Genomic DNA, 53976 nt, shown 5'->3' on the forward strand with positions numbered 1-53976 from the left:
CAACGCGGCGCCGGACTGGCGCGCAAGCCCGTGGGCGTGCCGCAGCGCCACCGGGCGGCGGGTGTGGCGCATGTCCGCATGCGGGCAGCGGGCACCGCTGGCTGCCGGCAAAGCCTGGGCGGCCTGGGCCCGGCCGCGCGCGCGGGCGCGCTGCATCTCGGCGTGCGGGCTGGCCAGCCCGATGGCACCCAGGGCGCGGGCGCGGTGGTGCGGCAGGCGGGCGGCCACACCGTGGGCATCGGTGAGGTCCAGGGACAGCCGCACGGTGCCGGAGAGCGCTGCGGGCGGAACGGGTGGCGGCGCACTCACCGCGGCCTCTGCGCGATGCACCGCCGCGCCATGGGCGGACAGCAGCGCGAGCGGGATGGGCGGCGGGGCCACGACGTACAGCGTGCCGACATAGCCCCGCTCGCGCGCCCTGAATTCGGCGGGCGGGGTGGGCGGCAGGCGGAGTGCGGCCAGCTGCCCAAGCGAAACGAGGCGCGCCTGCCCGGATACAGTGGCCAGCAGGTCGCGCACGCTGGGCGGCTTGGCGGCGGCCCACAGATCGGGCGGCGCCCGCGCGGGCGGCTCGGTGAATACCGCCGTGGCCGGCGGCATCGGCGGCAGCATCTCGACGTAGAGCGTGCCCCCCTCTTCCGGTTCGTCCGGGCACAGCACCACCGGCACGGACAGATCCGGGGGCGTGTAGCCGGACTGCAGGACAACCGGCGTGGAGAGGGCGGGCGGGGTGTAGCTCACGCCCTAGTCCGCTTCGACGTGATACGGCCCGTGGATGATGGGCTGGCAGTCGGGGCTGGCGTAGGCGACGTAGTAGTCGCCGGGCGGCACGTTGGCGGACCAGTTGCCGGATTCGTCCGGGGTCGCCGTCGTGTAGGTTTCGTTGGTGGTCGCGTCGATAATCAGCACCAGCGAGACGGGGGCGCCGCTGGTGGTGTTGATGTTGGCCTTGCCGGACAGGGACGTCGAATACGGCACAGGCGCGGTGGGGGCAGAATCACCGTCAGTACCAACCCCGAAGAACGACCATTCTGCGACAGACCTGTACCCAGCCAGCACTATCCCGCAAGAGCCGCCAGTCGCCTCCGCCGCAGATCGAGTGAGCGTAAGCCATGTGCTTGGCTCCGCGGCACCTTCATACCAAGCGCGCGCCTGAATTGTGTCCCCGGTTGCTTTCGCACGGATAGTGACAGCCCTGGCGATCCTGTCCGATGCTGATGCGTAGTCGGTCAATGCCGTTCCATTCACCCCCAACTCGGATTGTGATCCGACATTATTTTGGAGCGAAACGCGAAGCTCCCGTCGCTGACTGGACGAATTATTGGCTGCTGAGGTGATCCCAAAAACATAACCGCCAGTTCTCGGGTCGCCGGTGTTCGGCGCCCGCAAAAATAGCCCTGCTCCCGTCCGCGCGGAGGTTGTCTCTGCCGCTGCTCGACGCACCTTACCCACAATCTCGATGTCTGCGCTGAACACGGGAAAGCGCAACAGCGTCCATACATTCTGGTCAGGCATTGAGGCGACCAGCGCGGCACCGGACACGATGCTCAGCATGTTGGACGTACCGACACTCCAGTTCGCCTGATCTTCCGCCTCCAGCACCGCCGCCGGCCAATTTCTCGCAGTATCCCGCTCGAACGAAAAATAGTGCTGCGCCATCGCCTCACCCCTGAATCGTCATCGTGGCCAGCCGCGCCGGCGCGCCGTTGAACCAGCGCACCACCGGCACCCCGCCCTCGATGGCGGTCTGTACCAGTTGGACTTCGCCGCCCTCGCCCTCCACAGACACGGTGAGGTCTCCCCACCAATCTCCGCCCGGCATGCGCAGGCGTGCCCAGATGGGGATGGTTCCATCGACGGGGTCCGCGCCGGTGACCAGCGCCTCCAGCGGCGAGGCGAGCAGGATCATGTGCTCGTCTTCATCGACCGTGCCGGCCGAGGCCGGGAAGGTGAGCACGGCCAGCGGCGTTGGTGTGCCGCTGCCGGGCGGGTCCGGGTAGGTGCCGCCGTGGAATTCCAGCGTGGCGCGGTTTTCGGTGTCGCCGTGGAGGAGCGCCAGGCGGGCCTGCAGCGCGGGGTTGCGGATGGCCTGCATGACGGCAACGGCGTGGGCGGGGGAGATGTCCATGGCGGGTCCGGTTACTGGATGGGGTTATCGACGTTGCCGAGGCAGTGGATTTCGCAGCCGTCCACGCCGTCATCCTCGGGGGGGTCGGATTGCTTGATGCTGCGGGCGATCCAGAAATGCGCGATGGCACCCACGGTGTTGATGCGCACGACGTTGCCGTTGATCCAGCCGCCGCCGTTGGCGGCACCGGGGATGCGCATGTAGGGCGTGCCGCCCTCCCCGTCCGGCCCGCGCGTGCGCGGGTTGATGGGGGCGATATCGGTGCCGCCGGGGGCGTAGGTGCCCGTCCAGACCAGGCCCCGCTTTTCGCTGATGAGTTCCCATTGGTGGGTAGCTGTATTGATGCAGCGGAGCAGCCAGCGGTCTGTGTCGCAGCCTTCGTTGGTGACGACGATGGGATGGTCGATGAGGTTGAGGGTGGCGGTGGCCGGGCTGCCGCTGATGGCGTCGGACCAGGTGCCGTTCCAACTGACCTGGTCGAAGGTGAGCGAGACGCGCGCGCGGCGGTCGCCGTGGATGAGGCAGCCAGCGACGATGGTCTGCCCGGACGGGAAGACGTGCGAGAGGGCCCGGCTGACGGTGATCTCGCCGTTGATCTGCACGTCAGTGGCCATGCGCAGGTCGGCCACAACATGGGTGATGGTGAGCGGCAGAGCCAGGCCGTCGAGGCTGGCCCAGCGCAGCCGCCCGGCAGCAGGGTCGAGCGTGTAGCCGGTGGTGAGGCGCTCGCCATCGGCATCGGTGATGCGCACCCAGGCGATACGGGTGCGCGGCAGGTTCACCACATATTCGCCTTCGTCCAGCGCGGGGGTGGCGGTGAGGGTGGCCGGGTGCATGATGAGCACCACGTCACCGCGCCGGAAGATGGGCACGCGGCCGTCGCTGGGCAGGCGCACGGGGTCGATGCCGAGGATGTCGGCGTCGAGCGGCAGGTAGCTGTACGCGACGGCGTTGTAGCGGATGGAGCCGGGATCGACCTCCAGTGGCTCCCACTCGCCGGCCACCACGGCGCCGAACTGGACCTGGGCGGTGCCCCACTCGATATTGACGGTGCCGGTGATGTTGGCGCCGGTGATGTTGCCGTTGGGGTCCGCGTAGGCGGTGAGCGCGGTGCCGTCCATGGCGGTGGCGGTGAGCTGGAGCGACTCGGACTTGAGCGGCGCGGCGGCGGTGCGGAACGAGACGGCGGTGGTGCTCCACTGGCCGTAGCGGGTGAGGCAGGCGAGCACCTGCGGGTCTGCCGCAACGCCGTCCGCCCAGTAGTTGAGGGTGAGCAGGCCGCGGTTGTAGTCGATGCTGCCGGCGAGCAGACCGGAGCCGGTGGTGACGCTGGGCTCGATGTAGAGGGAGCCGGCGCGGTCTACGTAATGCAGGCCGGTGATGAGGGCGAGCACGCTGCCGGCGACGACGTCGTCGCCCACGGTGGTGGTGAGGTCGAGCGTGAGGCCGACTTCGGAGGGGAAGACCTGCTCGTCCGCGACGGCCTGCGGGTCGAACGCCTCGGTGTCGCGCTCGACCTGGATGCCGATGGCGTTGCCGACGATGCTCCAGTTGCCCGCATCGGTGGTCCACGCACCGCCGGTGCCGCCGACCACCACATGCCAGCTTTTCGCCGTGACGGACAGCTGCCAGATGAGGGTGGCCACGCCGGTGTCGGCGTTGAACGTGCCCAGCTGCTGGTCTGCCCAGGACCATTTGCCGTAACTGCCGGCGGGCTGGTGCGAGCCGCCGCGCACGCGCAGTTGCCCGCCGGCGGTGATGTAGGCGGCAAGGTGGGCGCCGTTGGCGGTCAGCAGCGTCAGGGTGCCGCCGCTACGGAACGGCGCCGTCCCGGGCACGGTGAATTGGCCGCCGTCGATTGTGGCTTCGGTGCCGCTGTAGAGGCCGTCGCCGTCGCGCCAGGTATAGGCGTTGCCGATCTGCGCGCCGCGGTCGGGCGGCTGGGTGAAGCGCAGGATGACTTCGCCGGTGCCGTAGTCCAGCGTGCCGGCCACGCCGGCGCCGGTGAGGTTGCCATTGCCCGCGTCGGCAGTGCTGCGCGCGATGCCGCCCACCGGGTAGGTGGCGACGTGGGTGCCGGGCACCACGGGGGCGTGCTCCAGGGTGTAGCGCAGTTCCAGCTCGGCGCCGACGTCGGCCGTGGCGCCGGCGCGGATGGCGTAGTGCACCGGGCTGGCCCAGGTGATGAGGATCTGGCTGCCGACGTCCGGCAGGTTGCCCAGAGTGACCTGCAGGACGCCCGAAACTGCGGACACCTGGCCGACCCCGTAGGCGGGGTCGCTGCCCTGGATTTGCCCGGCCGCGTCCGAGCGCAGCGTGTACCAGTTGCCCTGGACCATGTAGGCGAATTCAAGCGACGCATCCGCCGGCAGCGGGTTGAGGGTGCGTACCCAGTTGAGGGCGCGGTTTTCCGCGGTGATGGTGATCGCCAGCTGGTGGGCCTGCTGGGCAGCGGCGGCGGCCGGGGTGTAGGTGATGTTGGCGGTGCCGCTGGCGGTGGGGGCGTTGGCGGAGAAGAGGATCTCGCCGGCGGGGTAGTCGATGGTGCCGATGGTGGCGCCGGCGCGCAGGATGTTGCCGTTGCCGTCGTCGGCAAAGCTGACGCTGCCGACCGTGGCGGCCACGCCGCCGGGCTGGGCGCCGGTACGCAGCACCATGCGCAGGCCGGCGCCCACCGCGGCGCCGGGGGCGCTGTAGGTGATGGGCGCGGCGGCCGCCGGAATCATGGGGATGCGGTCATCGGCCAGGGGACGATTGACCAGCGGGGTTTCCGTTTGCGCGCTGGGCACCAGCTGGGTATAGACGCTGGCCACACGGATGGAGAGGTCGCCGATGTTGGCGGCATGGGTGGTGGGCTGGCTGCTGAAGTAGCGGGTGGCATCGGCCACGCTGGTGTCGCGCAGGCGCACGCCGGTGTTGTAGTTGTAGCTGTCGGTGCGGCTGGCCTGGTGGCCGGTGAAGTTGTGGCGCAGGGCATCGGACAGTTCGAGGGTGACCTGCCAGCGGCGGAAGTCGCCCTGGCTGTCGGTGAAGGCGCGCTCGGTGACGGTGACGTCCGTGACGCGGATGTACTGCTCCATCTGCCCGCTCTGCCCTTCGTTCTGGGCGAGGCAGAGGGTCTTGCCGATGGGCGGCAGTTCGGTGCCCACGCGCTGCAGGATGTTGATGGTGCGCATGCCGATGATGTGGTTTTCCCACAGGGCGCCGGGCCACATCGGCCCTTTGAACAGATAGGCTTCGACACGGTTGGCCGCCTCTTCGCGGGTGTCGTAGGGGTCCGGGGTGGTGAACAGGGTGTAGCCGATGGCCGGGTCCGCCGGCAGCGCGGTGATGACGGTCTTGGCGCCGGCGAACAGATCGGTGGACAACGTGCGCACGGCCACGGAGAGCTTGCGCAGGTTGAGGCGGCCATAGACGCGATCGAGGTCGGAGACATCTTCGAAGACGTTGTTCATGACGCCGTCTGGGATGACGTTGCCAGTGGCGCCGCCGCCGCCCTCGGGCACGTCGTCCATGACCTGGTGGGCGACGAAGACGATGTTGGATTCGAGGATGGGCATGTCAGGGGGTCTCCGGTGGCGCCGTCTGGATCAGCGGCAGCGTGATGCGGTAGTTGGTGGCGTTGGTCATGTCGCACGCGGGCCGTACCGGGGCGGCCTCGAATTCGCGGGTGAGGTCGTGCATGACGGTGAATTCGCGGCCATCGGCCAGGGTGAGCGTGAGCCGGGTGTCCGGCAGGGCGCGCTGGGCGTGCAGCGCGAGTACGGTGCCGCGCGGCACCCAGCCGCCGTTGGTGTTGCTGGTGAGGGTGATGGGCCGCCCTTCCGTACGCAGGCCCTGGTGGATGATCAGCGCGCCGGTGAGCCCGGTATCGTTCTCCTGGGCCAGGGCGGACCACGCGAATTCATCGGTCCACCAGACGTCCTCGGGGATGGCGATGGCGCCGAGGGTATGGTTTCTCATCATTGGGCAACCCCTGCGGCGCGCTCCAGTTCGGTTATCAGCGCGTCGATGGCGCGTTCGCCGGCGGCGTCGGTATTCACCGCGAAGCTGCGGCCCCCTAGGTTGAGTTCCACGCGGCGCACGGATGTGGTGCCGCTGGTGCGGTTGGCACTTGTTTCTTGAGCCACCCGCCGCTGGCGTCGTTGCTCGGCAATTTCAATCTGCCCAAGCAAATTGATCTGTTCTTTGAGCAAGCTGATATCGCCCTGGATGCGGCTGGCTTCCGCGTCATCGCCGCGTACGCGGGCACGTTCGGCATCGATTTGCAGCAGGGCGATCTGCCGGGCTCTGGTGGCCCGGTCGCGTTCTGCCCGGGCCTGCGCTACCTGTTCCTCGGTGCCTTCCAGTTCCAGCAGCCGCATGCGCAACTCTTCCACGCCATCCCGCCCGCCCTGATTGAGCGCCGCCTGCCTGCTGTCCAGGTCCTCCATCGTCCGGACGAATTCGCGCGCTGCCTTGCGGCCGGCATCGATCGAGGCCGCCACAGCCCGATACCCTATTGCGAATTTGGCGACGGCGGCGGAAGCACGCTGGGCTGCCCGTCCAGCTTCCTCGGCGTATTGGCTGGCGGCATCGGCACCCTCCAGCCAGGATGTGGCAACACCCTGTACCGAGTCGTTATGCTGCCGCGCGGACACCACTATGGCGCCGGCTGCCGCCTGTGCAGCATCTGCGGTGGCGCGTAGCCCCTGCGTAGCCTCCGAACCGGCGGCCGACACATCGCGGACTGCTGCGGCTGCCTCGCTCATGCTGCGCACGATGACCTTCCCAGATTCGTCGGCGGCCACGCTCAGACCGTGCTGCGCTGCCTGGACTGCGAGACTGCTTTCCACCACCCCGTCGTTCGCGGCCACGGCAGCTTCGGCATAGCGCCGGAAGGCCTCTTCCTGCTCTCGTGCCGAACCGCCCAGTTCCACGACCGCCTCATAGGCCTCTTGCAGGCTTGCGGCGGTTTTCTTCAGCTCTGCATCCGATGTGACGCCCAGCCGCTTGAGGGCTTCCGTCACACTGTTGATGCCCGGCGTCAGTTCATCCGATTTGCTGCGGATCTTGTCCAGCGCACTGCTCACCTGGTCGCCGGAAAGCCGGCCGGCCGCGCCTATCTCCTTGACCTTGGTCACCAGCGCATCCAGAGCAGCAGTGCTGTCCGCCTTGTTCAGAGCCTGGTCGATGGCGGACACGAGGGCTGCGCCGGTTTGCTCTGCGTTGGCCTGGGTGCGCTGCAACGCGGCGTCCAGGGCATCAATGCCATCCAGGGCTTCCTGCGCGGCCGGGCTGATGCCGCCGAGCGCCTGGGCCGCATTGACGCCGGCCCGGGCAAAGCTGGCGGAAAGCACCTGATCATTCACCCGTGCCAGCGCTTCGGCGCTGATGCGGCCCTGGTTGAAGGCCATTTCGGCCATCATGCCGAACTCATGCAGCTCCTTGCCGGTGAGCTGCGCCAGGCGCTGGCCTAATGCCACGTCGATCTGCTCGCCGGTGGCGTAGGCGGATTTCTGGAGCAAATCCATGTCCGCCACCAGTTTGGTGATGCCATCCGTGCTGCCCAGATCGGCGGTGCCGAGGGCCTTCTTCAGCGCTTCACCCACGGCCGCTGCATCGCGCCCCGCATCCTGGAACTGCTGCTGGAGTTTGGTGAGGCGGAAACGGGCGGCTTCCGCTTCAGTGGCCACCAAGCGTAGCGCGGGTGACACCTTGTCTTCCGGCGCATCGAACGCCTGATCTACGGCTTCCCCCAGTTCCTCCGCCTTCTCCTTGTTCTCGGTGAACTTGGCGATCAGCACGCCAATCCCCACCACCAGCGCGCCCACGCCGGTGCTGATCATCGCCACGCGCAGGGCACCCAGGGCGCGCACCTTCGCCCAGATGACAGCAGTGGCCGTGGTCAGGGTTCCAGTCAAGGCGATCAGAGGCGTCACAGCAGCCTTGCCGGCGCCGGCCAGCAGGCCGGTAGCCGTGGCCAGGGAGCCGGTCGCGCGGGTGGCTGCAACCGCCGCACCCGCCTGCGCGGTCTGTGCCGTGGCTAGGGAGCCAATGGCCCCGGCTGCTGCCAACTGGGCGGCGGCAAATTTTTGCACGGCGCGCACGGCCTTGACGGCGAACACTGCCGTGAGCACCTCACCCGCGCGGGTGGCCACGGTGACCAGTTCGTCCAGGTTCTCGCTCACCATGTTGATGAGTTCGACCAGCTTTTCCGTGGCGCCGCCGGCGCGGTTGGCCTCGCCGATGTACACGGACCAGGTGTTCGCCAGCTTGGTGAGCGCATCCGCCACCGTGGTGGGCATGGATTCGGCCGCAGCCTTGTTCAGTTCAACGGTCTGGCGAAGGCCTTCGTTCAGATCGCCGATGGCGAGTTTTCCGGTGACACCCAACTTGCGGATTTCTTCCGTGCTTTTGCCGGTGGCCTGCGAGACGGCATCCACCACGGTGGGCATGGCCGCCATGATGGAACGCCAGGAATCCACCTCGATCTTGCCCGACTGGATGGACTTGGCGTAGGCCTCCTGCGCATTCTGGGCGCGCTCTGCACTGGCCGCATTGGTGGTGAGCAGGTAGGTGAAGCTATCCGTGACATCGAGCGCGGCATCGGTGGAATACCCCAGGCTGCGCAGGGCGTCCGACGTGCGGATGTACATCTCCTGCGCCTCGGCCAGCGGGCGATAGGTGCGGTTGGCGGTGTCCAGCAGGCGGGCCTGTACGCGCTCGTATTCCTCCTGGCTCTCGGTGGCCATCCCGATGCGGCTGGCCATTTGGCCGTAGGCGTCGGCCACGCTGATCATGTCGGTGGCGTAGCCCTTGAGTTTGCTGACAGCGAACACGCCGGCCACCGCCTTGGCCACGGTGTTCATTCTGGCCTGCAGTTCGTCGCCCGATTTGCCCAGCGCGGCCAATTCGCTGCCGGTCTCGCGCGCCCCCTTGCCCATCTGGTTCAGCCCGCGCGCGGTGGTGCTGGTGGCGCTGCGGAGGTTGGCAATGCGCCCGCGCAGGTTGTCCGCCTGGGCGGCCAGGCGGCGCTGCTCGTTTGCGAGGTTGCGGGTATCCACGCCGGTGGCTGCGGCCGCCGCCCGCGCACCGGAGAGCGTGGTGCGCTGACGGTCCCACGCACGCTGATGCGTGTTGAGCGCGGTGTTGGCCTTGCGCAGTTCGGCTTCGAGCAGGCGGATGGCGTCACGGTTCGCGCCGGCGCCGCGCGCGTCGGCCAAGGCCTTGTCGAGCACTTCGACCTGCTGCCGGGCATCGACGAATGCCGAACGCGCCTGCTTGGCGCCGTTGATCGCGGTGTTGAGGCCGTCGATGGCGATTTTCTGGCGCGAAAGCTTGTCGACTTCGGCCACCAGCGGGGCGAACTGCTGGGCGGCGTCCCCGCCCTGCTGGGTGAGTTCGGCCAGGTGCTGGGTGAGCGCCGCTACATCGGCTTGGCCGAGGGTTTCGGTGCTGATGGCGAGCTTTACTTCCTGGGTGTCTACTAGAGCCATAGCGGCACTCCGCAAGATCAAGGCTCAAACCCACCAGCTGGCCGGTGGGCTTTGGTCTTGACCCTGGGGGTCAGACCATGGCGATTTCCAGGTACTTCGAATCGCCGGCGCCGATACGGGTGGGGTCTTCCAGCAGGCTGAGGGTGAGTTCCATGGTGGCGAACTCGGCGCTCACCCGATTGAAGCCGCTGGTGGGGCTGGGCTTGGCGCGGAAGTAGCGCACGATGTTGGGCGCGCCGTTGTCGTTGGCGTTTTCGCCGTCGATCTCAACGAGGAACTCCTGCCCGGAATTGACAAAGGCCTGCAGGAAGAACTGCGGGTTGATGGTGTAGCCGACCACGATGGGCAGGGATACGTGCGCATCGACGAAAAGCGCGCTGTCGGCGGCGAACTGGACACCCTGCTTGGTACGCGCGAAAGCGGTATCCGGCAGAGAGGCCGGGCCGACGTGCTTCCAGGTGACGGTTCCATCGGTGACGGTGCCACCTTCGGTGGGCCAAACCGGGGCGGTATCGTCGGTGGTGCCGGCGGCGGTGGCGACGTAGGCTTGCGTGCTGGCGATCACCACCTGGCCGACATCGACATCCGCCTCAGCGGCCCATTCGTCGCCATTGATGGCGACGGTGACGGCGACGTCCGGGTCCGGGATGTACTTGAAGCTGACACGCTCGCCGGCCCATGCTGCGTGCTTCTCGCCAGTGATGGGGGCGGTGGCCAGGCGCTGGATTTCGGCGCGCAGGCCGATGGCGATGGTTTCCGGCTTGATGTCGTCGACGGTGAGGCTGGCGGTGATGGAAGTCACCGTTTCGTTGACGTCCAGTTCGCCGCCGCCGGATTCCTGGAAGTTCTGCCGCGCGGTGCGCTCGACTTCGACGTTTTCGGTGATGGCGGTGGTGTTGCCGAGCTGAAACTTGCGGCCGCCGGAGAGCGGGGTCAGGCTGACGCGGGCGCGGCCTTGAAAGCCACGGGTGCGGGATACGATGGGCATTTGATGACTCCTGCAGGGTAGGAACGAGATGCAGGAGTCAGTTTCAGAATTTGCGGATGCGAACGGCAGGGGACGGATGTCCAGACCGGAGCAGTGCAGACGTTTGCACCGCAAGCACTACATGTAGTAGCGCAAAAAACGAAAAAGACGTTATCTACCCTTATCCTTTTGGCACTCTCCATTGAAGAGTGCTAATATCCAGACTCGGTTTAGTTTTGAGCAAAAAAAACCAGCCCTAGTGGTGGAACACTGGGCTGGATGTTCTTATTGCAACGAATTCGGCCGAATCTGGCGCACTGGCTTCCTTTTCAAAGATGCTTAAACCAGTGCATACACTGCTACGCTAGCGAAACGGGATTATAAGCGCAGTTGCGTTTATTGTGCAATCCGCACGGAAGTGTGGGAAGCATCGCCCGCCCAAGCTAGGGCCTTCCATAGGAGCAACACTCATGGCCCAGCAACATCAGTACTCCCTCGCCCTCATTCAGCACGAGGTCAACAACTCCATCATCGAGCAACGATCGAACGATGGATACATCAACGCAACAGCACTCTGCGCGGTCGCAGACAAACGATGGCACAACTACGTTCGCAACGAGACCACCGGCCACTTCCTGAGAGCTCTGGAGGCCAAAACGCGGATTCGCGTTACGGAGCTAATTCAAGAGGTTAGAAGCAGTTCCGGCACAGCCTCTACCTGGGTTCACCCGAAGGTGGCCATCCATCTCGCCCAGTGGCTGTCAGCAGAATTTGCTGTCCAGGTATCTGAATGGGTGTACGAGTGGATGTCCGGCAGAGGGGGCCCAGCTACCCGCGCCCTTCCGTACCACATCCAGCGCCACATGATGAACCAGTCTGGCGTTCCTGCCGGCTACTTCAGCATCTTGCAGGAGATGACGTTCATGCTGATCGCTCCGCTCGAACAAGCAGGGTATGAGTTGCCGGAACGCATGGTACCGGACATCAGCATGGGGAAATTCTTGTGCAAGCATCTACGGGATCAGCTCGGAGTGGATACCGATGCCCTGCCGGTCTACATCCACCGCTATCCGGACGGGCGGAACGTCGAGGCGAAACTCTACCCCAACGAGTACTTGGCAGAGTTCCGTCGCATCATCCAGTCCGAGTGGCTGCCGAAGCGATCGGCCGCGTACTTCAAGGAGCGAGACCCGGTGTCCCTCCCCTATCTGGACAGAGTAATCCTGGCCCTGCCCGGCCCCGTATCCGCCGCCAACGCGCCAAAGTTCCACTTACGCAAGAAGAAGGGCTCCAAGTAACAGCACCCACCCCGCTTCGGCGGGGTTTTTCATGCCCAGCAGTCTTCCCACCTACCGAGCGCCCGAGCAAACTCATTGGCGCGCGCGGTGAGCCATTCGGCCTGCGAAACGCCGGCTGGCGGCATCAGTTCGTGTTCGGGGAGCACGAAGCCGGCCATCACCGCCCTGCCCGCTTCATCTAGGTAGCGGGCGCGGCGGTGGCGCAGGTCGGGGCGGCGGGTCATTGCGGCGACCACTCGCGGCAAGTGGCCGGCGGGCACGTTGTCGGTCGCCCGCCAGTGGCTGTAGGCGGCATACAGGTCCGCGCTGCGGCAGGGCACCGCCGGCAGAGGGAGGGCGCCGGACAGCCAGGCGCCGCAGAAGGCATGGACGCCGAACGGGTCGAGCAGCGCGGGCGTGTTGGCGGTGGCGAGGTCCGGGGCGTCCAGTTCTTCCAGCATGTCGATGCCAGTGCGGTGGCGGGCGACTTCGTTAGCGCGGCGCAGCGCGCGCGGCAGCGGCAGGCCGGCGCTGCGGCTGCTGCGCAGGATGCTGCGGAAGATGCGGTCCGCGCTGACGAACTGGTCGGCCGCGTGCGCCGGGTTGCCGGTGAGGAAGGGGCCGGGGGCGGCATGCGCCGCCCGCACCCGGCCGCGCAGATCGAAGAAGGCGCGCACCAGCGCCTTCTTGAACCCGCGCACGATGTCGCTGTTGCGCATGTAGGTGAGCAGCAGGGTGGATTGGGGTTCGTTGAGGAAGGCGATTTCCTGCCGCTGCACCCCACCAGCGGTTTCAAAGGGTCGCGTTTCAAACGCGACCCTTCCGAACTCGTCGAGGTCGTCCGCGTACTTCCGAATCAGCCCGAGCACATTCTTGTGCTCGACCTCGGTCCCTTCGGCAATGGCCAGGCTGGTGGTCACCAGTTCGCCGGCGCGCTCGACCACGATTTCGAGCATGTGCGGCTCAGGCAACATCACAGCCTCCTGTACGTGGCTTCGCACTCGGCCAGGCACAGCTCCAGCGTCCGGAGTGCCGAGCGTGCGATGTTGATGTCGGACCTCAGTTCATCCAGGGCCGTGCGCGGCGCGGAAGGAAGCGCCCAGGGGGCGGCGGACTGCTGCGGGGCCTGGGTTTGGGCCTTGTCGCGGGCAACGGAAAGGGATGTGATGCCGCTCGGGAAACGCCCCCGCCGCCGCGGTTGGACAACCGGAGACGATGCGGCGGTGGGCAGCGGGATGACGTTGCCGGGCAGATGCGGTTCAGCGTTCATGGCGCGCCTCCTTAGCGACGGACATGATCGCAGCGCCGGCAATGCCTTTCGTCTCGATGTCGAGCAGAAGTTCGCGCGATTCGACGATTTGATCCAGAGCTTGACCCAAGGACGTGGCGAGGGATTGCTCGCACAGCGAATCGATGCCGCCTGAGATTTCGAGGGTATAGATCAGGTCGATGATCGCGGCGGCCGACAACAGCTTGAGGCTGATCTCATCCACATGAGATGGTGTATAGATGGGGCCGGACGAGACGGACGCGGACGCGCCGGGGGCTTGAGCGGACATGGCCGGGACTCCTGCGAAGCGGTTGTGTGCTTCCGCTCCCCGACGCCAATCGGGGTGGGCGGAACCGTGTGGGTTGGCGTACCAGTCGCAGGGCTGGCGGGCCTTTCGACCCCCCACACGGCCCGCCCATAAAGGGGCCATGCTGCGGACGTAAAAAAACCGCTACTGCGGCGGTTTGTCCGCCTGCGAAACCGGGACGCCAATCCCGTGTCGCCGTTGTTCGGTGGCGATGGGCGAAGACTAGGCCAATCGCCCGCAGGACGTCAACATCTAATGCTGGATTGCTGAAACAACCCCGTTGTCAAAATAGATGTATTGATAACCTTTCTGTCCGCCCATTATCCATTGCGCACGAGTTCCACCGGCCATCGTCGTCAAATTGACAGACTGTGGTTCTGGTGTGTCGGTGCAAGCCCGCACGAACTGCTCATCCATGCCAACTCGTATCTCTACCCGGCGTGGCAGGCCGCACTCTCGGAGCAGTTCCTCCGCTTCGCGCTCAAGCTCTGCACGTCTCCGCTCGGCTTGGGCCTCTATCTCAGCATCTCGCGCAGCCCAACGCGCATTGCGTTCTTCTTCCAGACGCCTGAGCCTTTCAGCACGTTCTTCAGCAGTATCCTTTGCCGGAACTTCTCGTGTTACTTGCTGCCGCAGCCGGTATCTTTCTTCTGGGCTTTTCCCGGTCGCCGGGACAACATCGACCGGAGCGACACCACTGCTGCACGGTTTATCGGAAAACACGGCCTTGCCGTTTTCGGTGCATTTGTAGACCTGCGCCTGCCCAGTGGCGAGCGCTAAGACAAGAAGAAAGGCGAACAGTATGCGTACACAGGTCTTCATAGCTGTGCCGGCAGGCTGCCGTACATAGGCACATTTCGGGCACTGCATGCGGCATCTCCTCAGCATGAAATCCGAAAATGCCAAGATTATAAGCGGCAAAAACGGCGTGCGGCCCGGCTACGGCGCGTCGAGGAACTCGCTGTAAGTGACGCGGATCTGCACGGTGGCCCGTACGAAGCCAGCGCCATCGTCGCGCGGGTGGAGGGTGCGGCCGACATACAGGGTGCCGGTGGCCAGGCCGCCCCACAGAAGATCACCCGAGAACAGGCAGCGCTTGATGTCCGCGACCAAGGCGTGGCCGGTGACATTGGGGTGCAGGGGATCGCAGGCGGCGGTGGCCTCGATGGTGAATGGCAGGCCGATGATGATGTCCACGGCCTCGCCCTGCCCGGCCGCGCCTGCACGCTGGCGATCGACAAGGTCCTCTTCTTCGTACAGGACGATGGCCGGGAGGTCTTCCAGGTCCAGGACGGCGCGCCCGCGATAGATGCGCTGGCCGGCGTCGGTATGGTAGCCGTTGGCAAGCGTGATGGTGGCCAGGCGATCCGCGGCGGCGGCGGCAATGGCCGCGGCCTTGCTGACATGCCCGCTCATTTGCGGGTGCCCCGGAGTTCGTAGCGCAGTTGCGAGGCATAGGCCTGGGCCAACATGGTCTTGATTTCCGGGACGGCCTCGCCGCGCCAGCGGCGGAAGAGCTGGTCCGGGCTGGGGCCGTAGAGGTGGCGCAGGCGGCCGCTGCCGCCCTTGCGGCGGGTGGAATTGACGGGCGTGTTGCGGCCGGATTCTCCGACCTTGAAGCCCAGGCGTTCGGCGCGCAGGGCTGCATTCGACCCTTCCCGCACGAAGATGCCCATGCCGTTGCCACTGCCGATCTTGCCGGCGCGCAGCGGCAACATAAAGGCTCCCGGCATGGTCTTGCGGCCACCCCGGCGCATGACTTTGACCGAAACGCCGGCCGCCTTGCGGCCGGCCGGAATCCCACGGCGTGGGTCGCCTTTAGCGCGGGCGGTTTCGGCGGTGATCTGCCGGGCATCGAAGCGGGCGAGGCGCACGGCGCGGATGCGCATGCGGATGTAGGCGACGTTGTTGCTGGGGCCGGCCTTGGTGGTGCGCATCTGCTCGCGGAGGTAGCTTTGCGGCAGGTTGAGATGGCTGCCGATGTCTCTCTTGACCTGGGTTTCGAGCTTGCCGAGCACGGCATTGGTGGCTCGGTACCCGGCACGCTCGGAAATCTCCGCAACGGTGCGCAGACGGGCGGTGGCACGCTTGAGCTGGCCGAGGCCGGTGATGGTGAGTCCACGCTTCACGGGGCCGGTTCCTCCGGTGCGGCAGTCTTCTGCGGCAGCAAGATCCATTCGCGCAGGCCGTGGGCGGCCGGGCGTTCGACGGGCTTGTCCAGGGTATAGGCGCCGGCGTGCGGCCCGGTGAGGACGGTAAGGCGGTCGCCGGCACGCGGGGCGGCGCCGGCCAGGAAGGCGGCCGTGGTGACGAGCTGTTCGACCTGGCCGTATTCGCCGAGGATTTCCACCCCGTCCGTGATGACCACAGCCAGGGAGTCATTGGCACGCAGCACCGCCTCTTCGGCAAAATGCGCGAAGAGGCGGGTGTTGGCGCGGTCCAGCGCGGCCTGGGCGCGGGCCATGCTCAGGTGCGCTTGAGGCGGATGACCGCGCGCGGGCGGGTGTTGATGGCCAGCGGATTGGACTGCACCTGGATATCCACGCCGGTGTTCATGCGCTTGGGTTCGGTCTTGAGGTAGAACGGCAGGCCCGGGGTATTGACGGTTTCCATGTAGTCCGCCGGGGCGTAATTGACCAGGAACATGTCGGGTACGCCTTCGGGGACGAGAATGGCTTCGTCCGCATGGACGAAGGGCTGGCCGGCGACGCTGCCGCGGTAGTTCTCCCAGATGGCGCCGCCGAAGGATAGGCCGGCGCGGGCATCGGTGCGCAGGGCTTCGCCATCCTTCCAGCGCTCGTAGGCCGCCTTCAGTTCCGGATGGCCGACGAAGTCGTCGAAGAAGGTGTCGCCGCAGAACACGCGCCAGCCCCGGATGAAGGCGGCGCCGAGCACGTTCTCGGACTTGCGCTTGGCCTGCACGACCATCTTGAGCAGGTCGGTGGCATCGCTGTCCAGGTTCATGTCGTGCTCGATCTGGGAGACACCGAACTTGTCGTAGAGGTCTTCCAGCACGGTGGAGCCGTCGGCGTCGAGGATCTGGCCCTTGAGCGCGCCCATGCGGTGGAATTCGATGGTGGTTTCGATATCGCGGCGGTGGCGGTTGCCGATGCGCAGCACCTTGCCCTGCACCGTTTCCACTTCCGACTGCTGGCCGAAGGCTCGGGCGTTCTGCACTTCGTCCGCCATCATGGCGTCGTCGCGCTTGAGGTGCTTGGCCTTGAAGGCCACGGCGCGCCGCTTGCCGCGGGGAATGGTTTCGCCCGGCTGGCCACGCTCGCCGGCCTTGACCAGGCGCAGCACGTCGCCATCGAGTTCGAACCAGGCATCGGTGGTTTCGATGGGGTCGTTGTGGAACAGGCCGAGTTCGAGCAGCCGCGTCGGCTGGAAGGGCTGCTCGCTGATCGCCGCCGAAAGGGTGGTGACGGCGAAGGCGTCATCGTTGAATACATCCATGGTAGCCATGCGGCTTTCTCCTGTGCAGTGTGTGCGGGGTGTGGCGGGCGGTCAGCGGAAGATGATGTCCACCGGGACGAGGTCGGCCTTGCCGGCGGCGTCGAGGCCGGTGAGTTCGGCTTCCTTGACCTCGGCATGGCGGAACACCCCTACGCCGGGTGCGTCGGCATCGGTGGCGTCGACTTCGTCGTAGAGGATGGCCACGGCGGAGCCGAGGCCGGTTTCGGTATCGGCATTGCTGTACTTGCCGAACTTGCCGGATGCGGTGATCTTGCCGAGCACCTGGCCGACGGGTAGCACGCCCTGGCCTTCTGCGATGACGATGCGCTCCCGGCTGAGGGTGCCGTTGGCTTCCGCCAGCAGGAACTGGCCGGCGCGGGACTTTTCGATGAGCATGTTTCCGATCTCCTGGGGTTAGCGGATGGTGCTGTTGAGGGCCGCGTAGATGCTGTCGACCGACATGGCCGGCTTTGCCGCCGCCTGCCGTGCCTGGCCCTGCTGCTGGACACGCGGGTGCGTGTCGGTGTGGCGCTCGTCGGCCGCGGCCGCGCGGGCGTTGATGAGTTCCGCGCGCACCTCGGCCAGGCTCTTGCGCTGGCCGATGAACTCGCCGGCACGGCCGGCCGCGTTGGCGAAGGCGCACAGGTCGCGCACCTCGCGCGCTTCCTTGATGGCAGCCTTGGCCTGGGCGGCCGTGGTGATGCCGCCATCGAGCAGCCAGGCCGCTACGTAGTCGCCCAGGCCCTCGGCCACCGCCAAGGCATTCACCTGGGCGGCGAAGGTGGCTTCGGCCGTTGCGGGGGGCGGGGCGTTTTCCGGCGGCGGGACGGCAGGTGCGGGGGTGGCCGCCTCGGCTTCGGCCCGCTCCAGCACATCGGCCGGAATTTCCAGCGCGGAGGCAATCGCGTGCAGCGGGCTGGCGGCCGTGGCGGATGTTGCGGCGCCCTGCTCCGCAATCTCGATTACCGCATCCGCCCAGCCGGCCGCGACTGCCTCCCGGGCGGTCATCCAGGTATCGGTGGCGATGCACTCGGCCAACTCTTCCGGCGTCTTGCCGGTGCGCGCGGCGTAGGTTTCGACGATGCTGGCGTTGAGCACGCGTTCGGCTTCGGCGTCTTCGACTTCCTCGCCTTCCTCGGTAACGAGGGAGACGCCATGCACCATCATGCTGGCGTTGGCGTAGATGCGGATTTCATCGGCGGCCATCGCCACGATGGTGCCGGCGCTGGCCGCCACACCTTCGATGATCGCCACCTTCTTGGCCGGGTGGCGGCGCAGTGCGCCGTACATCGCCAGCGCTTCGGCAAGCGAGCCGCCGAACGACGTGATGCGGACGATGATTTCATTGACCGAATCCGCCGCCCACTTGAGTTCGTAGTCGAGGCTTTCGATCGTGCGGCCTTCCGCCCAACTGCCGATCACGCCGTTGATGCGGATGGTGGCGCTGCGGCCGTCGTCGGCCAGGTTGTAGGCGTACCAGGATTTCTTCTTCATGGGGTCGGCGTCCGTTGATGATGGCTACAGTCTTATCGGGATGCCCCTGCGCCGGCAGGGGACGGATGTCCGTACAGCAGCGCGGCCGCGCAGTCATGGTTGATGGCGAGGCAACGCTCGCCCCACTGCACCACCTGCATCTCCCACCGCATCATTTCCGCCTCACCGCGCCCGGTCGGGGCCGGCATCGGGCCGCAGCGCTTCAGGCACAGCGACTCCGCCATGCGGATCGGCGCCGTATCGATTCGCACGGCCGATGGCATCGACGAGCACGCTGAAAGACTCAGGATCACGCTCGCACTCAGCGCGAGCAGCACGGGCAATGAGCTGTTCATAGGTGGCGGCTTCCTGCAGGTGGCGGGATGCGGTGGCAGCGTCGCGGGCTGCGGCGCCGGCCAGGGTGCGGGTGGTGTTGTCGAGCTGCTTTCGCGCGGCATCGAGCGTGCCGGCGGCATCGGCGACGGCCTGGCGCGCGTCCTTGAGTTCCGCCTTTGCGGCGCGGCCGGTGGCGAGTTCATGGCCACCCCAGGCGCCGAGGCCACCGCCGAGCAGCAGGCCGGCCAGGATGGCAATGGCGAGATTGCCCAGGCCGCTCATTCCTGCACCGCCATGCACTTTTCGTGGCGCTCGCGTTGGCGTGTGCAGACGCCTGCACACACGCGGTTGCCGGGCGTGCAGCAGTCGAAACGCCAGCGCGCCGGTTGGCCGGCGGCATCGAAGCGGTACGGTTCCCAGCCGGGGGTCGGGGTCGCCGAAGTGAGATAGCGGTAAGCCAGCAGTGCGCCGCACGCGCCCCGGTATTCGCCCGCCAGCAGGTGGCGGCGCATGCCGGAGCCGGACCATGCCCCGGTGCCGTACTGATACACCCAGTCCATATAGACGTCGTATTCCGCCTGGTGCAGCGGCACGTCTGGAATCGTGGCGCGGAAGCGCGCTTCTTCCTGCCCGATGTGCGCCTGGGCTTTGACCACCGCCCGCACTGGGGTGGTGGTTTCGCCCAGGCGCACGGGCGCGCCCGATTCGTGGAAGGTGCTGCCGAAGCCCAGGGTGGGCCGATCGTTCTGGGTGGGGATCACCGCGCGCTCGGAATACCCTTCGCTCACCAGCAGGCCGACGAAGGCGGCGGCAGAGAGCGACAGCGAACCGGCCAGGATGCGTGCGCCCTTATTCATCGCCGCACACCCGGCAATCGACGGCACCACCCAACTGGCGGATCTTGAGCATCTTGATCTGCGCGTCCAGCGCATCCTGCCGCCGCTCGCGCGCATCGGAGCGGTATTGGCGCCACAGGTTGATGAGGAAGGTGCCCAGGCCCAGCAGCAGGCCGGCGAGCGCGATGCGCTGCTCGGTGGTCAGCCCGGCAAAGAAGGCCGTGGCGGCCCCCAGGTAGCTGGTGGCGGAATAGCCCTTGTCGGTCACGATGCCCTCGCTTCGTTGTTGGATTTGATCTGGAGCCGGCGCTCGCGGGCGGCATCCTCGGCGCGCTCGGCATCCACCTGCTCCACGTCGTCGCCATTGGCGGCCACCACGCCGGCACGGCTGCGGAAGCCGGCCTCCACCTCCATCTTCTTGGCCTGCACGTCTTGCGTCGGGTGGATGTAGGGCCAGGCGTGCGGCGCCCATGTGCAGCGGACGAACTCCGGCAGTTCGGCCAGCGTGAGCAGCCCGGCCAGCACCGCCGCCCGGCCCACCGCTTCGCGCACCGGCTGGCAGAACTGCGGGATGATGATCTGCCACTGCTCCTGCTCGCAGGCGCGGCGGAATTCGTTGAGGATGATGCGCAGCGCGCGGTCCGATACATCGCGGATGTCGCCGGTGAGCAGTTCGTACGGCGTGCCGCCGCCGGCGGCGATGCCCAGGTGCTGCTGGCGCATGAAGTCGGCGTAGTTGGCGCCCGAGTCCGGCGGGGTGGAGAACTTCACGTCCTCACCCGGCGCCAGTTCCTGGGCAATGCCTGGCTCCAGGCCGACCATGGGGCCGCCGTCATGGTCCAGTTCGATCGGCTGGCCGGTGGTCGGATCGATCTCCGGCGCGCCACCTTCGGGCTGGCGGGTGATGAACATGGTGTAGAGGTTGCCCAACTCCTGGCGCAGCACCACGGCGTCGTCCAGGTTGTCCACGCTGCGCTGCTTGGTCATCACCGCCACGTTGCACGGCACACCGCGCAGCGCGCCGGGCCGGGGGGGCTTGTACATGTGCCGCATCTCGCTGGCCGGCACGCGCACCAGGTCGGCATGGCTGACGGCGATGGTGGGGCCGTCGCCGGGATGTTCGCGGTAGCACCAGTAGGCGGCCCGGCGGCCGATACGGTCCAGTTCGATGCCCTGCCGCATGCGATGCCCCGCCGGCATGCCGGGCCAGCTATCGGCATCCAACGTGGGCACCATGTCGGATTCCAGCAACTGGATCTGCAGCGGCACCGTCAGGCCATCGTCCGCCCGGCGCGGGCGGAAGCGGATGAAGATTTCGCCGGAGGATTTGACGGTTTCCACCGCCAGGGTCTGCTGGCCGTAGAAATCCAGCACGCCGTCCGCATCGGATGCCGCGGCGAAGGCATCCCAGATTTCCGCATAGCGCTGCTTACGCCGGGCGGCCTTGGCTTCGGCACGCGGAATGATGCCGACGCCGATCAGGTTGGTGCCCCAGACGCGGGCGTTCGCGGCGCCGGTCCAGGTGTTACGCACAGCATCGCGGGCGCGGTTGCGGATGGTTTCCAACCCTGCCGCCGCGCGGTTCGGGCCGGTGCCGGGCGCGCGCCAGCCGCGTGTGCGGCGGCCGTGGCCGGCGGCATCGTACTGGGTCCGTGCCGCCAGGCGCACGCCTGTGACCACAGCCGGAACGGTGGAAGCTGCCTTCGTGGCCATTCTCTCGGCCTTGCGAGCCGCCTTCTTGTCGCGCTTGCTCACCGGAAGCCTCGCCCGGCGTAATACAGGCGCACCGCTCGGCGCCGGGGCTTGCGGGTCGCCACCGCATCCTCGTCGGCCTTCAGGCGGACAAGGTAGTCACGCGCAGCGATCAGGTCCTGCGGCGAGTGGTACTGAACCTGACGACCATCGCGGAAGCTGACGGACCTTTCGCCGTTGGCAATCGCGGAGGTGAGTGCATCGATGTCGGCTTGGGAGACGGCCATGGTGCTGTGCCGGAGTGGAGATGGGCACAGGATGGCGAAGGGGTGGAGCTATAGGCAGGGGACGGATGTCCCGGGAACCTACCCCCTTACCGATACCAAGCAAAAATAGTATCGTCGCGCAGGGTACCGACTGGCGCCCACGGCACAACGAAGAAGATTTATGGTATGGCGAACACGGCAATTGAGGCGGTAGACTTATTCTGCGGGGTGGGAGGGCTCTCCTACGGTCTGCAGCAGGCGGGCATCGTCGTACGCGGCGGTTTCGACGTCGACACCGCGTGCAGCCATCCTTACGAACGGAACCTTGGCGCCAAATTCTTCGAGAAGGACGTCGGGGCGGTCGAACCCAAGGAGGTCGAACGCCTCTACTCGCCCGATGCCGTCCGCCTGTTGGCGGGGTGTGCACCATGCCAACCCTTTTCCAACTACAGCAACGGGCGAGAATCGAAGACCGACCCGAAATGGCCGTTGCTCTACCGGTTCGCTCGCCTCATCCGCAAGCTGGAGCCCGAACTGGTGACGATGGAAAACGTGCCCAACGTGGTCAAGCACAAGGTCTATCACGACTTCGTGCAGACGCTCGAATCGAAGGGCTACAAGGTGTGGGCCGGTACGGTCAAGTGTCAGGAATACGGCCTACCGCAGACTCGTACACGGCATGTGCTTCTGGCCTCGAAGCTCGGCCCGATCTCGCTGATCGGACCGACCCACGCCGGTGCCCTCCGTACCGTTCAGGACGCAATCGGCCACCTACCACCCATCTCGGCCGGTGAAACCCACGGGAACGATCCGCTTCACAAAGCGGCCGGGCTGTCCCCGCTGAATCTTTCGCGCATCAGGGCATCCAGACCGGGGGGTACGTGGCGCGACTGGCCGGAAGAGTTGGTCGCGAAATGCCACAAGAAGGAGTCCGGTTCGACGTATCCGGGCGTTTACGGGCGTATGGAATGGAATGCGCCATCACCTACCATGACAACCCAGTGCCACGGCTTCGGTAACGGCCGCTTTGGCCATCCGGAGCAGGATCGGGCCATTTCGCTGCGAGAAGCTGCGCTCTTGCAGTCGTTTCCCGAAGACTACGTATTCACCCGGCCCGACGAGCCGGTCAGTCTTACGGCAGTCGGCCGGATGATCGGGAATGCGGTGCCGCCCAGGCTCGGGGAAATCATCGGGCAGAGCCTGCTGGAACACGTCAAGGCGCTGTCTTCCGAAACGACTCCGGACGCTCGCCGAAACGCTGCCTGACATCCGGCTCGGCAATCCCGAGTTCGTCGGCCAGACGCAAGGCCAGCGTGTAGCGGTCACGGGTCTCACATTCCCATACGATCCGCACCTTCCAACCGTCCCCCTCGAGGGCGGCAGTCTTGGCCACATCACGCGCGACGTTCGCCACGAATTTCTCCGACCAGAAATCGCGGCGGGTCTTCGGGAAAGTGGCTTTCGAGCACCCTTCGTGCCGATGCCAGAAACAGCCATGCACGAATATCACGGTACGTCGGCCCGGCAATACGATATCCGGCGTACCGGGAAGGTCCTTACGATGTAGCCGAAAGCGCACACCCAACGCATGAAGAAGCCGCCGAACGACGATTTCCGGGGTGGTGTCGCTCCGACGAACCGAGCGCATCAGGGCGGAGCGGCGCTCCCCGGCTAGTGGGTCGCTCACAATTGATCGATAATCTCTTGGATCTGATCGAGATCCTTGGTTTTATCGAGGTATCCGGCATATGCCGTCAATGCTCTCTCGATCAATTGTTGATAGGTAAGGACACGACCTCTGATCGAGTCCAACTGATTCTTCACGAACTCATGTTCATCGGCATCACGCAGAGGTTTTCCCACTACGAAGATGACCTCATACGGCTCCCCTTCACGCTGCAGGGCCTTTAAACATTTCTGCAATGCTTTCTGATACTTACGCCCTTGTTTTACCAATTCCTCGACACCAAGAACACGATTTGCCCGTTTCAACTCCACAATAACGTGGCGGCCAGTAGTATTTCGGTACTTGATATCTACCCGCCCTCTCAGCTCATCCGGATCGAGTTCGGCATCGACATTCTTAAATTCGGCATGCACCGGCTTCTCGATAATTTCGCTACCGGGCGTTCTATCCCATGCGGGGTCGAGAAGCCATAAATGTTCGAAAAGATATTTCTGTAAAACCCTCTCTCTTTCATCCTCGCCGACGTGCGTCTCGAACGAACGGATCACCTCCAACCGATTCTGCACGATATCTCGGTATAAACACGCTTCGAGCACATCTCTATCTGCCAGCAACTTCATCAGAACATCTATTCCACTCTCCAGGGCTTGTTCCAACTCGTTTGCTCCCCCTGTCAAACGGAGACGCTCGAATCCGAGCATCGCATGTCGATACAGAATCCGCTTTTCGTCCTGATCATCGCTGAGCTTATGGATCCGGGAAATAAGCCGCTCGGCCTGCTTCTTGTAACCGGCCCCCTTCAATCTATCCAGCCATTTGGCCAACGCGGGATTATCCGCAATTGCCTGAGAATGGTCTTCTTCCACTCGCCATGCATCCCAATTAGAAACGACAGTCCGTGACACGTACGCCAGATAGGCGAGCAAAGCCTGATAACGCGGATCGTCCTCAATGACCCTCTGCCGGTCACTCGTAGCGATATCAGCGAGCTCGTCCTCATCAAGGAAGTCAGCCTCAATGTAACCGGTCAGGTACTTCGTGTACATCCGGCCGTCGTTGATCTTGTCGAGGACGTTTTCCTGGAAGAGCCGCCCGCGTGCCAAGACGACGATGGCATTCAGGTTATCCGGGGGCTGTTTGAGGTTCTTCGGCTCGTACGCCGTTGCGATCCATCCCTTTACGCACCACTGAGGGTCGGTCCAGCCAGACAAACGGTCCTCCAGAACACCAGAGCGTACCGGTTCGATGCTGCTCGGAAGCGACGTCTCTCCGATCTGCCAGACGAACTGGAGCGCGGACAGTTCCTTGCGGTCTCCTTCGCCGAGAGGTCGACCATCCACGAGGACAGAGAAATTCCGCCCGCCTATTACACTGAACCTCCGCGCAAGGCGGGCTCTGAGATCGTCCCTGCGTAAGCGTTCCCGCTTAAGATCGCGCAATATCAACCTGGTTCCGGCTTCGATATCGATGGCATCCGGCGGCACGGACTCTGGGTGGTATTTCTCCTTCGCCGCCATCGCTGCCCGAATACCCTCTTCGGTCATTTTCAATCCGGCTTTTACCCCTCCGGAAACCGAATGCATCTCTACCGACCTCGCGATAGAGAAGACCGCCAATTTTCCGACCCCTTTACGTCCCATCACTGGGCGGTCGAACTTGGGGGAGCGGGCGGCCCCCTCTTCCAACCGACGCCGGTAACCGACACGAAGATAACGCCCTTGAATCTGGGAGCGCGTCATCCCGTGGCCGTCATCGGTGATGACGATCACACCCTCGGTCGACATGTCGATGGTCACCGTTTCGGCATCGGCATCCCAGGCATTCGCGACGACCTCGGTAAGAACGGCGGGGAGGTTGCTGTACAGGTTGATGCCGAGATGGTCGAGCACGTTGAGGTCGATACTGAGCTCGAACGGTTCCGTATCTTCCAGCCCACCTTCCCCGTTTACCAACGGCACATACCCCAAGCGCTGTCCCATCACCATTCCCCGTACGTTGAGCCTGACGGTGAAGGATACTATGGCATTCGCTTCGGACACAGCCCGGGCTCGGCGGGCATTCTCCCCCAACGCACATCCATCCCGAATTTCATGCGTACGGTCCCGTTCAGGCCGGTGGGTCACCCTCGAACACCAACGGCAGCAGCCCCAGCCCTTCGGCCTCCGCCCGATACCGTCCCACCTGCTTGGTGGAGATGCCTACCATCAGCGCCACGTCGCGCTGTGCTGTGCCGCCGCGCAGCAGGCCGGCCACGCAGCGCACACGGCGCAGGCGATGGAAATCCTCCGCGTCCGGTAGGTCGAGCTGCTCACGGCCGAAGTGCTCGGCCAGCAGGCGCGAGGGCGCCAGGCCGAGCGCGAGGGCGATGGGGTGGTCCGCGCCGATCTGGTCGGGCACGTAGAGCCGGGTGCCGCCAAACAGCGCCAGCAGGCGCATGGCGGCGGTGGTGCCGATGGCTGCGCCGATGTCGTCGATGAGGTTGGTTTGCATGGTGGCGTCCTTATCGGTTGTTGAGGTAGCGGGAGGTGGCGGCACGGCGGGTACGGCGCGGCACGGCCGGCGCGCGGGCCTGGGGCGGCGGTGATGCCGGGGGTTGGGGGATGACGGGTGGCACCACGGCCGGGGAGAATTCGGCCGGCAGCTCAGCCGCTTCTGCAGGCAGTACGGGTGCCGGTGCTTCGGTCGAGGCTGGCACGGCGCTCACCTGCGGGGCGGGCGGGCCGCCTTCCACCGGCAAGACGGGGGCGCCGTTGAGGATGCGCTGTTCGTCGGCTTCCCAATCCTTGGCGGATTTTTTTTCCAGTTGCAGCTCGGGGTGCTGGGTGGCGGCCCAGGCATACACCAGGGTGTCGAGCGGTTCGTTGCGGGCGGCGCCCTTGCGTTTGACGTAGCGCCCCTTGGCGGGGTCGAAGATCTCGGCGACCAGGCCGGCGAAGTAGCCGTCCGGCAACTGGTCGGAGAAGCGGAAGTGCCGGCGCGACAGATCCAGCGGAGCATCGTCCGCCCTGCCCTGCTGCTCTTCCGCGTCCGCCGCCAGGCGGCGGTACAGGGTGTGCTTGATGGCGATGGTGCCCACCGTCCAGGAGCGCAGGGCGTTGCCGGTTTGGTCGGCCTTGCCTTTGTGGTCGGTGTCTTCGATCTTGGGCTTTGAGAGCGGCACGGCGTTGGCCGCCTTGGCGCCAAAGATGGGCATGGGGCGGCGGATGAGGCCCTTGCGGGCGTAGTCCTTGACTGCCTGGGTGCGGTGGCCGCGGCCGTCGATGGCTGTGGCGCTGATGGGCAGCACGCGGCCGCAGGCGTGGCGGATACCACGGTTGATGAGATCGGTGAGTTCGGTCCAGACCTCTTCGTGCTGCGGGTCGCCGGTGAGGACGGCGTAGCCGAGGATGAATGCACGGCGGCCCCTGGCCCAGCCGACGATCTGCACTTCGAGGCGGTCATCCTGGGTATCGACGCCGGCGGTGATCCAAACGACGCCCATGGGGGCGAAGAACAGCGGGTAGGGTTCGGCGCGGTCCTGGATGAGGTTGGCGCGTACGTTCTTGAGGCTGCGGTCTTCCCACGGCAGGGCCTTGCGGTCGTTGGTGAAGGTCTTGAGGGCGGCGGGGTCGCCCTGGGCTTCGAGAAACATGCGGGCAAGGTCGAGCCAGCGCGGGCCCATGCCAATCTGGTAGTACAGGCAGTTGATGTGGTAGCCGCGCATGCGCCGGCCCGGGCGCATGGGTACCCAGCGCGCGGTGCCGCCGGCCTTTTCGTCGCGCAGCATCTGGGTTTTGTGGTGCTCTTCGATGATGCTGCCGCAGTCGCGGCAGACGTACCAGGCGCGGTCAATGGTTTCGGCGGTCGCACCCTGCGGCCAGATGAGGCCATCCCATTCCAGGGGCTGGCTGTGCCCGCAGTGGGGGCAGTCGACGTGGTAGAGGCGCTGGTCGGAGCGTTCCCACATATCGGAGATGCGGCAAGCGCCCTTGACCCCTGGCGTGGCGACGTACAGACGTTTGTACCGGTCCGGGAAGGCGGAGGTGCGGCCTTCGAGCATTTTCAGCGGGTCGTCGCCGGTGCGCAGGGCATTGGCGAATTCGGTGATCTCGTCGACCAGCAGGTAGCGGACCGTGGTCTGCTTCAAACGCACGGTGGTGCCGGCATGCTCGACGTAGAGCTGGCCGCCGGCGAAATCCTTGAATTCCTTTTGGTTGGCGGCGTTGCGGCTGTTGTTGCTGGTGAGGGATTCGCGGACGGCGGCGGTTTCTTCGATGAGCGGATTGAGCTTCTGGTTGATCCACTTGTTCATGGAAACTTCGCCCGGCAAGGCGACCATGACCGGGCCGGGGGCCTGGTCCATGATGTAGCCGAGGGCGTTGGTTTCCACTTCTGACTTGCCGAACTGGATTGGGAACATCAGCACGATGTCCTGCGCCGGGCTGCGCACGCTCATGCAGTCCATGGGTTCGCGCAGCGGCGGATTGTTGTTGGTGCGCCAGCGGCCGGGCTTGGGGCTGCTCTTGCTGCTGAGGCTGCGCTTGGCATCCGCCCATTCGGACACGGTGATCGCCTTGCGCGGTTCGATGGCGCGGGCGATGACGTCGCACAGCACGTTCGCCTGCGGAATCAGTTCGTCCAGGGTGAATTGCTCGGGTGCGCCCATGCGTCAGCCCTCCCCCTGGCCGAGCTTGCGCAGCTCGGCGGCGCAGTTGCCGAGGATGCTTTCGATTTCTTCGGCGAGCAGCACGCGCACCCGGCCTTCGTCGTTTTCGCCGGCGACCACCGGCGCCAGGTTGTCGGGCAGGGCTTCGAGCCCCGCGCGGAGCATGACGAAGGCCTCGGCGACGACGGCGGCTGCATCCCCCCGGCGCAGGTATTCCTTGGCCTCTTCGGCCAAGCGCATTTCTTCGCGCAGCGCTGCTGCACGCTCGCGGCGGGCTTTCCAGAGCTGGTAGTCGGGATTGCCTTCGGTGTCAGGCTCTTCCGGAACGTCGCCACCCGGCGCATCGTCGCCGACGGTCGCCAGCGGGGCGCCGCGCTGGGCGGCATGCCGCTCGGCCACGCCGGCGCGGGACGGGTCGCGCGTGGCTTCGATGCGGGCGATGGATTCGGCCACTCGCACGGCACGGCCGTCGTCAGTGAGTACCAGGCGGCCCGACTTGCGCAACTCGGTGACGTAGCTGGGCCGGCAGCCGATGATTTCGGCGAAGGCTTTGAAGGTGGTTTCGGGGTGGGTCATCCGGGCGGGGATCTCCATGTGGCGAGGGCGTGGGCGAACTCACGGGCGCGAGCGGTAAGCCACTCAGGCTGCAACACGCCGGCCGGCGGCATCAGTTCGTGTTCGGGGAGCACGAAACCAGCCATCACTGCCCTGCCCGCTTCGTCCAGGTAGCGGGCGCGGCGGTGGCGCAGATCGGGGCGGCGGGTCATTGCGGCGATCACGCGGGGCAGGATGCCGGCGGGTTCGCCGCTGGCCGCCCGCCAGTGGCGGTAGGCGGCATGCAGGTCCGCGCTGCGGCAGGGCAGCGCCGGCAGCGGGACGGCGCCGGACAGCCAAGCGTCGCAGAAGGCGTGGACGCCGAGCGGGTCGAACAGCGCGGGGTTGCCGGCGGTGAGGTCCGGCGCGTCCAGTTCTTCCAGCAGGTCGATGCCGGTGCGGTGGCGGGCAACTTCGTTGGCGCGGGCGAGCGCGCGCGGCAGCGGCAGGCCGGCGCTGCGGCAGCTGCGCAGGATGCTGCGGAAGATGCGGTCCGCGCTCACGAGCTGGTCGGCGGCGTGGGCCGGGTTGCCGGTGAGGAAGGGGCCGGGGGCGGCGTGCGCAGCCCGCACCCGGTCGCGCAGGGCGAAGAAGGCGCGCACCAGCGCCTTCTTGAACTCGACGACGATGGGCGAGTTGCGCATCAGGGTGAGCAGGAAGGTGGATTGCTGTTCGTTAAGCCAAGCGATCTCGGTCGGCTTGCCGTGGGGGTTTAATCGGATTTCAAATCCGATTTCACCGAATGCGCCGATGTCTTCCGCGTATTTCCGTACCAGTTTGATGACCGAGGCGTGCTCGATCTTGACGCCGTCGGCAATGGCCAAGCTGGTGGTCATGGGCTCGCCGTGGTGCTCGACGACGATTTCGGGCATGTGCGGTTCAGGCAGCATGATCGCTCTCCCCGTCTTCCGGCATGGCAAGGATGGCGGCGTAGCGCTGTGCATCGGCTTCGGCCAACGCGTAGTGGTCAATGCGGTTCGCCGCCTGCAGGAGCAGAAGCTCGATGAAGCACCAGAAGCCCACCGCATAGCCTTTGGCAGCGGCGGCCTCTTCGACCTCTGCCATGTCTTTTACCACCCACCCGAGCAGGTTCGAGCCAGCACTTCGGGGGTTATCCTTGAGCCACTGAACGAAGTCGCATGCGTACTGGCGACCCACGTTGTTGGCATGACCGTAGTCGTCTGTTTGCGGCACCGCCCAGAACGAGCGACGCGTTTTGCGCTCGATGCGGACGTCTGCAACGAAATCAAGATCGGTGAGGGGGGCGGTACGGGGCGGGAACGAGCGACGTTCTATAAGGGGGCGCTCTGCGGCGGTACGGGTGGGCGCGGACGCGCCTTGGGTGGTGGTGGCCATGATGGTGTGCTCCGTTCGGTTCGTTGCGAACCGCCTGCCCGCTCTCAAACGGGTGGGCGGCATCCGAACGGGGTTGAGAGACCGGCGGAGCACCGGCGAGCCTTGCGGCTCCCCCGCCCGGTGCCGCCCGTAGAAGGGCACACCTAGGCGCAAAAAAGCCGCAAGGCAAACGCTGTGCGGCTCATCGCCGCTCCGATTCGGGCTCTCACCCCCGGTCGCCGGTTGTTTGCCAGCGACAGCGAGAGGATAGGCCACGATGCGAGCGGCTGTAAAGGTGGAAGCCTCCGCATGCCATGCGAGAATGCACGTACCCCTACGTTCATTCCCTTTGACATGGAGGCTTCCGTGAACAAATTCAGAGCACTGGTACTGATCAACCAAATCGACCACGCCGGCGAACTGGAGATGATGTGGATGGCCCTGCACAACGGCTACTTCCGTGGCGGTTGGGAGGATTTTCAAACGTGGTGCGCAGATCATAGTCTGGTCTCAAGCCCAGTCAGAGAGCCGGATTCCGGCGAGCAGGTGGTTGTGGTTCGTCGCCGAGCCAAGCCTTGAGGCCGGAATAGGTGTAGGCCCGATGAAAGGCGCAGGCTTGTTCCAGTGGGCTTGAAAACTCGCTGGCAGCGGTGTGCAAAATGCCAAAGCACACCGCCCAGTCTTCCAGCGGCAGACCGGCGTTGCAGTCCGGCCGAGTGGTCAGGGCGTGCTGGTAGTCGTCTCGGGCCATCATCCCCTTACCCCCTCCGCCAAGCGTTTCGCCTTGAGCCGCTCCTCCGCCGCGCCCGAAAGCTCCGGTACCACCCCGCCACTGCCCAGGCTGCCAGCCGGGCCAATGCTGGCCCCACGCAGACCATCGATCATGCCGAGGGAGTGAAAGGCCCTGGCCAGGGCATAGAACTCCGGCAACTCCGCGCGGAGCCGGGTATTGAATTCGCCCACGTTTTCCTGGCTGCACTGCATGACGCCCCTCCCTTCGACCTTCTCTTCCACTTCTTCCCCCCTTTTCCAGAACAACGGGTGAACAAAGGTGTGTGCGGTATGTGCGGATGGGTTGTGCGGCATGAAGCACGCAGAAACCCGCGTAAATTGGCGGGTGTGCGGTATGTGCGGTATGTGCGGCATAGAGGCGCGCACATGGGGGAATGCGCATGCGCGTTGCTCGCTATTCAGTTTCCATGCAAGCAGGCGCGCGAGACTGCCGCACATACCGCACAGCCCAATAACGGCGCGGGTTTGATGCCGCACGGCATCCCGCACGGCGTGCCGCACATACCGCACAAGCCGGGCCGAATCACACATGGCCGCCCCCCTTGTAGTCACGGACCGCAGCCCGGAACGCCTCGACAAGACGGCCGATCCAGACGGGTTCCTGCAGATCGGGCGGGCGCTCGGGTTCGATCACCGTGACGGTGCCGCCGCCGGGTTGATGCTCGGGAATCATGCAGACGCCATGTGGTCCGTGCGTCTTGTACTGGTCCGACCAACGCTTGCGCCCGACTTTCATGCCGTGTTTCTTTTTCAGCGTGTCGATCAGCTTGGGCATGGGGGCTGCATGCACGCCTATCTGGCTGCACCAGTAGGCGTAGAGCTTGTAGAAATCGGTACTGAGGGCGATGGTCTTGGGCCGAACACCCTCGATTTCGCCCTGAACCAGGGCACGCCAGAACCGGGTCGTACTGTCGAGCGAGAGATCGATCAGATCTTCTTTCGACCGGGTCATCGGCGGCTTGGTGTGCTTGTGGAAGTCGCCCAACGGGAGGTTGAGCAGGTGGTCGTGCAGGGCGGCGATGCCGCCGGCCTCAATCTCCTCTTCCACCATGCGATAGAAGTTCCCGGACTGGGGCGCCTCGGGCGTCCAGACGACGAGGTGCCGGCGGTCATCGTCTTCCAGGATCACCGGCAGGGTTTCGTTCGAGAGGAAAGTGATGTTGACGTGGTTGCGCTCGGGGTATGGATTGACGAACTTGGGATCGACATACACGGTGTCGCCGGTGATCAGATCTTTGAGTGCGTTCTTGACGTGATGCAGCTCCTTGCGCGCCACCACTTCTTCAGCCAGCACGTACAGCCGGCTGGCGAGCCAGGTGTTGCGGGGGTTGTCGACCGCGGACTGGTTGATGGTGAGGCCGTAGGTGCCGTAGATGCGCGTGATGGCCTTGAAGAACATCGTTTTGCCGGTGCCCTGCTTGCCGTGGATGACCACGGCAGATGCCATCTTGGCGCCCGGGTGCTGGATGGGGTAGGCCAGCCATTTCAGCAGCCAGTCATACACCTCTTCCGCGTTGCGCTCACCGCTGCACAGGTACCACAGCAGTTCGAGCAGCAGCTCGCATGAACCTGCTTTGGGCACCGTGGGCCAGCCGGCGTAGACGTTGCAGCTGACCATGGTGTCGCGGCCGGTGGGGTCGAAACCGACGTTGTCCAGCATGGCGAACTGTTTGTCGGCGGACTCGGTCCAGCGCGCATACACCTCCCGGCTGAGGGTGAGGTTCTGCACGTCCTTGAGCTTCACGAGCTTGTGCAATTCGCGGTCGAAGACCACGTCGCCCTCGCCGTAGATGATGACGAAGCGTTCGAGCAGTTCGGAAAGCGAGGAAACCGGCCGGATTTCGACCGGGCCGGCAGAGCCGCCTCCCCCCTCCCCCCTGGGTGGTGCCGCCGCGCGGCGTGCCGGGGCGGTGGCAAGGCCCACCCCGGCAAGCCCATCTTCGATCTGCGAGCGCACCACGGCCAAACCGGCACGGGCATGCAGGTCGTTCCAGTCGGTAAGCTTTTGGCCGTGATCCAGCCAGGCGGCCCGCCGCGCTGCTTCATCGGCGAAGCGCGGCGCCAGCACGAATCCATTGACCGCCAGTGCGGCGGTATCGGCCGCAACCACGCCGGTGTTCTGCCGCCCGTGCATCTGCCCGCAGGCCGGGCAGCTCGGCGAATCCGCCACCACCAGGCGCGCCTGGCAGGATCGCTCGCGGCACTTGGCGAAGGCGTCATCATCGGCCAGGAAGCCGATGCGCACGCGTTTGTACTTCTTGTGGATGGCCTGGGCGACGTGGCCCAGGTTGTTGGCGTCGAAGGAAACCGCCACCGGCAGGCCAGTCGCGGCATGTGCGCTGGCGCCGGTGGCGTAGCCCTCGGCGACCAGCACCACGGTTTCCGGCACGCCGCCCAGCCAGTGGAACTTGCCGATCTTGTCCAGGCCCTGGGGCCAGTATTCCTTATCGCGGCCGAGGCGCTGGATGCGCTCGGCCGAGTGTTCGCGCGATAGGATGAACTGCAGGCCCCACACCCGGCCGGCCGTGTCGCACATCGGCACGCCCAGGGCGCCAGCCACGTCCACTTCGTGGATCTTGCCGTCGGCCGCCTCGAAGTCGATGCGCGTGCCCTCGGGCGCGAAGCGCACGCCGTGCGCGCCCACGCCCTTGCGGGTCAGGTAGTCATGCTCGCCGCCCGAGCTCAGTTCGCCCCACTTGCGTTCAGCCTTCGCCGAGGCGGCCTCGGCCTGGGCCATGCGCAGGCCTTCGGCGCGCTTGCGGTCTTCCTTCAGGCGGGCACGCAGCGCGGCTTTCTGTTCGTCGGTCAGCGTGCGCCGGCGCAGTTCGATTTTCCGGTGACCGTTGTCGTCGCCGTACCAGATGCCATAGCTGCCGACCAGCACCTGGTCGCCGCCGTCGAGCGTGATCTCGTGCAGCGAATACCAACCGCGCTTCTCGCCCTCCCCTTCGACCTTGCACCTGGTGAGCTTGCCCACCACCAGGCTGTCGAAGATCAGGCCGACTGATTCTAGCTGGCAGACGACATCATCGTAGTTGGAGGCCATTTCAGTAACTTCCGCCCCCGCTACCTACCCGAATTTCGAGCCTCTCCGTCCCCTTGTGCAGCTTGATCCCCCAGGGGCCCCCGCCCTGGCCCCGCCTTACCGCATCAGCAGGGCGCGCGGCGGGGCAACTGAAATCGACGCACGAAAAGGGCGCCTGCAACCACCAAAGGGGCACGGGGAAAACAGGAAGGCGGGGCAAGGTCATGCCATCCCCTGCAGGCGCTTGCGGACCTGCCAGTCGTCGCGGCAGTCGGCGTCGCAGAAGGCTGCCCCCTCGCCCACCGGCTCGTCGCAGTTGTAGCAGTGCCCGCAGGGCACGGGCGCAAGGGTTAAGCGCTTGCGTGCTGCCTCGATGGCGCGGGCGGTATCCAGTTGCTCGCGCTCGGCGGCGATGTCGGCAATATCGGCCATGGGTTATCTCACACGGGTGATCAGGTAGGCGGCATAGGCCACCAGGTCGAACAAGGCATCGCGCGCTTCGGTGCGCTCGGCCACGCTCAGCGTTTTGCCGGCCTGCAGGCGTGCGATGGTGGCGTGCAGGCTGCGCTCCACCGCCGGAGGGAACGCGAAGAAAGCCTCCCCTACCCCGGGCGGCGCCCCGACCTGGGCGGCCCTGGGTGACCGTGGAATCGTCACGCACTCGGCCAGATCCGCAATCTCCGCAACTGCCGGGCGCGCGCCTGGGCCGAGTGCCTCGATAACCTGCAGGAAGGCGTGCACCGTGGGGGCGTGGTCATACTTGGACGGCCCGAACTGGTTGCGCAGCGTGCCTTCATTGCGCCCGATCAACTCGGCCACCTCGGCCACGCCAGACTCGATACCCGGCGTGCAGAAGCGCTGCATGCACACATAGAGCGCCCGGACCACCGGCGCGTACTCGATCTTGAGGCGCTCGCTGTGCGACAGCGCCCCATCCTCCCTAGGCTTGGTCATTACGTATCGAACCTGCGTTGCGCGGCAGCGCCCCCATACGATGGAGCCCTGCACACGGTTGAAAGGGAGGCGCACTCCATGCGGATAGAATCAGGTTTCCACACCACAGTCATCGTCACCACTACAGGAGCGCACCATGAAAATTGGCAGCATTCGGTTTGCAGTCCACCCCGCCGACCAAGGGAGAATCCGACAACTGGACGGGATACCCTCCATGCTCGCCACTCGAATACCGAATCCCGGAGAAGCCATCGAGACCCCCTTCTTGGTCGATACGGATTCGCTGCGGCCAGTCCCGTTGATCGTTGCGGAGGTGATACACGACTACTCTCCAGACTATGTCGTTGTGGTGGTTACACGTCCTCAATAACCACGGGCATCGTCTCTGCGGACAGGAACACCAGCCGCTTCAGCCCCGCGCGCTGCATCGCCACATCGAAGGACAGCACCTCTGCCCGGGCCGGCGGATCAATCACCGTCGCACTGGTCAATGCCAGCGTGCCGGGGGCCAGACCGCCACACCCATCCCAGCCGTCGAGGATGGATGTGCAGCCGAAGTGGCGGGCAAGCGCCCGGGCGTGGAAGGTTTTCCCGCAGCCCTGCGGGCCGTGGATAACGACGGTTTTCATATCGGGTGGTCTCCTGGCGGGTGGCTGGGGCTCACATCCAGGCTGGCCTTGAGGCGCGGCGCGAAACCGGCGCACCACTCTTCGACCATCCGCCCGATTGCACGGGCACTGGCGGCCTTTGCGTAGCTTTCCAGCACGCGTCCGTCCAGCGCGAACACGGTCATCCTGTAGCCGTCGGCCTGGACGTCGATGCCGATGCGGCAGCCGGTACGCGGGTAATCGTCACCGGAGTAGTCGATAGAGGCAGTCATGTCAGGCGCTCTCCTCTTCTATGTGTGGTGCTGTGCCGCGCAGGTAGGCCCAATCAACATCAGCGCGCAGCTCCTCGCAGCGCACTGCACCGTCGGTCTCGCGATCGATGTTGATCGCGAGCGATTCGGCGCAGGTCTTGCTGCCGTAGGCCACGTTGCGCAGATGCGCATAGCTCGTCCCGCAGGCACGTGCGAGCCGTTCGCGTTCGAGCATCGGGATCGATAGGAGGTAGGTCTTGAGGTCCATGGATCGAATGATAACCGCACAGTTACTATTACTCAATAACCACACAGGGAATTACCATACGGTTACTGTTTGCCCGACTATTGCGCACATGGATGACAAAGAAATCCGTGTTGCAATGCTGCGGCAACTCATCAACGATCAGTTTGGTGGCGTTGCACTCCGGCTAGCGATCGCGCTCGACATGAAGCCCCCGCAGCTCCATCGGTGGCTGTCAGAACGACAAGGGGTAAGTGCTGAAAGCGCCCGCGCAATCGAAATGAAACTCGGGCTTGCGCGTGGTTGGCTCGACCGCCTTAGCGATCTACCGCCGTCCGAAGGACAAGGTGAGCGCCTGCCTACCACTGCAGTGGATCATTCGGATGAGCCGGCGCTCTGCCTCCCCCGCAAAGCACCCACGCCATCGCGTAACCCGGAAGTCAGTCGGGCTCTGTTCGACCTCGCACACGAACTGGAGCGGGGCGACCTCACCGACGAAGCCCGCAAGCTGCTCACCGCCGAACTTCAAGCCAAGACACGCTTCGTACGCGAGGCGCTCGACCGCCTGAAGAAAAAGGACAAATGAACGCATGAACACCATGGCCCCGCACGATGTGAAGCTGATCGAAGCCATCACCCGCATCACGGACACGCTCGATGCGGACCTGTTCTTCTATGCGGGTGAGATTTGCCGGGAGGGGTACGAGCGTGTATGCGACGGGCTCGACCAGCTCGGCCCAGACAAGCGCACGAACTGCGGCCTCTTCCTCAACACCTATGGCGGCGACCCGCACGCGGCCTACCGCTTGGCTCGGGCGCTCGGGCACCACTACGAACGCCTGATCCTGTATGTGCACGGCCCCTGCAAGAGCGCGGGTACGCTGATGGCCATCGGCTTCAACGAGATCGTGATCGGCGACCGTGGCGAGCTTGGTCCGATGGATGTTCAGCTCGCCAATCGCGAAGAAATCCTAGAGTACAACTCGGGCCTCGACATGATTCAAGCGATGGACCGGCTTCACAAGCACGCCAAGGATGCATTCAAGGACTTCATGAAAGACATGCGCATGAAGGAACACTTGAGCACCAAGTTTGCGAGCGACACCGCACGGCAGCTCACACAGGGACTCTTTTCCGGTCTGTACGCCCAGATGGATCCGGTCCGCCTGGGCCATGTCCAACGCACCATGTTGATTACCGAAGCGTACGGAAACCGACTCAACGCCCGCACCGGCATCCTGCGGTCGGAGAAGTCGCTCCGCGCCTTGGTATACGACTACCCGACCCATGATTTCGTGATCGACCGCAGCGAAGCCCGCAACCATCTGTTCGCCGAGGGCTACGTGCGCTGTCCCGACCTGCACGAACACATGGTTGCGGCGCTGCTTTACGAACTGCACCCGGGTTCGCGCCGGGACGTAGAATTCCTGCATCTGCTGCACACAGTGGTGACGCCCGCCGCCCTGCCCACGGCGGACGATCAAGCCGGTGAGGCTGCAGCAACTCCCGTGCAAGAACCCAAAGCCGCCCAGCACGGCAAACGGGGGCGGCAAGCAGGGAACAAACCGGTCTCGACGTTGCCCCAAGAATGACGCCCCCGCCGGGGTATGCCAGAATACGACCCTGCCGGAGATCCTGAGCATGAAGAGACAAGCCCCCCCCGAACTCGCCACCGCAGCCGCAAGCCCGCTACGCATGCTCACAGGCCAGGCGCTGCTCGATGACATGGAAGCCTTCCGCAAGGAAGTTACCGCTACGCCCGAAACCGCACGCGAGGCACTGCGCCGCATCGGCGTGCTTGGCAAGGACGGAAGGCTCAAGCGCCTGATCCATGACTGACCGTTGGACGCTTTACCAGCGACGCCCAGGGCTGGTACTCGGCTTTCACGGTACCGAAAAGAAAACGGTCAACAAGGTTGTCGGCCAGCGCAGCCGTACCCACCTCACCCCCTCTCAAGGCAAGAACGAATGGCTGGGGCACGGTATCTATTTCTGGGAAAACGATCCGCAGCGCGCACTGGAGTGGGCTGAAAACGGCAATGCGAAAAAACCGATCCAGGAACCCGATGTCGTCGGTGCGGTGCTGGATCTGGGCCTGTGCCTTGATCTGACAACCCGCACGGGTCTGGAGGAAGTCGCGAAGGCGTATCGAACCCTGTGCGATATATACACAAAGGCGGATCTCACGTTGCAGCGCAACACGGGCGGCCCCGACAAGCTGAACCGGGAGCTCGACTGTCAGGTGATCCAGACGCTGCACGACTACCGCGCGCAACGGAACCTGCCCCCCTACGATTCGGTGCGTTCACCGTTTCCCGAGGCCGAAGAACTCTATGAAGGCGCGGGCTTCCGGGCACAGAACCACATCCAGATCGCCATCATCAATCCGGCCTGCATCAAGGGTTACTTTCGCCCGCTCCACGCCGCATGAAAAACGCCCCGGCGAACCGGGGCGACTGCACTATCAGGCAGGTACCAGCATCGGCCAGGCGCGCAGGCCATAATGCTTAGCCCACAACACCTTACCGTCCGGCGTCCGCCGCCAAGGGCGGAACACCAGCTTCATCCCTTCCGGGATCGGGAAATCAAAACTCATTTGCTTCGGCACGCATACCACCTCCTTTCAGGCGAGGGATTGCCCGGTGGAGGTAACACGGATTACACTTGCGGCCGCCAAGCTCGCACGGGTTTTCCGTGTCACCGCCAGTGATCTGCCTCACCTGATGCAGCTCACGCGGGTTTGAAAGAGGGGTCATGAAGCCTGCTTCATGGCCCCTTTTCTCATTTTTGTCAGGCGGGCCGCGGCCGCCGCGCGCGACACGCCGAAGTCGGCCATCACCGCCTCCACACTCGTGTAACCCTGGATCAAGTGCGCAGGCATCAGTAGGTGAGATGCAAACACATCAGCCTGCCATTCGCTGTTCTGGTAAATCTTCGGTGGCGCAGCGGGGTTGATGCGGGCAAAGGACACACCGCGATGCAACCCGAGATGTCCCAACTCGTGGCACATCGTGAAGCGTGGCCGGCACTCACCTCGTGCAGCGCCGTCATAGACACTCTCACGCAGCAAGATGAGACTCCGGTCCGGGTAGGTGCGTGCATCGTCCGCACCCAACTGCGTATCCTCGACGACCTCGAAACGTGCGTCGTCGTCGAACAGCCACAGCATCTCATAGACCATCTCAATAGGCAGGCGCTGAACGTGTTCCAGGCTCAGCACCCGCCGCAATGCCTGTGCCGCAGTGGCAATGGCCTTCTCGCTCATGGGAGGCACGACGACCCCCTCCTTTCTGTGTGTCGAAACCAAACCGCGCTCCTGTTTGATCAAGGGTTGTAGTTATCCAGAATGGCGCGGATGCGCTTCTTCTGGGTGGGCGACAGTGAATTGAACTTGCGCGCCAGCACCGTGGCGAGGTCCGCGTCCTGCTGCGTAGCCTTGGGCAAGGGCAGGATCACCTGACCACGGGCCTGCGAGGCGAGCGTCTCCAACTCGTCTGCCTTCTCCTTCGCTTCGGGCATAGCTGCCGCCAGCTTCTGCACGAAGTCCTCCGGCACGCGCTTGCGGCCGTTCTCCACCGCCGACAGGAAGGCGGTGGAGATGTTCATCTTCTGCGCTACTTCAAACAGCGTCAGCCCGGCAAGCTGCCGTAGCCGCTGCACCGTCGATCCGAATTCCGTAGCCATCACTCTTTCTCCGTCTTTATCCACATATCTACCGATTCACTGGGCCTTGTCGCGCTGGATCGTTCTTCTTGGCGCGGTCGAATATTAACCTATTGGTTGAAAAAGTAAACCACTAGGTTAATGCATACGCAGAGATAACCATATAGTTATTGACCGAACAGTAACTGTACAGTTATTATCATTCCATCGCCTTACGAACCGATGGAACCCACCATGCAGACGTCTGCACATCCCGACTTCGCCACCGTCCCCGAGACAACTCTCCCCGACGGCAGCACCGTCCCCGCCTTCCAGGTCGGCCGATACCTCTGCAGCCGCAGCCACGACGGCCGCGCCCAAGTCGCCGCCGACGCCGACCCCTGGGTGCGCATCAACTACCGCAACGCCGTACAGGCCTGCCGGGATGCCGGCTTCGCGCTGATCACCGAACGCCAGGCCCTTGCGCTGGCCTGGAACGTTGCCCAGCAGCCGGAGAACTGGACCGGCGGCAAGGTCGGCGAAGGCGTGCTCCACATGGGCCTGCACAAGTGGAACGTGAACAGCGCCCAGCCCGGCACCTACGAATCGTCCGATCCGGACGAGCGCCGCTGGTTCGCGCTTTCGAACGGCGAGCGTGTGTTCGACGTCGCTGGCAACGCCTTCACCTGGGTCCATGACGACGTCCAAGGCGACGCCGACGGGCTCGTCGCCCGCCCGTTCGCGGCCGACTCCCTGTCCCTGCAGGGGCCCTATCCGTCGATGAAAAAGGGCATGGGCTGGCGCCCCGAGGTCGGCACCGACTGGTCCGGCTACGCCCTCATCCGCGGGGGCGGCTGGGACTCGGGGCGCAACGCCGGCGCGTTCTGCCTCAACCGCGGCTGGCCGAGCGACGAGTGGAGCGACGTCGGCGTCCGCTGCACCCGCCCCATCGGTGCCTGATCCCTGGTCTCGGGTCGCTGCGTGAGCAGTGACCCCGCGCAAAAGCGAGGCTCCACATGGAAACCCAAGCAGTGCACACGCCTGTACACACCCCCGGACCGTGGATGTGGGACCGCTATGTCCTGGTTCCGGCCGAGCCGGACCCTGACAGGCATGCGATCCACACCATCCTGATCGCCGAGCACCAGGGATTCGGTTTCGTTGGTTCGAAACTCCCCGACGCCCTGGCGGAGAACGACGCAAACATGGCGCTGCTCGCCGCCGCGCCGCAGTTGCTCGACGCCGCCCGCGCGGCCGAGGCGGTACTGGGGCGCCAGGGCTGGCTGGCCAGCAGCACCGACCCCGAGGCGGTGGCACTCAGCAAGCTGCGCGCGGCAATCGCTACCGCCACCACGGTGGAGCGCGCCTGACATGGACGCCCGCACCGCCATCACCCAGGCCGGCCTGGCCGGGTTGCCGCCCGGCACACCCATCACGCTGGTGAGCAGCGCAGAGGGATACGCCGTTGCGGCCGGCCCGGCCGATCGAGTCCGCTGGCTGCACACCACCAACGGCCAATTCCGCCTGTTTCCCACCGCAGACCGCGCGCTCGCCCTGCTCAACGCCTGCGGCATCCGCCGCATTGCCATCGATCTTTCCGGAGGCACTCCCACATGAAGCTGATCCATCGCCTGATGGCCGCAGTTCGACGGGCGCAGCTGCGCCTGGCCGAACGGGATCTGATCTGGTTCGAGACGCACGCCCCGCGCGAACTCAGCCGCCGGCGCCGCGTGGCCCGCCTGCTGCGCGCCCGGGTCCGCCGTGACCGCCGACGGGCCACCCAGCATGAAGACGCCGAGGCGGTACTGGCCCGCGCCAACGCGGCCCTCAAGCGCGAAATCCTGCAGGAAGGGGGGCTGTGGTGAGCTGGATTCCCTGCCCCATCGACACGGACGCCGACATCACGCCAGTGACCGTGCATCTGCAACCCGCCCAGGCCGCCCGGCTGGAAGTGGTGCTGGCCCATTGCCGCGATCACAGCGGCCTCGATGACAACGCCGTCACCGACATGCTGTTCGAAACCGGCCTGCAGGCCGCCGAGCGCGCCATCCAGATCTCCGCCCTGATTCCCTGCCCGCAGCCGCTGCAGGGCGACTCCACCGCAGCCCAACAACCGTGAGGATCATCATGCAAGAGAACGCTTTCGTCATCGTGCCCGAAACCCGCCTGCCGGACGGCAGCATCGTCCCGAGCTTCGAGGTCGGGCAGTACCTGTGCAGCCAGTCCACGGACGGCCGCGTCCAGGTCGTGGCCGACGCTGCCCCCTGGGTCAATATCAACTACCGTGCCGCGGTAGCGGCCTGCAAGGATGCCGGCTTCGCCCTCATCACCGAACGCCAGGCGCTGGCCATCGCCCACAACGCGGCAGGCCTGGCGTGCAACTGGAACACCGGCATCGTCGGCAAGGGGCGGCTGTTCCAGGGCCTGCGCAACGATTCGGTGGGCGAGCCCCAGCCGGGCACCTTCGAGCCCGAGGACCCGGACGAACAGCGCTGGCTGACGCTGACCAACGGCTCGCGCATCTGCGACGCCAACGGCAACGCCTTCACGTGGGTTTCGGATGACGTCCAGGGCGACGCCGAGGGACTCATGGCCCGCCCCTTCGCGGCGGACTCCCTCTCCCTGCAGGCGCCCTTCCCCAGCCTGGAGAAGGGGATGGGCTGGCGCCCCACCCCTGGCACGGACTGGTCCGGCGACGCCCTCGTCCGCGGGGGCGGCTGGGGCTCGGGGCGCGACGCCGGCGCGTTCTTCCTCAACCTCGACTGGCCGGGCGACGAGTGGGACTACGTCGGCTTCCGCTGCACCCGCTAACGGTATCTGGACACGGGTCTCTAGTCCCTGGGCATCGCGGCAGCGGTGACCAGGGCGCCCAGGGAAACCACCATGACCACTGAGCAAACCCCCACCACCGACGAACTGGCCGCCTTCTCGCTGCGCGCCTTCAAGGGCATCGATGCGGGCCTCGGCCAGGCCGACCCCACGGCCGAGATTGCGCGTAAGCTCGAAGCCCAGTACCCCGGACACCTGATCCTGGTGCAGGCCGGCACCTTCCTGCACGGGTACGACCGCACGGCCTACGCCCTGAGCACGCTCAAGCGATACCAGCTCAAGCTGGTCGGCACCGGGACGGATCTGCACCTGCGGGTCGGCTTCCCGACCGGCAACTTCAAGCGCCGGCTGTGGCCCATCGTGTCGCAGTTCGGTATCCCCTACGTCGTGGCACTCGGGACCGCGGCCACCGGCCGCACGATCTATGCATCGAGCCAGCCCACGGGCAATGCGGACGTGCTCGCTGCGGTCTCCGGGCAGATCCTGCAGGAGGTCATCGCTGAGCTGCAGCAGCGCGGTGAATTGAACAAGGCCGCCGCCAAGCAGATGCTCGCCAACCCGGAGAACACCGGGTTCATGCTGAAGGCACGCGCCCAGGATCTGGACACCCTGCTACTGCAGGACGTGCTCAAGATGCCGCGCGACCTCCGCACGGTGTTCGGCGAGCCCTTGCGCACCTGCATGGGCAGGATCGTGCATGCCGCCATGGCCTATGGCCTGGAGGAGAACAAGGCGACGCTGCTGCGCACGGTGTCGGCCGACATCGACCTGCTCAAGCACTACCTGAGCCAGACCCAACGGCTAAACCAGCTCAAGATCAACATCGAGCACCGAGCTGGTTTAGCCGTCGAGCTTGGCCGTCTTGTCGGCGGGCTGCTGCGCGCCGCACGGAGCGCGCCATGATCGGCATCGGGGACTTTCTGGAAGGTCCGGCAACGCCCTCATCCGCGGGGGCAGCTGGGACTCGGAGCGCAACGCCGGCGCGTTCTACCTCAACAACGACTGGCCGAGCAACGAGTGGAACAACGTCGGCTTCCGCTGACCCAAGGTACTACGGCCTGGACGCTGGGCATGCCCGCGGGAGGCCTACTCTTGGTCGAAAGTTTCCGGGGGCACACGCCCCGAAAGCACGGCGCGCAGGCGCCCACCCGGGAACCGCCGCGGGACCCACGGGTGCCGCGGCGGAACACGGCAGCGAATTCCACCAGCTGACCACCCTGCCCCATCTCTTCCGCTGCTGGAACAAGGCCCGCCGCAACAAGGGCGGCAGTGTGCGCATCCAGCGCTTCGGCGAAGACCCGCTGCGCTACCTGCAGGCAATCCAGCGGCAGTTGCGCGAACGGCGCTACACCTTCGGGCCGTACCGGTCCTTCACCGTCCGGGAAAAGAAGTTCCGCGACGTCATCGACGCGCCCATGAAGGACCGGGTTGTCCACTGGATGCTGTACGACTACCTGCTGCCGATCTGGATGCCCCGGTTCATTGCGGACACCTACGGCAACCTGCCCGGCCGGGGCACCCATGCCGCCGTGCAGCGCCTGGCCGGCTTCTGCCGCTCGCCATCGGCCCGCTTCGTCCTGCAGCTCGACCTTTCCAAGTATTTCTATTCCGTGCCGCACGGCCCGCTCAAGGCCCGCGCGCTGCGGTACATCGGCGACCAGGACATCCGCCGGCTGATCGTGGATCTGATCGACTCCTGGTGCACAGACGGGCGTTACGACCATCTGTTCCCGGCCGATAGCGCCTACCGCAACACGGCCAGGAAAGGGATGCCCATCGGCAACCTGACCAGCCAGCTGCTGGCCAACATCTTCCTGTGCGCCTTCGACCACTGGGTCAAGCAGACCCTGCGGGTGCAACGGTATATCCGCTACGTGGACGACATCGTAATCGTCGCCAGCGACCGCGACGAACTGCAGCACATCGGCCGCCAGATCGCCCAGCGCCTGGCCGCCGAAGGCCTGGCGATCCACCCGCACAAGATCCGCCTCGCCCCCGTCGCCGCCGGCATCCCCTTCCTTGGATATGTGGTCTGGCCCGAGCACATCGCGGCCGGCCGCTACATCCGCCACCGCTACCTGCAGCGCCTGCGCCGGCATGAGTCCGGCATCCAGGACTGCAGCGAAGCCCTTCATTCATATCGGGCGATGCTCGCCCTCACCGGAGCCACACGATGACCCGCCGCCACACCCCCTTGCAGCAGTTGAAGGAAGCCAAGCAGATCGCCCGCGACCACGGCCTGTTCGTGGCCGAGAAGAAGGACATCCGCGGCCATACCGCCTACCTCCTGTATCGCGAGACGCCTACCCGCAACGTCTTTGTCGGCAAGCGCAGCAGCCCCGAGGGCATCCGGGCGCTGGTGTGCAAGGCGGCGAACTTCCACTGATCGACTATCTGGAGCCCATCATGAGCACCGAATTCCTGCACATCTCTCTCGGCCTGCTGGCCCCCAGTCCGACGAATCCCCGCAAGACATTCGCCGACCTGGAGGACCTGGCGGAATCGATCAAGGCCCAGGGCGTGATGCAGCCGATCCTGGCCCGTCCCTGGCCGAGCGACTACCCCACGCCGGCCAACCGCGGCGCGGCGCCGGCCTACGAAATCGTCGCGGGTGAACGCCGCTACCGCGCCTCGCTGCTCGCAGGCCTGGACGAACTCCCTGTCCTGGTGCGCGATCTGGACACGCGCGCCGTGCTCGAAGCGCAGATCGTGGAGAACCTGCAGCGCCGTGACGTGACGGAACTCGAAGAAGCCGAGGGCTATCAGTTGATGATGCGCGACCACGGCTACACCGCCGACGAACTCGCCGAAAAGGTCGGCAAAAGCCGCGCCTACATCTATGGCAGGCTCAAACTGTGCGCATTGTGCGATGAATGCCGGCAGCTATACCGGGACGGTAAGCTGGACGCTTCCCGTGCGCTGTTGATCGCGCGCATCCCGGTGCCGGCCCTGCAGGTGAAGGCGGCTGAAGCGATCATCCGGGACGGGTGGCCGCACGGCCCGATGTCCGCCCGGGAGGCGGCAAATCACATCCAGCAGCATTACATGCTGGATCTGCTCAAGGCGCCGTTCCCGATGTCGGCACACATTGTTGTCCAGTCCACAGGGATACTGGGCACGCGGGCCTTCGGCGAAATTCCTTGCACCGAGTGCCCCCAGCGTACCGGCAACGCACCGGACGAGTACCCGGGCATCAGTCCAGACGTGTGCACAGACCCCACCTGCTACGCTGCCAAGCGCGCCGCGCACATGGCGAAGCAAGTCGAGACCGAGAAGGCCATGGGGCGCAAGGTCATCACCGGTGAGGCCGCGAAAAAGATCGCACCGCACGGCATCTACAGCCACGAACACGGCGACTACATCGCCTTGGACGAAAAATCCTACTACGGCGGGGAGTACAAGACGGCTCGGAAGGCCATCAAGGGGCAGGACGTGCCCATCGTGATGATCGAGGACCACCGCAAGGGCGCGCTGGTGCCGATGGTGGCCAAGAAGGATCTCAACGAGGCATTGCGTGCAAATGGCATCAAGATCAGCAACAGCAGCCGCGACCCCAAGGACCTGGCTCGCGAGCGTGCCAGGAAAATTGAAATCCAGTATCGGCGGACATTGTTCGAGCAACACCATGCCTCTGCGCGCATGGCCATCAACGCCGCCAAGAAGCCGGAACTCAAGCACGCCGACCTTGCTCTGGTCGCCCGCCAGTTCTGGGCACAGCGCGGCAGCGATGCGCAGAAACGCCTGGCGCGCATGTACGTGCCGGAGGCGCCCGAGCGCACCGAGCAGGATTCGCAGTGGCAGGACGACGACTGGCGCCGCGGCCGCCGCCTGAGTGCGATGATCGACGAATTCAACGATGCGCAGTTGATCCTGTTCCTGTTGGATCTGGCCCTTGTCGGCACCCTGGACGTGCCGACCTACATGGATGACATCGCCACGCCCGAACCCCTGCTAGCTGCCGCCCAGCGCGCGGGCCTCGATCCCGACGCAATCCGCGCCGACCTGGGCACAAAGACGCCCGCCGGCACTTCCACCGCACCCCAGGCTGCGCCGGCGCCGGCGCCGGAGGTTTCTGCGCCGAAGTTCACCATTGGCGACCGGGTCCGCGGGCGGGCCGACGCATGCTGGGACAACGGCGAACCGATCAATATCGGCCAAGAACCGGGCACGATTACAGCCCACGCTGCGGACGGGTACGCCGTTGCGTTCGACGATGGGACGCGCCGGACCTACCTCCCGGCATCCGCCCTGGAAACCCTGCCGGCCGAGGCATCGGAGCCCGCTTCTACCCCTACCCAGGCTGCGCCGGCCGCGAGCGATACTGGCCAGGCGAAAGCCTCGGATAAGCCTCCCCGCGCGAAAAAGGCTGCGCCTGCGCGTGGAGCTACCGCGGCGAAACCCAAGAAACAGGCCGCTACCGCGGCAAAGAAAAGCACGGGCAAGGCAAAGACCAGCGGCCGGGCAAGCCCGGCCGGAGGGAAGAAAGCCCGCGCGGGCGATGACGCCGAGGCCGCTCCGTACCGTTGCCCGAAAACGATGGATATGCTGGAAGGAGCTACGGCATGAAAATCAGTATGCCGAATTTCATCTTCGTTTCGGGTGACCCGGACTGCGGGCTCGGCCTAGCGGGCAATCGGCGCTTCACCGTTGTCCAGACCAAGGAACCCTGCCATGACTGAGCATGATCCCATTATTTGGCGGCGTGACCTTCCGCGTGCCCTCGACGTGCATACTGAAACGGTGCGCCGCTACATGCGCAACGGGAAGTTTCCGCCGCCCGATGTGGACCTGTCCGTGAACAAACGCGGGTGGAGGCTTTCCACGCTCCGCAACGCCGGCATCAATATCCCGGCGCCAGATCCCATCTCAGCCTGACGCGGCGCTGCATGCCTCCAGCCAATCGGCCCAGGCCTGCAGCATCTTTCGCCGCTCCGGCATGTATTTCGCGCGGTTGTATGCGGCACGCGTCTCGTTTTCTGGAACGTGGGCCAACTGGCGCTCAATAGCATCCGGGCTGTACCCGTGCTCGTTTGCCCAGGTACTACCCACCGACCGCCAGCCGTGCCCCGTCATCTCCCCACGGTAGCCAATGCGATGCAGCAGGGCCAACACGGCGTTTTCACTCATCGGACGAGTGGGCGATCTGTCCCCCTCCCACACGTAGCGCGTGCCCCGACAACGGGGGCGCATCGTACGCAGGATCTCCACCGCCTGGCGAGACAACGGCACTAGATGATCGCGCCGCCGCTTCATCTTGCCGGCCGGAATGAGCCAGACGCCTTCTTGCTCATCGATCTCTGCCCATTCCATCATTCGTAACTCAGTTGTGCGCACCCAGGTGTAGGCAAGCATGCGGCAGGCCAGCACGCTCTGCAGATCGCCCTCCAGCGCAAGGCGCTGCATCAGGGCAGGCACGTCGCGCAACTCCACCGCCGCAAAGTGCTGGACAGAAACCCGCGTGAAGGCCTTCTCCGGCCGAATCAACGCTGCCGGGTTGATCTGCGCCTCGCCACGCTCTATCGCCCACTCGAACACCTGGCCGACCCACATGCGCACCTTGCGTACATAGCTGTACCTGCCGGCGGCGTCCATGCGCAGTAGCACTTCCAGCAGGTCGTCGCGGCCGATGGTTGATATGACCCGCTGACCGAGGTACGGCAGCACGTGCATTTCAAGGCCCCGCCGCATATTGTCCAGGTAGGAGGGCGAGAGGTCCCTTCGGCTGGCCATGTACCCATCGGTCGCGGCGGAGAGCGTCATACCCTTCTTTGCAGCCCTGCGGGCGGATCGAGGATCGTTGCCGGCCCGCAACTGCGCCTTCAGTTCGGCGAGCGCGGCGCGCGCATCGGCGAGAGATACTGCTGGGTAAGGGCCTGGCGCTGCCGTCTGAGGCTTTCCGGCAATCCGGTACGCGATGCGCCACACCTTGGTCCCTGCGGGCGTGATGTAGAGATACAGCCCGCCCCCGTCGAACAGTTTGATCGGCTTTTCACCCGGCTTGGCGCCACGGCACTGGGCATCGGTGAGGCGATTTGTAGGCATCGAGCACAACCCCCTGGGAGATACCCACACCGATACCAACAGAATCCGTGTGCTCTAGCGTTGGCTTTCGCTGGATGGCGTTGGTTTGTGTGGGAGTCCAGAAACCACAAAGCCGCGATTTTACGCGGCTTTTTGTGGTTTTGTGCTGCTCACCGCTGGGCGGTGTTGATGCGAATTGGCGGAGACGGAGGGATTCGAACCCTCGATACCGTTTTTGACGGTATGCTCCCTTAGCAGGGGAGTGCCTTCGACCTCTCGGCCACGTCTCCGTCAGGAAGGCGGCATCATAGCGATTCGCCGTCCTTCGGTCAATTTGCGCGTGGCTCAGGCGGCGTCCAGCTCGAAAGCCTTGTGCAGCACGCGCACCGCCAGTTCCAGATACTTCTCGTCGATGACCACGGAGATCTTGATTTCCGAGGTGGAGATCATCTGGATGTTGATGCCTTCCTCGGCCAGCGTGCGGAACATCTTGGAGGCCACGCCCGGATGCGAGCGCATGCCGACGCCGACCACCGACACCTTGGCCATGCTCTTGTCGCTTTCGATGGCGCGCGCGCCGATGTGGGCCTTGACGCCTTCGAGGATGCCGACCGCGCGATCCAGGTCGCCGCGCGACACGGTGCACGAGAAATCGGTGGAACCGTCATGGCTGACGTTCTGGATGATCATGTCCACGTCGATGTTGGCATCGGCCACCGGACCGAGGATCTGGTAGGCGATGCCGGGCTTGTCGGGCACGCCCAGCACGGTGATCTTGGCCTCGTCGCGGTTGAAGGCGATGCCGGAGATGACGGGTTGTTCCATGTTCGTGTCTTCCTCAACAGTGATGAGCGTGCCCTCGCCTTCGTCCTGAAAGCTGGAGAGGACGCGCAGCTTGACCTTGTACTTGCCGGCGAACTCCACCGAGCGGATCTGCAGCACCTTGGAGCCCAGGCTGGCCATTTCCAGCATTTCCTCGAAGGTGATGGTGTCCAGCTTGCGGGCTTCCGGGACGATGCGCGGGTCGGTGGTGTATACGCCATCGACATCGGTGTAGATCTGGCATTCGTCGGCCTTCAGCGCGGCGGCCAGCGCCACGCCGGTGGTGTCGGAGCCGCCACGGCCCAGCGTGGTGATGCTGCCGTGCTCGTCGATGCCCTGGAAGCCGGCCACCACGACCACCTTGCCCGCATCCAGATCGCGGCGGATGGGCGCGTCGTCGATGGTCAGGATGCGCGCCTTGGTGTGCGAGGAATCGGTCAGGATGCGCACCTGCCCGCCGGTGTAGCTCTTCGCCGGCACGCCGATGTCCTGCAGCGCCATGCACAGCAGGCCGATGGTCACCTGCTCGCCGGTGGACACCACCACGTCCAGCTCGCGCGGATCGGGTTTGGCGGCCACTTCCTTGGTGAGCGCGATCAGCCGGTTGGTTTCCCCGCTCATCGCCGACACCACGACCACCACCTGGTGCCCCTGAGCCTGGAACTTCGCCACCCGTTTGGCGACGTTCTTGATCCGCTCCGGGTTGCCCACCGAGGTACCGCCGTATTTCTGAACTATCAGAGCCATCGCTGTATCCAGTGCCTGTGGATAAAAGGCAGGATTCTAGCGAAAGCGGCGGGGAATTGGCAGGTTGACGGGCGCCGGCTCAGTGCGCCGACAGCGTGAGCGTGCCGCCCTGATGATTCTGCTGCGTACGCCGCAGGAAACTCATGCCGAGCAGCGCGTGCGACATGTCGTGCTCCATCACCATGCCTTCCACGTCGCGAAGCTCCAGCGCCCCCAGGCGGATGCGCTCGAAGCGCACGCTCCAGGCGCGCACGACGCCGTTGGCGGTGTTCGCGTGCACCTCCTCCCCGCGGGTGGGGTCGACGCCGATGCGCTGCGCATCGCCGCGCCCGATGGCCACCGCAGTTGCGCCGGTATCCACCAGGAAACGGATCGACACATCGTTGATGTGGCCGTCGGTGACGAAATGCCCGCGCGAATCCGCGTGCAGGGTCACCGACATCGCTTCGTCCGAACCATCCCGCCACGCCGCGCGCTCCCCCAGGCGCAGGGTATCCCGCCGGCCGGCGGCCTCGACCACCGCGCGGTCGCCGTCGACCGAGACCAGCAGCACGCCCTCCGGCGAACGCTTGCCGACCGCAAGCGTGCGCGGTGTCCCACCGTCGATCACCAGCACCGCGCGGGAGCCGAACACACCGACCAGCGCGACATCCATCGCCAGCGCAGGCGCCGCGCCAAGCGTCAGCGCTCCCCAGCATGCGCACAACATTGCCCTCATCGCCGCCCTCCCCAGGAAACCGCACACCCGCCATGCCTGCCGGATGCAGGCAGCCGAGCATACCGCACGTCATCCCGCACGCAAACGGACGCACAGGCGCACACCACAAGGCGTGTTACATACTGACACGACCGAGGGAATAGCCTGGAAATGCGCCGCGCGCCCCCCGGCGACGAGCCCCGCACGGGGCCGTTCATGCCGCCCCGAGCGGCATTCCGGATGGAAAGGAATCGAACCGAAAACACCTGCCAGGGGGCTCTCCGCAGCGAAAACGCAGCAGAATGCACGCAAGATGTGTGCAAAACTCCACACCTGAAACATATGCAGATACCTATCCGCATATCGTGGTTGTATGTTCTGGACATGCTGTTCTATACTGCGCGTATCATACAACTTAAGTTGTATGGAACCATCAACGGCCAGTCGTGTCTCATAACGCGCCTGACATTACTCTCAACAGGAAGAGATTATGAAAAGCATCGAAAACATCGACGTCCGCGAGATCCGTCGCAAGCTGGGCATGAACCAGTCGCAGTTCTGGTCCAAGATCGGCGTGACCCAGAGCGGCGGTTCCCGCTACGAAAGCGGCCGCAACATCCCCCGCCCGGTTCAGGCCCTGCTGCGCCTCGTGCACATCGAGCAGATCGACATCAGCAAGGTCAAGAAGGAAGACGTGGAAGTGGCCGAGTACCTGAAGGCCAGCAACCCGGACCTGTTCAAGAGCCTGAAGAAGGAAGCCCGCGCCAAGCGCAAGGAGCGCAGCTGAACGTTCTCGGCCCCTGTACGGGGCCGGCCCGCCGGCTGATCAAGGGCTGACCGTCACGGTCAGCCCTTTTTTGCGGATGGCCCCGGCGATCGCCTCCAGTTCGGCGGCCGGCAGGGGGCTCACCCTGGGCGCCTCGGGCTGCATCGAGGTACGCGCCACGCCGTAGAGCAGCACACCACGCAGACGGCCGGCGGCATTCGCCCGTTCCAGCACGTCCAGATAGGCTGTCAGCGCCTCCGCCGAGGGGCTTTCGCCATCCCAGCGGAACATACAGGTCTGCACCCAGGTGGCGCACAGTTCGGCGCAGCGCGCCAGATCGCGCGCCATGCGTTCGGGCGTACGGCGCACGCCGTTGATGCGCAGCACATCCTCGCTGCGGCCGCCATCCACCTTGAACCACACCTCGCCGCCCACCTCGCCCATGCGGCGGATGCCGCCGCGCACGCGCTGACGCCCCAGCAGGCTGCCGTTGGTGATCAGGCGCAGCGGCACCCGCTCGGCCAGACCGTAGCGCAGGCGCAGGCGGTGGATCCGTTCGACGACCTCGGGAAAGGCGGCTGCGCTGGTCGGCTCGCCGTTGCCGGACAGGGCGATGTCGCGGATTTCGCGCGCGCCTTCCGGCGCATGGCGCTGCAGGTAGTCGCCATGCACCAGCGCGTGCAGAAAGCCGTCCAGCTCGCTTTCCAGCAGTGCCAGATCGATCTCCGGCGCCGCACCGCGCACGAGGTTCGGCACCTGGCAATACACGCAGTGCCAGTTACAGGCGTTGTTGGGGTTCAGGTTGATGCCCACCGACACGCCCCCGGCGCGGCGCGACAGCACCGGATAGACGTAGCGCATCCCGCCAAGGTCGCGGTCGTGATTGCGGACGGTCAGAGTCACCCTGCTGGAAGTCATTGTGCGGGAAGGGAAAACAGGCTTCGGCGCGGGCTGCGCGGTGCTATAATCCGCGCCCTTTAACGCCGAGATTGATCATGCGCATCACCCGCCGACTGGAATTCGACGCCGGCCACCGGATTCCGGATCATGCCAGCCAGTGCCGCCATCTGCACGGCCACCGGTACGCCATCGAGGTGACGCTCTCAGGCCGCATCATCGACGCGGCCGGGCAGCCGGTCAACGGCATGGTGATGGACTTCGCCGACGTGAAGGCGATCGCCAAGCAGCATCTGGTCGACCCGTGGGACCACGCCTTCCTGGTCTACCGTGGCGACACCACGGTGGTCGAACTGCTCGCCGCCATCCCCGGCCACAAGACGGTGGTGCTCGACGTCATTCCCACGGCGGAAAATCTCGCCCACCTGGCCTTCGCCATCCTGGACCCGCTGTACCGCGACAGCTACGGCAACGATCTGCGCCTGGAGCGCGTGCGCCTGTACGAAACACCCAATTGCTGGGCCGACGCCACGCGCGACGGCTGAACCTGGAAACCACAGTTGACCGCTTGCCGGTGTCCCGAAAGCCAGATGGACACTGCATTCCACGCCTTCGCCAGGCCTCACCGATTTAAAAAAACGGGGCACCGGCACAAGGCCGGATACCCCGCCGACAGATCACCGGATCAGGTGCGCCTGGCGCAGCAGCAACGGCAGCGCCACCAGCCCCCCAGCGCATACGCCAGGATGGTGGTACCCGCCAGCCCCACCCCGAACACCAGGGCGATCAGAAACCAGTCGGCCGGCCCGCCGGCGTCGGTGAAGCCCGACGACGACACCTTGGCCATCAGCACCAGGGCCAGCACCCCGCCCAGCAACCCGACCAGTTCGGCACGCACCAGACGGGCGCTGACCAGCGTACGTTCCTTGACCAGCAGCGCCACGAAAGCCGCCACGCCGGCCACCGCGAGCAGCACTAGCACCCACAGCAGCGGGCCGAGCATTTCCTGGAACACCGCCAGGAACACCATCGGATCGAGTTCCTTCATCGTTCTTCTCCTCAGGCGCGTCCGCGCAGCATGCTGATGTAGGTCGGCTTGAGCGCCATGGTCTTCATCACCCAGCTCACCCACAGCTCTTCCAGCGGCGCGACCACGCCGGGGAAGGACGGGGTGAGGTTGTTCTCGTAGTCGAATTCGACCAGCATCGCGCGGCCCAGGCGGGTGATCAGCGGGCAGGAGGTGTAGCCGTCGTACAGCGCGTCGCTGCTGCGCCCGGCAATGTCCGCCACCAGGTGATCGACCGCCACCGGCACCTGCCATTTCACGCTGGCCGCGGTCTTGCCCTTGGGCACCCCGGCGATGTCGCCGACCCCGAAGATCTCGGGGAAGCGCTTGTGGCGCAGCGTGCCGCGCTCCACGTCCATCCAGCCTTCGTTGCCCCAGGCACCTTCCTGCCAGCGCAGGGCGCTGTTGAGCACGGCGTCCGGCGCGCGCATCGGCGGGATCACGTTGATGAAGTCGTAGACTTGCTCCACCGTGCCTTCCGGCGTGGCGAAGGTCGCCACGCGGCGGCCGAGGTCGATGCTGCGCAGCACGTGGTCGTAGTTGGTGCGGATGCCCCGGTCGCGGAACAGCATGCGCACCTTCTCGTGCACGATGGGCACGCTGAACAGCGCCTTGTTGTTGGCGTTGTAGATCAGTTCGGCCTTGCCGCGATTGCCCCGCCGGCGCAGATGGTCGTCGGCGATGAAGGTGTATTTGAGCGGCGCGCCGGCGCATTTCATCTCGGTGGCCGGCCGGCAGAACACGCCCACCCCGCCCTGGTCGGCGAAGGTCGACAAGGCGCTCCAGGTCGCGGCGGCGCCCGCCGGGCTGTGATAGATGCTGCCCATGCCGTTGCGCCCGATCATCCCCACTTCCATGCCCTCGATGG

General features: G+C 65.4%; 66 protein-coding genes and 1 tRNA gene (1 of these 67 only partly in view). 21 read left to right on the forward strand and 46 right to left on the reverse strand.

Features of this window, described 5'->3' with window-relative positions; translation table 11 throughout:
* From E6C76_RS22125 to E6C76_RS20110, 6 genes are all read right to left on the reverse strand, one after another.
* Positions 1-741 (reverse strand): hypothetical protein (locus E6C76_RS22125; protein WP_211090299.1); only part of this gene is annotated, 741 nt, incomplete at its 3' end.
* Between the two features lie 3 nt (positions 742-744).
* Positions 745-1659 (reverse strand): hypothetical protein, encoded by a 915-nt coding sequence (locus E6C76_RS20090; RefSeq protein WP_136350048.1) that lies wholly within the window; start codon positions 1657-1659, stop codon positions 745-747.
* A 4-nt stretch (positions 1660-1663) separates the two neighbouring features.
* The gene (locus E6C76_RS20095) at positions 1664-2128 is read right to left on the reverse strand and encodes a hypothetical protein (RefSeq protein WP_136350049.1); all 465 of its coding nucleotides are present in this window, start codon (positions 2126-2128) and stop codon (positions 1664-1666) included.
* A gap of 11 nt (positions 2129-2139) precedes the next feature.
* Positions 2140-5688: a hypothetical protein gene (locus E6C76_RS20100; protein ID WP_211090300.1), complete on the reverse strand. Its 3549-nt coding sequence runs from the start codon at positions 5686-5688 to the stop codon at positions 2140-2142.
* Between the two features lies 1 nt (position 5689).
* Positions 5690-6094: a hypothetical protein gene (locus E6C76_RS20105; protein WP_230976344.1), complete on the reverse strand. Its 405-nt coding sequence runs from the start codon at positions 6092-6094 to the stop codon at positions 5690-5692.
* Positions 6091-9174, reverse strand: a complete 3084-nt coding sequence (locus E6C76_RS20110; protein ID WP_136350050.1) for a tape measure protein — start codon at positions 9172-9174, stop codon at positions 6091-6093. Before E6C76_RS20110 ends, E6C76_RS20105 begins: the two co-directional genes overlap by 4 nt.
* 66 nt (positions 9175-9240) lie before the next feature.
* Between E6C76_RS20110 and E6C76_RS20115 the strand changes: the two genes are divergently transcribed.
* Positions 9241-9600 (forward strand): hypothetical protein, encoded by a 360-nt coding sequence (locus E6C76_RS20115; protein ID WP_136350051.1) that lies wholly within the window; start codon positions 9241-9243, stop codon positions 9598-9600.
* 76 nt (positions 9601-9676) lie between these two features.
* Here the strand turns inward: E6C76_RS20115 and E6C76_RS20120 are convergent, their stop codons facing one another.
* The gene (locus E6C76_RS20120) at positions 9677-10594 is read right to left on the reverse strand and encodes a hypothetical protein (RefSeq protein ID WP_136350052.1); all 918 of its coding nucleotides are present in this window, start codon (positions 10592-10594) and stop codon (positions 9677-9679) included.
* A 449-nt stretch (positions 10595-11043) separates the two neighbouring features.
* Here E6C76_RS20120 and E6C76_RS20125 point away from each other — a divergent pair, with 449 nt between their 5' ends.
* Positions 11044-11871, forward strand: coding sequence for a KilA-N domain-containing protein (locus E6C76_RS20125; RefSeq protein WP_136350053.1), 828 nt, complete (start codon positions 11044-11046; stop codon positions 11869-11871).
* A gap of 29 nt (positions 11872-11900) precedes the next feature.
* Here the strand turns inward: E6C76_RS20125 and E6C76_RS20130 are convergent, their stop codons facing one another.
* The 15 genes from E6C76_RS20130 to E6C76_RS20200 form a co-directional block, all read right to left on the reverse strand.
* Positions 11901-12824, reverse strand: coding sequence for a Rha family transcriptional regulator (locus E6C76_RS20130; RefSeq protein WP_230976345.1), 924 nt, complete (start codon positions 12822-12824; stop codon positions 11901-11903).
* Positions 12824-13120, reverse strand: a complete 297-nt coding sequence (locus tag E6C76_RS20135; RefSeq protein WP_136350054.1) for a hypothetical protein — start codon at positions 13118-13120, stop codon at positions 12824-12826. Before E6C76_RS20135 ends, E6C76_RS20130 begins: the two co-directional genes overlap by 1 nt.
* Positions 13110-13409 (reverse strand): hypothetical protein, encoded by a 300-nt coding sequence (locus E6C76_RS20140; protein ID WP_136350055.1) that lies wholly within the window; start codon positions 13407-13409, stop codon positions 13110-13112. The genes E6C76_RS20135 and E6C76_RS20140 overlap by 11 nt, the downstream gene beginning before the upstream one ends.
* 270 nt (positions 13410-13679) lie before the next feature.
* Entirely contained in the window at positions 13680-14297 is a 618-nt protein-coding gene (locus E6C76_RS20145; RefSeq protein WP_168734393.1) for a DUF4124 domain-containing protein, read from the reverse strand.
* A 69-nt stretch (positions 14298-14366) separates the two neighbouring features.
* Positions 14367-14843, reverse strand: coding sequence for a hypothetical protein (locus tag E6C76_RS20150; protein ID WP_136350057.1), 477 nt, complete (start codon positions 14841-14843; stop codon positions 14367-14369).
* Positions 14840-15556 (reverse strand): hypothetical protein, encoded by a 717-nt coding sequence (locus E6C76_RS20155; RefSeq protein WP_136350058.1) that lies wholly within the window; start codon positions 15554-15556, stop codon positions 14840-14842. The genes E6C76_RS20150 and E6C76_RS20155 overlap by 4 nt, the downstream gene beginning before the upstream one ends.
* On the reverse strand, positions 15553-15891 hold the full coding sequence (locus E6C76_RS20160; protein ID WP_136350059.1) for a hypothetical protein: 339 nt from the start codon (positions 15889-15891) through the stop codon (positions 15553-15555). The genes E6C76_RS20155 and E6C76_RS20160 overlap by 4 nt, the downstream gene beginning before the upstream one ends.
* A gap of 2 nt (positions 15892-15893) precedes the next feature.
* Positions 15894-16892: a major capsid protein gene (locus E6C76_RS20165; RefSeq protein WP_136350060.1), complete on the reverse strand. Its 999-nt coding sequence runs from the start codon at positions 16890-16892 to the stop codon at positions 15894-15896.
* A 42-nt stretch (positions 16893-16934) separates the two neighbouring features.
* Entirely contained in the window at positions 16935-17279 is a 345-nt protein-coding gene (locus tag E6C76_RS20170; RefSeq protein WP_136350061.1) for a head decoration protein, read from the reverse strand.
* Positions 17280-17297: 18 nt separating this feature from the next.
* Positions 17298-18377, reverse strand: a complete 1080-nt coding sequence (locus tag E6C76_RS20175; RefSeq protein ID WP_136350062.1) for a head maturation protease, ClpP-related — start codon at positions 18375-18377, stop codon at positions 17298-17300.
* Between the two features lie 162 nt (positions 18378-18539).
* Positions 18540-18974, reverse strand: a complete 435-nt coding sequence (locus E6C76_RS20180) for a hypothetical protein (RefSeq protein WP_136350063.1) — start codon at positions 18972-18974, stop codon at positions 18540-18542.
* The gene (locus E6C76_RS20185; RefSeq protein ID WP_136350064.1) at positions 18971-19549 is read right to left on the reverse strand and encodes a lysozyme; all 579 of its coding nucleotides are present in this window, start codon (positions 19547-19549) and stop codon (positions 18971-18973) included. Before E6C76_RS20185 ends, E6C76_RS20180 begins: the two co-directional genes overlap by 4 nt.
* Entirely contained in the window at positions 19542-19796 is a 255-nt protein-coding gene (locus E6C76_RS22130) for an HP1 family phage holin (RefSeq protein ID WP_168734394.1), read from the reverse strand. Before E6C76_RS22130 ends, E6C76_RS20185 begins: the two co-directional genes overlap by 8 nt.
* On the reverse strand, positions 19793-21241 hold the full coding sequence (locus E6C76_RS20195) for a phage portal protein (protein ID WP_136350066.1): 1449 nt from the start codon (positions 21239-21241) through the stop codon (positions 19793-19795). Before E6C76_RS20195 ends, E6C76_RS22130 begins: the two co-directional genes overlap by 4 nt.
* Before the next feature lie 38 nt (positions 21242-21279).
* Positions 21280-21507, reverse strand: coding sequence for a phage head-tail joining protein (locus E6C76_RS20200; RefSeq protein ID WP_136350067.1), 228 nt, complete (start codon positions 21505-21507; stop codon positions 21280-21282).
* 165 nt (positions 21508-21672) lie between these two features.
* On the opposite strand from E6C76_RS20200, the gene E6C76_RS20205 reads away from it, so the two are divergent.
* Complete coding sequence (locus E6C76_RS20205; protein ID WP_136350068.1) at positions 21673-22752, forward strand: DNA cytosine methyltransferase; 1080 nt, start codon at positions 21673-21675, stop codon at positions 22750-22752.
* Here E6C76_RS20205 and E6C76_RS20210 read toward each other — a convergent pair.
* The 7 genes from E6C76_RS20210 to E6C76_RS20240 all read right to left on the reverse strand — a co-directional run bounded on the left by E6C76_RS20210 (position 22700) and on the right by E6C76_RS20240 (position 29768).
* A complete protein-coding gene (locus E6C76_RS20210; protein WP_136350069.1) occupies positions 22700-23173 on the reverse strand; it encodes a very short patch repair endonuclease in 474 nt (157 codons plus the stop codon). The two genes, E6C76_RS20205 and E6C76_RS20210, sit on opposite strands and share 53 nt — an antisense overlap.
* The gene (locus E6C76_RS20215; protein ID WP_230976346.1) at positions 23170-25212 is read right to left on the reverse strand and encodes a BbrUII/HgiDII family restriction enzyme; all 2043 of its coding nucleotides are present in this window, start codon (positions 25210-25212) and stop codon (positions 23170-23172) included. Before E6C76_RS20215 ends, E6C76_RS20210 begins: the two co-directional genes overlap by 4 nt.
* 67 nt (positions 25213-25279) lie before the next feature.
* On the reverse strand, positions 25280-25663 hold the full coding sequence (locus E6C76_RS22135) for a hypothetical protein (RefSeq protein ID WP_168734395.1): 384 nt from the start codon (positions 25661-25663) through the stop codon (positions 25280-25282).
* 10 nt (positions 25664-25673) lie between these two features.
* Positions 25674-27818, reverse strand: a complete 2145-nt coding sequence (locus tag E6C76_RS20225) for a phage terminase large subunit family protein (protein ID WP_136350071.1) — start codon at positions 27816-27818, stop codon at positions 25674-25676.
* A 3-nt stretch (positions 27819-27821) separates the two neighbouring features.
* Positions 27822-28394 carry a hypothetical protein gene (locus E6C76_RS20230; protein WP_136350072.1) on the reverse strand — a complete coding sequence of 191 codons (573 nt, stop codon included), beginning with the start codon at positions 28392-28394 and terminating at the stop codon, positions 27822-27824.
* Positions 28391-29302 carry a Rha family transcriptional regulator gene (locus tag E6C76_RS22140; RefSeq protein WP_168734396.1) on the reverse strand — a complete coding sequence of 304 codons (912 nt, stop codon included), beginning with the start codon at positions 29300-29302 and terminating at the stop codon, positions 28391-28393. The genes E6C76_RS20230 and E6C76_RS22140 overlap by 4 nt, the downstream gene beginning before the upstream one ends.
* Positions 29292-29768, reverse strand: coding sequence for a hypothetical protein (locus tag E6C76_RS20240; protein WP_136350073.1), 477 nt, complete (start codon positions 29766-29768; stop codon positions 29292-29294). The genes E6C76_RS22140 and E6C76_RS20240 overlap by 11 nt, the downstream gene beginning before the upstream one ends.
* 345 nt (positions 29769-30113) lie before the next feature.
* Between E6C76_RS20240 and E6C76_RS20245 the strand changes: the two genes are divergently transcribed.
* Positions 30114-30326 (forward strand): hypothetical protein, encoded by a 213-nt coding sequence (locus E6C76_RS20245; protein ID WP_136350074.1) that lies wholly within the window; start codon positions 30114-30116, stop codon positions 30324-30326.
* 171 nt (positions 30327-30497) lie between these two features.
* On the opposite strand, the gene E6C76_RS20250 is transcribed toward E6C76_RS20245, so the two are convergent.
* The 7 genes from E6C76_RS20250 to E6C76_RS20280 form a co-directional block, all read right to left on the reverse strand.
* Positions 30498-31070 carry a hypothetical protein gene (locus tag E6C76_RS20250; protein ID WP_136350075.1) on the reverse strand — a complete coding sequence of 191 codons (573 nt, stop codon included), beginning with the start codon at positions 31068-31070 and terminating at the stop codon, positions 30498-30500.
* Complete coding sequence (locus E6C76_RS20255) at positions 31063-33585, reverse strand: DUF5906 domain-containing protein (RefSeq protein ID WP_136350076.1); 2523 nt, start codon at positions 33583-33585, stop codon at positions 31063-31065. Before E6C76_RS20255 ends, E6C76_RS20250 begins: the two co-directional genes overlap by 8 nt.
* Positions 33586-33786: 201 nt before the next feature.
* Entirely contained in the window at positions 33787-33996 is a 210-nt protein-coding gene (locus E6C76_RS20260) for a DUF2116 family Zn-ribbon domain-containing protein (protein ID WP_136350077.1), read from the reverse strand.
* 3 nt (positions 33997-33999) lie between these two features.
* Positions 34000-34518: a helix-turn-helix domain-containing protein gene (locus E6C76_RS20265; RefSeq protein ID WP_136350078.1), complete on the reverse strand. Its 519-nt coding sequence runs from the start codon at positions 34516-34518 to the stop codon at positions 34000-34002.
* Positions 34519-34871: 353 nt separating this feature from the next.
* Entirely contained in the window at positions 34872-35147 is a 276-nt protein-coding gene (locus E6C76_RS20270) for an AAA family ATPase (protein ID WP_136350079.1), read from the reverse strand.
* A complete protein-coding gene (locus E6C76_RS20275; protein ID WP_136350080.1) occupies positions 35144-35398 on the reverse strand; it encodes a hypothetical protein in 255 nt (84 codons plus the stop codon). Before E6C76_RS20275 ends, E6C76_RS20270 begins: the two co-directional genes overlap by 4 nt.
* A gap of 1 nt (position 35399) precedes the next feature.
* Positions 35400-35645: a YdaS family helix-turn-helix protein gene (locus E6C76_RS20280; RefSeq protein WP_136350081.1), complete on the reverse strand. Its 246-nt coding sequence runs from the start codon at positions 35643-35645 to the stop codon at positions 35400-35402.
* Between the two features lie 88 nt (positions 35646-35733).
* Between E6C76_RS20280 and E6C76_RS20285 the strand changes: the two genes are divergently transcribed.
* Genes E6C76_RS20285 through E6C76_RS20300 form a run of 4 tightly spaced genes read left to right on the forward strand, consistent with a single transcriptional unit; the run spans position 35734 to position 38052 of the window.
* Positions 35734-36207, forward strand: a complete 474-nt coding sequence (locus tag E6C76_RS20285; RefSeq protein ID WP_136350082.1) for a helix-turn-helix domain-containing protein — start codon at positions 35734-35736, stop codon at positions 36205-36207.
* A gap of 4 nt (positions 36208-36211) precedes the next feature.
* Positions 36212-37213, forward strand: a complete 1002-nt coding sequence (locus tag E6C76_RS20290; protein WP_136350083.1) for a S49 family peptidase domain-containing protein — start codon at positions 36212-36214, stop codon at positions 37211-37213.
* 49 nt (positions 37214-37262) lie between these two features.
* Entirely contained in the window at positions 37263-37460 is a 198-nt protein-coding gene (locus tag E6C76_RS20295) for a hypothetical protein (RefSeq protein ID WP_136350084.1), read from the forward strand.
* Entirely contained in the window at positions 37453-38052 is a 600-nt protein-coding gene (locus E6C76_RS20300) for a hypothetical protein (protein ID WP_136350085.1), read from the forward strand. The genes E6C76_RS20295 and E6C76_RS20300 overlap by 8 nt, the downstream gene beginning before the upstream one ends.
* A gap of 33 nt (positions 38053-38085) precedes the next feature.
* On the opposite strand, the gene E6C76_RS22145 is transcribed toward E6C76_RS20300, so the two are convergent.
* The 3 genes from E6C76_RS22145 to E6C76_RS20310 all read right to left on the reverse strand — a co-directional run bounded on the left by E6C76_RS22145 (position 38086) and on the right by E6C76_RS20310 (position 39305).
* Positions 38086-38229: a hypothetical protein gene (locus E6C76_RS22145; protein WP_168734397.1), complete on the reverse strand. Its 144-nt coding sequence runs from the start codon at positions 38227-38229 to the stop codon at positions 38086-38088.
* 144 nt (positions 38230-38373) lie between these two features.
* Positions 38374-38886: an ImmA/IrrE family metallo-endopeptidase gene (locus tag E6C76_RS20305; RefSeq protein WP_136350086.1), complete on the reverse strand. Its 513-nt coding sequence runs from the start codon at positions 38884-38886 to the stop codon at positions 38374-38376.
* Positions 38887-38945: 59 nt separating this feature from the next.
* Positions 38946-39305 carry a helix-turn-helix domain-containing protein gene (locus E6C76_RS20310; RefSeq protein ID WP_136350087.1) on the reverse strand — a complete coding sequence of 120 codons (360 nt, stop codon included), beginning with the start codon at positions 39303-39305 and terminating at the stop codon, positions 38946-38948.
* A gap of 213 nt (positions 39306-39518) precedes the next feature.
* On the opposite strand from E6C76_RS20310, the gene E6C76_RS20315 reads away from it, so the two are divergent.
* The 11 genes from E6C76_RS20315 to E6C76_RS20365 all read left to right on the forward strand — a co-directional run bounded on the left by E6C76_RS20315 (position 39519) and on the right by E6C76_RS20365 (position 46967).
* Complete coding sequence (locus E6C76_RS20315) at positions 39519-40223, forward strand: hypothetical protein (protein WP_136350088.1); 705 nt, start codon at positions 39519-39521, stop codon at positions 40221-40223.
* A gap of 56 nt (positions 40224-40279) precedes the next feature.
* On the forward strand, positions 40280-40633 hold the full coding sequence (locus E6C76_RS20320) for a hypothetical protein (RefSeq protein WP_136350089.1): 354 nt from the start codon (positions 40280-40282) through the stop codon (positions 40631-40633).
* Between the two features lies 1 nt (position 40634).
* Positions 40635-40880 carry a hypothetical protein gene (locus tag E6C76_RS20325; RefSeq protein WP_136350090.1) on the forward strand — a complete coding sequence of 82 codons (246 nt, stop codon included), beginning with the start codon at positions 40635-40637 and terminating at the stop codon, positions 40878-40880.
* Positions 40877-41128, forward strand: coding sequence for a hypothetical protein (locus E6C76_RS20330; RefSeq protein WP_136350091.1), 252 nt, complete (start codon positions 40877-40879; stop codon positions 41126-41128). The genes E6C76_RS20325 and E6C76_RS20330 overlap by 4 nt, the downstream gene beginning before the upstream one ends.
* Complete coding sequence (locus tag E6C76_RS20335; protein WP_136350092.1) at positions 41125-41382, forward strand: hypothetical protein; 258 nt, start codon at positions 41125-41127, stop codon at positions 41380-41382. Before E6C76_RS20330 ends, E6C76_RS20335 begins: the two co-directional genes overlap by 4 nt.
* 8 nt (positions 41383-41390) lie before the next feature.
* Positions 41391-42074 carry a hypothetical protein gene (locus E6C76_RS20340; RefSeq protein ID WP_136350093.1) on the forward strand — a complete coding sequence of 228 codons (684 nt, stop codon included), beginning with the start codon at positions 41391-41393 and terminating at the stop codon, positions 42072-42074.
* A gap of 72 nt (positions 42075-42146) precedes the next feature.
* Positions 42147-42995 carry a four helix bundle protein gene (locus tag E6C76_RS20345; protein WP_136350094.1) on the forward strand — a complete coding sequence of 283 codons (849 nt, stop codon included), beginning with the start codon at positions 42147-42149 and terminating at the stop codon, positions 42993-42995.
* A gap of 368 nt (positions 42996-43363) precedes the next feature.
* Complete coding sequence (locus E6C76_RS20350) at positions 43364-44269, forward strand: RNA-directed DNA polymerase (protein WP_230976347.1); 906 nt, start codon at positions 43364-43366, stop codon at positions 44267-44269.
* Positions 44266-44478: a hypothetical protein gene (locus E6C76_RS20355; RefSeq protein ID WP_136350095.1), complete on the forward strand. Its 213-nt coding sequence runs from the start codon at positions 44266-44268 to the stop codon at positions 44476-44478. Before E6C76_RS20350 ends, E6C76_RS20355 begins: the two co-directional genes overlap by 4 nt.
* 20 nt (positions 44479-44498) lie before the next feature.
* A complete protein-coding gene (locus E6C76_RS20360) occupies positions 44499-46658 on the forward strand; it encodes a ParB/RepB/Spo0J family partition protein (protein WP_136350096.1) in 2160 nt (719 codons plus the stop codon).
* A gap of 105 nt (positions 46659-46763) precedes the next feature.
* Positions 46764-46967 (forward strand): hypothetical protein, encoded by a 204-nt coding sequence (locus tag E6C76_RS20365; protein ID WP_136350097.1) that lies wholly within the window; start codon positions 46764-46766, stop codon positions 46965-46967.
* Here E6C76_RS20365 and E6C76_RS20370 read toward each other — a convergent pair.
* From E6C76_RS20370 to E6C76_RS20385, 4 genes are all read right to left on the reverse strand, one after another.
* A complete protein-coding gene (locus tag E6C76_RS20370; protein WP_136350098.1) occupies positions 46959-48134 on the reverse strand; it encodes a tyrosine-type recombinase/integrase in 1176 nt (391 codons plus the stop codon). The two genes, E6C76_RS20365 and E6C76_RS20370, sit on opposite strands and share 9 nt — an antisense overlap.
* A 176-nt stretch (positions 48135-48310) precedes the next feature.
* Positions 48311-48403 (reverse strand) — tRNA-Ser (locus E6C76_RS20375).
* Between the two features lie 55 nt (positions 48404-48458).
* The gene (locus tag E6C76_RS20380) at positions 48459-49682 is read right to left on the reverse strand and encodes an aspartate kinase (RefSeq protein WP_136350099.1); all 1224 of its coding nucleotides are present in this window, start codon (positions 49680-49682) and stop codon (positions 48459-48461) included.
* A gap of 79 nt (positions 49683-49761) precedes the next feature.
* Positions 49762-50400 (reverse strand): TIGR02281 family clan AA aspartic protease, encoded by a 639-nt coding sequence (locus E6C76_RS20385; protein WP_136350100.1) that lies wholly within the window; start codon positions 50398-50400, stop codon positions 49762-49764.
* A 469-nt stretch (positions 50401-50869) separates the two neighbouring features.
* On the opposite strand from E6C76_RS20385, the gene E6C76_RS20390 reads away from it, so the two are divergent.
* Complete coding sequence (locus E6C76_RS20390) at positions 50870-51166, forward strand: helix-turn-helix domain-containing protein (protein WP_136350101.1); 297 nt, start codon at positions 50870-50872, stop codon at positions 51164-51166.
* A gap of 39 nt (positions 51167-51205) precedes the next feature.
* On the opposite strand, the gene E6C76_RS20395 is transcribed toward E6C76_RS20390, so the two are convergent.
* A complete protein-coding gene (locus E6C76_RS20395; RefSeq protein ID WP_136350102.1) occupies positions 51206-52063 on the reverse strand; it encodes a radical SAM protein in 858 nt (285 codons plus the stop codon).
* Between the two features lie 77 nt (positions 52064-52140).
* On the opposite strand from E6C76_RS20395, the gene queD reads away from it, so the two are divergent.
* A complete protein-coding gene (queD, locus tag E6C76_RS20400; RefSeq protein ID WP_136350103.1) occupies positions 52141-52587 on the forward strand; it encodes a 6-carboxytetrahydropterin synthase QueD in 447 nt (148 codons plus the stop codon).
* Positions 52588-52727: 140 nt separating this feature from the next.
* On the opposite strand, the gene E6C76_RS20405 is transcribed toward queD, so the two are convergent.
* Both E6C76_RS20405 and E6C76_RS20410 read right to left on the reverse strand, forming a co-directional pair.
* The gene (locus tag E6C76_RS20405; RefSeq protein WP_136350104.1) at positions 52728-53090 is read right to left on the reverse strand and encodes a DUF5368 family protein; all 363 of its coding nucleotides are present in this window, start codon (positions 53088-53090) and stop codon (positions 52728-52730) included.
* A gap of 11 nt (positions 53091-53101) precedes the next feature.
* Positions 53102-53976 carry the 3' portion of an NAD(P)/FAD-dependent oxidoreductase gene (locus E6C76_RS20410; protein WP_211090301.1) on the reverse strand. Its footprint extends 376 nt past the window's final position, so only the last 875 of its 1251 coding nucleotides appear in the window; its start codon lies off the right edge, out of view — the gene reads right to left on this strand; its stop codon occupies positions 53102-53104.

It is taken from the genome of Pseudothauera nasutitermitis (assembly GCF_004801295.1).
Classification (GTDB): Bacteria; Pseudomonadota; Gammaproteobacteria; order Burkholderiales; family Rhodocyclaceae; genus Pseudothauera; species Pseudothauera nasutitermitis.

Coding starts and splice junctions, on each gene's coding strand:
- E6C76_RS20090 (WP_136350048.1), bottom strand. CDS start 1,659: ATGGCGCAGCACTATTTTTCGTTCGAGCGGGATACTGCGAGAAATTGG.
- E6C76_RS20095 (WP_136350049.1), bottom strand. CDS start 2,128: ATGGACATCTCCCCCGCCCACGCCGTTGCCGTCATGCAGGCCATCCGC.
- E6C76_RS20100 (WP_211090300.1), bottom strand. CDS start 5,688: ATGCCCATCCTCGAATCCAACATCGTCTTCGTCGCCCACCAGGTCATG.
- E6C76_RS20105 (WP_230976344.1), bottom strand. CDS start 6,094: ATGATGAGAAACCATACCCTCGGCGCCATCGCCATCCCCGAGGACGTC.
- E6C76_RS20115 (WP_136350051.1), top strand. CDS start 9,241: ATGCGTGTTGAGCGCGGTGTTGGCCTTGCGCAGTTCGGCTTCGAGCAG.
- E6C76_RS20120 (WP_136350052.1), bottom strand. CDS start 10,594: ATGCCCATCGTATCCCGCACCCGTGGCTTTCAAGGCCGCGCCCGCGTC.
- E6C76_RS20125 (WP_136350053.1), top strand. CDS start 11,044: ATGGCCCAGCAACATCAGTACTCCCTCGCCCTCATTCAGCACGAGGTC.
- E6C76_RS20130 (WP_230976345.1), bottom strand. CDS start 12,824: ATGTTGCCTGAGCCGCACATGCTCGAAATCGTGGTCGAGCGCGCCGGC.
- E6C76_RS20135 (WP_136350054.1), bottom strand. CDS start 13,120: ATGAACGCTGAACCGCATCTGCCCGGCAACGTCATCCCGCTGCCCACC.
- E6C76_RS20140 (WP_136350055.1), bottom strand. CDS start 13,409: ATGTCCGCTCAAGCCCCCGGCGCGTCCGCGTCCGTCTCGTCCGGCCCC.
- E6C76_RS20145 (WP_168734393.1), bottom strand. CDS start 14,297: ATGCAGTGCCCGAAATGTGCCTATGTACGGCAGCCTGCCGGCACAGCT.
- E6C76_RS20150 (WP_136350057.1), bottom strand. CDS start 14,843: ATGAGCGGGCATGTCAGCAAGGCCGCGGCCATTGCCGCCGCCGCCGCG.
- E6C76_RS20160 (WP_136350059.1), bottom strand. CDS start 15,891: ATGGCCCGCGCCCAGGCCGCGCTGGACCGCGCCAACACCCGCCTCTTC.
- E6C76_RS20165 (WP_136350060.1), bottom strand. CDS start 16,892: ATGGCTACCATGGATGTATTCAACGATGACGCCTTCGCCGTCACCACC.
- E6C76_RS20170 (WP_136350061.1), bottom strand. CDS start 17,279: ATGCTCATCGAAAAGTCCCGCGCCGGCCAGTTCCTGCTGGCGGAAGCC.
- E6C76_RS20175 (WP_136350062.1), bottom strand. CDS start 18,377: ATGAAGAAGAAATCCTGGTACGCCTACAACCTGGCCGACGACGGCCGC.
- E6C76_RS20180 (WP_136350063.1), bottom strand. CDS start 18,974: ATGAGCGGCCTGGGCAATCTCGCCATTGCCATCCTGGCCGGCCTGCTG.
- E6C76_RS20185 (WP_136350064.1), bottom strand. CDS start 19,549: ATGAATAAGGGCGCACGCATCCTGGCCGGTTCGCTGTCGCTCTCTGCC.
- E6C76_RS20195 (WP_136350066.1), bottom strand. CDS start 21,241: ATGGCCACGAAGGCAGCTTCCACCGTTCCGGCTGTGGTCACAGGCGTG.
- E6C76_RS20200 (WP_136350067.1), bottom strand. CDS start 21,507: ATGGCCGTCTCCCAAGCCGACATCGATGCACTCACCTCCGCGATTGCC.
- E6C76_RS20205 (WP_136350068.1), top strand. CDS start 21,673: ATGGCGAACACGGCAATTGAGGCGGTAGACTTATTCTGCGGGGTGGGA.
- E6C76_RS22135 (WP_168734395.1), bottom strand. CDS start 25,663: ATGCAAACCAACCTCATCGACGACATCGGCGCAGCCATCGGCACCACC.
- E6C76_RS20225 (WP_136350071.1), bottom strand. CDS start 27,818: ATGGGCGCACCCGAGCAATTCACCCTGGACGAACTGATTCCGCAGGCG.
- E6C76_RS20230 (WP_136350072.1), bottom strand. CDS start 28,394: ATGACCCACCCCGAAACCACCTTCAAAGCCTTCGCCGAAATCATCGGC.
- E6C76_RS22140 (WP_168734396.1), bottom strand. CDS start 29,302: ATGCTGCCTGAACCGCACATGCCCGAAATCGTCGTCGAGCACCACGGC.
- E6C76_RS20240 (WP_136350073.1), bottom strand. CDS start 29,768: ATGGCCACCACCACCCAAGGCGCGTCCGCGCCCACCCGTACCGCCGCA.
- E6C76_RS20250 (WP_136350075.1), bottom strand. CDS start 31,070: ATGTGTGATTCGGCCCGGCTTGTGCGGTATGTGCGGCACGCCGTGCGG.
- E6C76_RS20255 (WP_136350076.1), bottom strand. CDS start 33,585: ATGGCCTCCAACTACGATGATGTCGTCTGCCAGCTAGAATCAGTCGGC.
- E6C76_RS20260 (WP_136350077.1), bottom strand. CDS start 33,996: ATGGCCGATATTGCCGACATCGCCGCCGAGCGCGAGCAACTGGATACC.
- E6C76_RS20265 (WP_136350078.1), bottom strand. CDS start 34,518: ATGACCAAGCCTAGGGAGGATGGGGCGCTGTCGCACAGCGAGCGCCTC.
- E6C76_RS20270 (WP_136350079.1), bottom strand. CDS start 35,147: ATGAAAACCGTCGTTATCCACGGCCCGCAGGGCTGCGGGAAAACCTTC.
- E6C76_RS20275 (WP_136350080.1), bottom strand. CDS start 35,398: ATGACTGCCTCTATCGACTACTCCGGTGACGATTACCCGCGTACCGGC.
- E6C76_RS20280 (WP_136350081.1), bottom strand. CDS start 35,645: ATGGACCTCAAGACCTACCTCCTATCGATCCCGATGCTCGAACGCGAA.
- E6C76_RS20285 (WP_136350082.1), top strand. CDS start 35,734: ATGGATGACAAAGAAATCCGTGTTGCAATGCTGCGGCAACTCATCAAC.
- E6C76_RS20290 (WP_136350083.1), top strand. CDS start 36,212: ATGAACACCATGGCCCCGCACGATGTGAAGCTGATCGAAGCCATCACC.
- E6C76_RS20295 (WP_136350084.1), top strand. CDS start 37,263: ATGAAGAGACAAGCCCCCCCCGAACTCGCCACCGCAGCCGCAAGCCCG.
- E6C76_RS20300 (WP_136350085.1), top strand. CDS start 37,453: ATGACTGACCGTTGGACGCTTTACCAGCGACGCCCAGGGCTGGTACTC.
- E6C76_RS20305 (WP_136350086.1), bottom strand. CDS start 38,886: ATGAGCGAGAAGGCCATTGCCACTGCGGCACAGGCATTGCGGCGGGTG.
- E6C76_RS20310 (WP_136350087.1), bottom strand. CDS start 39,305: ATGGCTACGGAATTCGGATCGACGGTGCAGCGGCTACGGCAGCTTGCC.
- E6C76_RS20315 (WP_136350088.1), top strand. CDS start 39,519: ATGCAGACGTCTGCACATCCCGACTTCGCCACCGTCCCCGAGACAACT.
- E6C76_RS20320 (WP_136350089.1), top strand. CDS start 40,280: ATGGAAACCCAAGCAGTGCACACGCCTGTACACACCCCCGGACCGTGG.
- E6C76_RS20325 (WP_136350090.1), top strand. CDS start 40,635: ATGGACGCCCGCACCGCCATCACCCAGGCCGGCCTGGCCGGGTTGCCG.
- E6C76_RS20330 (WP_136350091.1), top strand. CDS start 40,877: ATGAAGCTGATCCATCGCCTGATGGCCGCAGTTCGACGGGCGCAGCTG.
- E6C76_RS20340 (WP_136350093.1), top strand. CDS start 41,391: ATGCAAGAGAACGCTTTCGTCATCGTGCCCGAAACCCGCCTGCCGGAC.
- E6C76_RS20345 (WP_136350094.1), top strand. CDS start 42,147: ATGACCACTGAGCAAACCCCCACCACCGACGAACTGGCCGCCTTCTCG.
- E6C76_RS20355 (WP_136350095.1), top strand. CDS start 44,266: ATGACCCGCCGCCACACCCCCTTGCAGCAGTTGAAGGAAGCCAAGCAG.
- E6C76_RS20360 (WP_136350096.1), top strand. CDS start 44,499: ATGAGCACCGAATTCCTGCACATCTCTCTCGGCCTGCTGGCCCCCAGT.
- E6C76_RS20365 (WP_136350097.1), top strand. CDS start 46,764: ATGACTGAGCATGATCCCATTATTTGGCGGCGTGACCTTCCGCGTGCC.
- E6C76_RS20370 (WP_136350098.1), bottom strand. CDS start 48,134: ATGCCTACAAATCGCCTCACCGATGCCCAGTGCCGTGGCGCCAAGCCG.
- E6C76_RS20380 (WP_136350099.1), bottom strand. CDS start 49,682: ATGGCTCTGATAGTTCAGAAATACGGCGGTACCTCGGTGGGCAACCCG.
- E6C76_RS20385 (WP_136350100.1), bottom strand. CDS start 50,400: ATGAGGGCAATGTTGTGCGCATGCTGGGGAGCGCTGACGCTTGGCGCG.
- E6C76_RS20390 (WP_136350101.1), top strand. CDS start 50,870: ATGAAAAGCATCGAAAACATCGACGTCCGCGAGATCCGTCGCAAGCTG.
- E6C76_RS20395 (WP_136350102.1), bottom strand. CDS start 52,063: ATGACTTCCAGCAGGGTGACTCTGACCGTCCGCAATCACGACCGCGAC.
- queD (WP_136350103.1), top strand. CDS start 52,141: ATGCGCATCACCCGCCGACTGGAATTCGACGCCGGCCACCGGATTCCG.
- E6C76_RS20405 (WP_136350104.1), bottom strand. CDS start 53,090: ATGAAGGAACTCGATCCGATGGTGTTCCTGGCGGTGTTCCAGGAAATG.